A 57,671-nucleotide genomic window follows, 5' to 3' on the forward strand; every position below is an offset into this window, starting at 1 on the left:
CGCTGGTCCCCGTCACCAGCCTGTTCGGGAAGCTCGGAATCTTCGGCAGCATCACCAGCGTCGTCCTCTTCCACGTCGCTTTCGGACTGCCTTTCGCGATCTTCCTGCTGCGGAACTTCTTCGCGGGGATCCCACGCGAACTCCTGGAGGCCGCCCGTCTCGACGGGGCGGGCGAGTTGTGGCTCTTCCTGAGAGTGGTGGTTCCGCTGGGCGGGCCGGCGATAGCCTCGCTCGGCATCTTCCAGTTCCTGTGGGTCTGGAACGACATGCTCGTGGCGCTCATCTTCGCCGACCCGGGCTCGGCGCCGCTCACCGTGGCCCTGCAACAGCAGACCCGCCAGTTCGGCACCAATATCGACGTCCTGTCCTCCGGCGCCTTCCTCTCCATGATCATCCCGCTGGTGGTCTTCTTCGCCTTCCAACGGCAGTTCGTGGGCGGCGTCATGGCGGGAGCGCTGAAGTAGGTTCGGGGCATCCTACGGACAAAGCGCGGTATGTCATTCCTTCGAGTGGCGTAATCCCATAGTGGGCCGGGGTATGCCCTGGTAGCTGGCACGATGAGTGACATAGAAGTCACTCATCGTGTAGGTATGCCGCCCTATTCCGATTGCACGCGCTACTACTCCGCCACCAAGTGGTCTGCGGGCGTCTTCTCTCAGCCGTGAGTACACGAGTTCAGTACTCAGCGGTCGTGATCAGCAGTTCCCGGCCCTCTTGCAGGAGGTTCCTCGTTGTCTCATCGTCAGTCATCCGCTCAGCCGGTGGATTCGTCGGTCGAGGTGCTGCCGGTGACCGCGGCACAGCGCGAGATCTGGCTCGCCGAGCAGCGCTCCCCGGACACACGCCAGGCGCTGCGTCTGGGCGAGTACTTGGAGATCCGCGGACCGGTCGATCCGGTCATGTTCGAGGCGGCCCTGCGTCAAGTGGTGGCCGAGACCGATGCGTTACGGGTGCGCCTGGTGTCCGGTGCGGACGGCCCTGTTCAGGTTCTGGAGCGTGAGCTGCCCTGGACCCTCTCGTTCGTCGACGTCGGCGACGAACCCGACCCGGCGGCCGCCGCCCGCGCGTGGGTCTCGGCCGACATGACCCGGCCCATGGACCTGGCCTCCGGTCCGCTGTTCAGCTACGCCCTGCTGCGGCTGGCGCCGGACCGGTTCTGGTGGTACCACACCTACCACCACGCGGCCGTGGACGCGTTCGGCTACGCCCTCGTGGCACAGCGGGTCACCGACGTCTACACGGCCCTGGCGGACGGGCGGCAGGCCGGCCCCAGTCCCTTCGGCCCGTTGTCGACACTGGTGCGAGCCGACCAGGACTACCGCGCGTCCGAGGACCATGCAGCCGACCGCGCGTACTGGATGCGGCACCTGTCCGGATGGACGGGGACCGCCGCGCCTTCGCCCGGCTCCCGGGGCACGGCGGCGGTTCCCCGCCCGGCCGGGCAGGGACGGTCATCCGGAAGCTCGGCCCATATGGCCATCCCCAGAACCGAGTTGCGCCCGCTTCCGCGCCCGCAGGCGCTGAAGGCGGCGGCCTCCCGCGCCGAAGTCTCCCGCTTCCGTTTCGTGTTCGCCGCCGTGGCGCTCTACACGCGTCACCTGACGGACGCGCGGGACGTGGTGCTCGGGCTGACCGTGGCCGGCCGCATGGACCCGGCCTCCCGCACGACGCCCGGGATGCTGGCCAACAGTGTTCCGGTACGCCTGATCATCCGGCCCGACATGCCGCTGAGGGATCTGCTGGCCCAGGTCGACGACCGGATGCGCGAAGCGGTGGAGCACCAGCGTTACCGCGGGGAGGACCTGTACCGCGACCTCGGCCTGTCACGGGACTCCGGCGCGGCGATCTCGCCGTCGGTCAACCTTATCGGGTTCGACTACAACATCGCCTTCGCCGGCCACCGGTGCATCGCGCACAACCTCTCCTTCCCGTTGGGCAGCGACCTGATGATCATGGTGTGGGACCGCCGGGACGGCACCGGCCCGCACATGAGACTGCACGCGGCGCCCGGAGCGTACGACGAGTCCGACCTCGCGGACTCCCAGCGGCGCCTGCTGCGCTTCCTCGACAACCTGACGGACTTCGACCCCGATCTCCCGGTCGGCATGCTCGACGTACTGTCGGACGACGAGCGACGGCGCCTCCTGGAGAAGGGGGACGTCTCCGCGGCAGGAGCCCCCGCCGTTCCCTTGCCGACGATGTTCGAGGACCGAGTACGCCGCACGCCGGAAGCCGACGCGGTGGTCGCCGGCGATACGACGCTGGCGTACGGGGAGTTGAACGCGCGCGCGAACCGGCTCGCGCACGCCCTGACCGCCCGGGGTATCGGGGTCGAGGATGTCGTCGCCCTCGCCCTGCCGCGTTCGATCGACCTCGTCGTGGCCGTGCTCGCCGTACTCAAGGCCGGGGCCGCCTACTTGCCGGTGGACCCGGCGTATCCGGCGGCGCGCAGGGAGTACATGCTCGCCGACGCCCGATCGGCCCTGGTGATCGACGATCCGCGGGCGGTGGCAGAGCTGTCGCAGGGGCAGCCGGACACCGACCCGGGAATCGCCGTGGACCCGCGGCACCCGGCGTACGTCATCTACACCTCGGGTTCGACCGGGCGGCCCAAGGGGGTGGTGGTGACCCACACGGGCATCGCCTCCATGGTGATGTGCCAGGCGGAGCGCCTGGAGATCACCCCCGACAGCAGGGTGCTCCAGTTCGCCTCGCCCAGCTTCGACGCCTCCACGTGGGAACTGTGCGCCGCCCTGCTGGACGGGGCCGCGCTGCTGCTCGCCCCCACGGCCGACCCACTGTCGGCCCTCACCGACCCCGGCACGCACCTCACGCACGCGGTCGTACCGCCGTCGGCACTGGCCGTGGTGTCCGAGACGGACGTGCGTGTTCCGACGCTGGTGGTGGCTGGGGAGGCATGTCCGCCGGGATTGGTGGCGCGGTGGGCGCCGCGGCGGCGCATGCTCAACGCCTACGGGCCGACGGAAACCACGGTCATGGCGTCCCTGAGCAAGCCGCTGGTGCCGTCGGACTCGGCACCGCCCATCGGAGGGCCCATCCCCGGCAGCCGCGTCTACGTGCTCAACGGCACGCTGCGACCGGTGCCGTTGGGGAGTGCCGGAGAGCTGTACGTCGCCGGCGCGTCCCTGGCCCGCGGCTACCTGCGCCGTCCGGCGCTGACGGCCGAGCGGTTCGTGGCCGACCCGTACGGCCCTCCCGGCACCCGGATGTACCGGACGGGCGACCTGGTGCGGTGGCGGGCCGACGGCGAGCTGGAATACCTCGGCCGCACCGACCACCAGGTCAAGATCCGCGGGTTCCGTATCGAGCTGGGCGAGGTCGAGGCCGCGCTGGCCGCGTGCCCCGGTGTGGCGCGGGCCGCGGTGCTCGCCCGCCAGGACCGGCAGCGGGGCGATGTCCGGCTCGTCGCCTACGTCGTGGCCGACGAGGACGGAACACGGCCGCGGTCGCTGCGCGAACGCCTGCGCGAGGAACTGCCCGAGTACATGCTGCCCGCGGCGTTCGTGATGCTCGACGAGCTGCCGCTGACCCCGAACGGCAAGCTGGACCGCGCCGCCCTGCCGGAGCCCCACGACGAGCCCGGCACGTCCGTCGCGCGGGCACCGCGCACTCCACGGGAACAGTTGCTGTGCGAGCTGTTCGCGGAGGTCCTCGGTCTGCGGCAGGCCGACGTGGACCTGCACTTCTTCGAAGCGGGCGGACACTCGCTGCTCGCGATCCGCCTGGTGTCCCGGATCCGCGCCGTCCTGGGCACGGATCTGAATCTGAACGTGCTGTTCGAAGCGCCCACAGTGGCTCGCCTGGCGGCCCGGCTGGACGGCGCGGACAGCAAACGCCCGGCACTGACCGTCCAGGAACGGCCCGATCCCGCTCCGTTGTCGTTCGCGCAGCGCCGGCTGTGGTTCCTGCACCGTGCCGAGGGCCCCGGCGCCACCTACAACATTCCTCTGGTGCAGCGCCTGGCCGGCGAGCTCGACCGAGGGGCGCTGGAGGCGGCGCTGGCCGATGTGATGGGCCGGCACGAGAGCCTGCGCACGATCTACTACGAAGTCGACGGCGAGCCCTTCCAGCGGATCACCGACGTGTCCGCGGCGCGCCCGGTGCTGCCCGTCACCGAGGTGGACGACGAGGAGGCACTGCACGCGCGGCTGCTGGAAGCCGTCCGGTACCCGTTCGATCTGGCCGTCGAACCACCCCTGCGCGCCGAGCTGTTCGCGCTGAGCCCCACCGAGCACGCCCTGGTGATCGTGGTTCACCACATCGCCGCCGACGGCTGGTCCCTGGCACCTCTGGCCCGTGATCTGGCGACCGCCTACGCCGCCCGGCGCCAGGGCAAGGAGCCGGACTGGGAACCACTGCCGGCGCGCTACACCGACTACACCTTGTGGCAGCGTCGGCTCATGGGCGACCCCGACGACCCCGACGGACTTCTGCACCGCCAACTCGCCCACTGGTCAACGACGTTGGCGGGCCTGCCCGAGGAACTCGCGCTGCCCTACGACCGGCACCGCCCCGCCGTCGCCTCCTACCGTGGTGCCAGAGTCCCCCTGCGTCTCGACGCGGAGCAGCACGCGGCGCTGACCGAGCTGGCGCACCGGTCGGGAGCCAGCCTCTTCATGGTGCTGCACGCAGGTCTGGCCGCGCTCCTGACCAAGCTGGGTGCGGGCACCGACATCCCCGTCGGCAGCGTGATCGCCGGCCGCGCCGATCAGGCCCTGGACGAACTGGTGGGGTTCTTCGTCAACACGCTGGTGCTGCGTACCGACACCTCCGGCGACCCTGCCTTCGCCGACCTGCTGACACGTGTCCGCGACACCGCTCTGGCGGCCTACGCCCACCAGGAAACGCCCTTCGAGCAGCTGGTGGAGACGCTGAACCCGCCCCGGTCACCGGCCCGCCACCCGCTGTTCCAGGTCGCGCTCTCCCTGGAAGCAGACGAAGCCGCGGCGTTCGCGCTGCCCGGACTGCGCACGTCCAGGATCCCGGTGTCGACCGCGACCGCCAAGTTCGATCTGGACATCGGCATCTACGAACAACGCTCCGAGAACGGCGAATGCCTCGGCCTGCACGGGACCATCGACTACGCCACCGACCTCTTCGACCACGAAACGGTCCAGGACCTGGCCGCACGCTGGGTGCGGCTGCTGGAAGCCGCCGTCCGGGACCCGGACCGTCCGATCAGCCGCATCGACGTACTGTCCGACGACGAGCGCCATCGCTTCCTGGAGGATGCCGGCCGGCCCGCGACGGCGCGGCTGCCCGCGAACACCCTTCCCGAGCTCTTCCACGCGCAGGTGCGTGCCGCCCCCGACGCGGTCGCCGTCGTGGCGGACGACACCACTGTGACCTACGCCCAGTTGAACGCCCGGGCGAACCGGCTCGCGCACGCACTGACCGCTCGCGGCGTCGGTCCCGAGGACGTCGTCGCTCTCGCCCTGCCGCGGTCCGGTCACCTGGTCGTGGCCGTGCTCGCCGTACTCAAGGCAGGGGCCGCCTACCTGCCACTGGACCCGGAGTACCCGGCCCCGCGGATCGCGGCCATGTTCGAGGACGCACAGCCGGTGTTGCTGCTCACGGACACGACCACCGCCGCGTCGGGCGACCTCGGTACGGGGACGCCGCGTCTGCTGCTGGACGCACCAAAGACCGTCGAGGCGTTGAAGGGGCTGCCGGATACCGACCCGGTGACGACGTTGTCGCCGGACCATCCGGCATACGTGATCTACACCTCGGGATCGACCGGGACACCCAAGGGGGTCGTCGCCCGCCACGCGAGCGTGGTCAACATCGCCGCGCGGTACCGGCACCAGGTGTTCGGGCCGGCGGCCGAGCGCGGCGGAGGCCGGCCCTTGCGGGTCGCCCTCACCGCCTCGGTGTCCTTCGACGCCTCCTGGGGCCAGCTGGCGGCCCTGATGGACGGCCACGAGCTGCATGTGCCCGACGCGGCCACCTGGGTGGACGCGGACCGGTTCGTGGCGTGGCTGATCCACCACCGCATCGACTCGGTCGACGTCACACCCTCGTACATGCGCGTCCTCTCCGACCGCGGCCTGCTCACGAACGAACGGTGGCGGCCGAGTGTGGCCGTACTCGGTGGCGAGGAGCTGGGGGACCAGCTGTGGAACGAACTACGGGCAGTCGACGGACTGGTGGCCTTCAACATGTACGGGCCGACCGAGTGCACCGTGGACTCGGTACAGGCACGGCTGGACACCACCGCGACTCCGGTCCTCGGACAGCCGGTCCCCGGCACTCGTGCCTACGTACTGGATGCCGCCCTGCGGCCGGTGCCGCCCGGCGTGACCGGCGAGCTGTACGTCGCCGGTGCCGGCCTGGCGCGCGGCTACCTGCGCCGCCCGGGCATCACGGCCCAGCGATTCGTGGCCGACCCGTACGGCCCCCCGGGGACGAGGATGTACCGCACCGGCGACCTGGCCCGGTGGCGCACCGACGGGCAACTCGTCTTCGCCGGACGGGCGGACGACCAGGTCAAGATCCGTGGCCATCGCGTCGAACCCGGCGAGGTGGAAGCCGTCCTCTCCGCTCATCCCGGGGTCGCCCACGCCGCCGTCATCGCCCGCGACGACCACGTCAAAGACACCCATCTGGCCGCCTACGCGGTGCCGCTCGCCGGGAGCGAGGTCGATCCCGCCGACCTGCGGTCCTTCCTCCGCGAGCGCCTACCCGCCTACATGGTGCCGTCCGCCTTCGTCGCGCTGGACTCCCTGCCACTGACTCGGAACGGAAAGCTCGACCGCGCCGCCCTGCCCGTGCCCGACTTCACCACGACCCCGAGCGGCCGCCGTCCGCACACCCCCGAGGAGCGGGCCCTGTGCGAGCTGTTCGCCGAGGTGCTGGACGTGCCCGCGGTCGGCGTCGACGACGACTTCTTCGCTCTGGGCGGTCACTCCCTGCTCGCCACCCGTCTGGCGAGTCGGATCGGTGAGACCCTGGCCGTCCCCTTCAACCTGTCGGCGCTCCTGGAGGCACCGACCCCGGCGGGACTGGCCCGGCATCTGAGTGCGGACAACCCGCACACCACGACGAAGTGGGTACCGGATTCGGAAGCGAAGCTGAGCCCTGCCCTGCGCTTCACGCCCGTCACGCAACCGGCCGGCGGCCCGCACGAAATTCTGCTGACCGGAGCCACCGGGTTCGTCGGAGCCTTCCTCCTGTCCGAACTGCTGCACAGGACAGCGGCCCGGGTGCACTGCCTCGTCCGTGCGCGGACCGACGCCCAGGCACGTGAGCGGCTGGCCGAGGCCTTGCGGGCCTACGGCATCAAGGCGACGCCCGACGATCCGCGGCTGAGCGTCGTCCGGGGAGACCTGGCCGCCGTCGATCTCGGCCTCGGCCCGGCGGACCGGGCGCGGCTGCGCGAGACGATCGACACGATCGTCCACAGCGGCGCGCACGTCCATCACCTCTCGCCCTACGCACGACTGAAGCCGGCCAATGTCGAGGGCACCCGAAGCCTGTTGCACCTGGCGGGCGAAGGGCGGCCCAAAGCGTTCCACCACCTCTCGACCCTCGGGGTGTTCCGAGCCGGCCAGGACTCCCGGCTGGTCACGGAGGATTCGCCGATCGAGGCGGAACGGCACCCGTTCGGCAGGGGTTACGCAGCCAGCAAGTGGGTGGCCGAGCGGCTGGTGGAGCGTGCCTTCGAGCGGGGAGCGAGCGGTGGCATCCACCGGCTCGGCCGCATCTGGGCTCATACCTCGACCGGAGCCGTCAATCCGGACGACATGTTCTCCCGGTTGCTCACCAGTAGCGCGGCGCTCGGCTGCTATCCGGCGGACCCCGAACTCCAGGAAACCCTGCTCCCCGTCGATGTCCTCGCCGGAGCCCTCGTCGAGCTGCTGCGAACCGGCGACAGAACCGGCCGCGTGCACCACCTCCACCATCCACGCGGCATCGGACCGGGCGCCTTCCTGGCCGGTTACGACCAGCTGCACGGGACGCGCACCGAAGAAGTCCCGCTCACCGAATGGCTGCGGCGCCTGCGTCGCGCGACCGAACGGGGACAGAACCTGCCGATCCTGCCCTACTTGGCGTATCTCGAAGAGCACGCCGAGAAAGCACCGACCGCACGGCAACCGACCCTGGTGTTCCAGAACGAGAAGACGGTCCAGCGGCTACGGCAACTCGCGGTCACGATCCCAGAGATCGACGAGGCTGCGATCTGCGGCTACTGGGGCTTCATCCAGTCAGAAAAGCACGCCGAGGGCGGCATGACCGCCGAGAACCAGTGATTGTGGCGATGGCCTTGCTTGGAAGCCCACCCGCTGCCCCTGCGACGACACCTCGTGCTTGCACGAGAGCGAGGATGCGACCGCGCTCGATCGTTCCCGGTCGCCAACGCTGGGAACTCCACCATGTCCGCGGCAGACCCTCCTTGGCGCGGCTGACCGAGGCATCACTCCTTGAAGCCCCGGGCATCGAGGAGGTGCGCGTCAGCCCGGTCACCGGCCGGGTGCTGGTGCGGCACGACCGCACCATCAGTCCTCGGGAGGTCGCCCAGCTGCTGCGCCGGGCAGTCGACCGGACACTGGCAGCCCTGCGCAGAACCGCGGCGGACATGCTGGGCCGCAACTCCGCCCTCCAGCCGGATGAGGCTGACGGGACGGGAACACGTCACTCCCGCGCCGATCCCCACAGCAGCCGCCGAGCAGGCGGCACTGGACGCTGGCTTCCCAGGGTGATCGGGGCCGGAGGTGTGGCAGCGGCGGCCGTTGCCGGCGGCCCCTTTCTCCTGAAGCTGCTCAGTCGCCCGCTGGTCACTCTCGGACTGGCAGCCGGAGCGACGGCAGCCGTCGTCCGGCGAGCGTGGCGCAGATCGGACCTCGCACAGCAGCAGTCGGGCGAATCCGCTCCGGGCCGCCACGCCATACGGCGCATCATCGGCCCGCACAAACGGAAGTTCCGCTGGGCAGCGTTGTTGTCCGGGATCTCGCAGCTGGGCGAGATGGCGCTGTTCGCCTTGAGCCCTTCGATCGTGCTGTTGCTCGCCAGGGGCGGGAGCACCACCCTGGCCGGGCTGGGCGTGGCCGGCGTCACCGCCCAGCTGTCGCTTCTCGTCGCAGCCGCCGGGGCGGCCTGCCTCGTCATGGCCGCTTCCGGCTACGGTGCCAGCGTCGCCTGGCGCCAGCTGGCGCAGGACATCGAGGACGACTGGCGCACCCGCACCTACGAACACGTCCAGCAGGTGGCGCCGACCGACCTGGAGAACGAGCGGGTCAGCCGGGTCAACACCGTCCTGTCCGAGGACATCAGCCAGATCGGCGCCTTCGTCGGCTCGAGCATGCACGACGTCGTCCAGATGGGTACCAGCCTCGCGTTGCTGGTCCCGGCGTTCCTGCTGCTCGCTCCGCAGATCTCCTGGATCGCCTTCGCACCGATCCCGCTCGTCGCCTGGCTGTCCTTCCGCTTCCACGAGCGCGCGGTCGCCAGCCACGCCGCCTCCGACGAGCAGCGAGCACGGTTGAACAGCCGGGTGACCGAGAACCTCCATGCCCACACCACCATCAAGTCCGCGGTCACCGAAGAGCACGAGATCGCACGTATCGCCGAGTTGAACCAGAAATGCAGCGAAGCCAATCGCTCGACCGGACGCACCTCGGCGATTCCGCCCCAGATCCTGCGACTGGCCGGTGGTTCGGCTCTGGTCGGCACGGTGCTCCTGGGCGGCCGGGCCGTGCTGCGGGGCACGCTGTCGACCGCGGCCTTCGGCCCCCTGATCGAAATGCCGGGCATCGCCATGCTGCGGCTGTCCCGACTGGGCAGCACCACCGACCAGTACCAGCGCACCGTCACCGCCCTGCACCGGGTGGAACGCCTGCACGACCTCCCTCTCGAACCCGTCGAGGGCGGTCGCCGGGTACCGGCCCAACAGGTGAAAGGGGAGATCGAAATGCGGAAGGTGACCTTCTCCTACCCCGGTCGGTCACCGGCGCTCCGCGGCACCTCGCTGGTCATTCCTCCCGGCCGTACCACCGGCATCGTCGGCACCAGCGGCGCGGGCAAGACCACCATCGCCAAACTGCTCATGCGCTTCCACCATCCCGACCGTGGACAGGTACTGCTCGACGGCGCCGACGTACGCACCCTTGCCCTGCCCGACCTGCGCCGCGCGATCGGATACGTCACCCAGGAACCGTTCCTGTTCGACGCGACGATCGCGGAGAACATCCGCTACGGCACTTTCCACGCCACTGACGAGCAACTGGTCGCCGCCGCCCGCACCGCCGGGGCCGACGCCTTCATCGACGCCCTGCCTGACGGATACGCCACCCGGGTCGGTGAACGCGGCGCCGCACTGTCCGGCGGGCAGAAACAGCGCATCGCGCTGGCCCGCACCATCCTGCGCGATCCCCCGGTCATCATCCTCGATGAGGCCACTTCCGCCGTCGACAACGAGACCGAGGCCATTATCCAGAAGGCTCTCCAAGTGTTCGGAGCGGACCGCACGATGATCGTCATCGCCCACCGGCTGTCCACCGTCCAAGGCGCCGACCGGATCTACGTCATGGGCCCTGGCGGACTGGTGGCCGAAGAAGGCACGCACGAGGAACTCGTGACGCGCGGCGGCACCTACACCACCCTTTGGAAGCTACAGGCCGGCAAACCGGCACTTGCCTGACGCCGGAGCCCGATCACCGGGGACCGGTGAGGAAAACCAGGAGAGCTGACATGACGCAGGCGAACAATCCGTTCGAAGACGATGAAGCCCGCTTTCTGGTGCTCGTCAATGACGAGGGCCAGCACTCGTTGTGGCCGGCCTTTGCCCAGGTACCCGACGGCTGGATCGTCGCCCATCCGCAGGACACCCGGCAGGCGTGCCTCGACTACGTCGACAAGGTGTGGACCGACATGCGGCCGCGCACCCTTGCCGAGGCCACGGACGGCGGACGGTGAGGTCAAGCTGACGGTCTTTTGCCTCGGTTGTATCCGCTCATTCCTCAAGCAGCCAAGGACACCGCCGTGTTTTTCTCAGAATCCTGCGCCGCCCTTTCCCGCCACCCTGTTCTGGAGGACTTCACCTCCCGAGTCACCGACTTCCTCGACACGAACCTGCCCGACCCCGTCACCGAGGAGTCAGCTCGGCCGCCCTGGCTCGATCTGCGCAAGCGCGCCGCCCAAGCCGGCCTGACGGGGTTCGACCTGGCCTGCGCACCGGCCGAGCCGGGTAACGGTCGTGGCCTGACGGGAGGCCAGGACGTGGCTGCGGTCGTTCCTCCGGGCCTTCGGCGAGTGGCCCAGGGGCTGGCCATGTTTCTGGCCGGGCGACGGGACTGCGATGCGCGGGAGATCTTCAGCTCGGCACACGGTGCCATGGCCCTGCGATACGGCACGCCCGTCGTCGTGCGGGAAGTCCGCGACCGTGTGGTGCGTCGTGGCGAGCTGGCGGGTGTGGCGTCGAGCGAACCGCATTCCGGCTCGGACCTGCGCGGCTTGCGGACCGTAGCGGTCGACCATGGCGATCATCTGCTGCTCTCCGGTACGAAGGGCTTGGTCAGCAGGGTGGAAGAGGCCACCGGATTCATCGTTTTCTGCAAGGTGGTCGGTCCGGAGCAGGCTGCCGTGCGGGACACCGACGGTGCGTGGCTGCGCAAGGTGCCGTTGTCGGCGCTCTGGGTGCCGACGGCGACCGCCGGGATCTTCACCGAGACCACCGCCCCCTTGGGCCTGCGGGGTTGGAGCATGGGCCATCTGCACTTCGACCACGTACGCATCGGCAAGGATCTCCTGCTCGGGGCACCCGGCGACGGCCGATGGATCTTCGACACGCACTTCTCCAACTGGCGTTTAATGATGGGGCTGGTCTGCCTGGGTGCGGCGACCGCCGCGATCGAGGAGACGATGGCCCGTGCCTGCCGGCGCAGTGTCGGCCGGACGTCGCTGGTGAACGTACCCTCTGTCGCGTCCCGGCTCGGCACCGCGGCAGCCGAGGTCCAAGCGGCGACTGCCTGGTGCTTCTCCCTCCTGGAGCGGATCGGCCAGGGCCAAGACGGCGTCGACGTGGCGGCCTGCTCCGCCGCCAAGGCCCTTGCCACGGATGCGTCCTACCGCGCCGTCGACATCGCTCTCCAGTTGCACGGCAGCGAGGGATACACCCGTGCCACCCCCATGGAGAAGCGCCTTCGGGACATCCGGGGACTCCGCATCGCCGACGGGCCCAACGACACCCTGTACAGCGTTCTGGCTCAGTCCCTGCTCGAGGGCTCCCGACCGCCACTGCCCCTGGTGGCTCAGCGCCAGGCATGACCGGCGGATCGCCATCAAGAAAGTTTGTCCCTGAGCATCGCAAGATAAAACGGGAGTTTCATTACAGTCCTCTTGGGTACCGCATAAACCTCCACGTTGCCGTGCAGGTGGTCGCTGATAATCAGCGTGCACCTCCCTTTCGCGTGGCGCACTTCGGCGGAATACAGGACTTCCTCCATCGCGTTTTCTGTAGCGGCAGTGGCCTCACCGGGTGCGGAATTCTCCATGCCAACTCCTGAATCAATCTGAACTTTGGTACCTACAGCTTGCCCCATGTTGCACGGTAGGTCAGGCGGAGACGGAAAAGATCAATTGTGCCAAGGGTGCACCCGAAAGGGTGAACATCATGGATCACTCTGGTGGCGCAACCACATAGGGCATTAAAGTGGAATTCCGAGAACACTGTCGGGGACCCGACGGACTGCGAGAAGGGCTGCACTGACTATGCTTCCTGTGATTCCCGTCTTCTTGGTTGGAGCGGTTTCAGCACCTCTCATCAAGAAGATCGCGCGAGGGACCGTCAAGTCCTCCGTGAAATTGGTGCTGGATGCCAAGCGAGTCGCTCACGAGATCAATGAAGATCTGAGTGACATCGCTGCCGAGGCGACCGCCGAGGTGTTCGCCGCCGATCTTCAGGAAGGATCGGAGGTGCCGCGGCAGACCACCAAGAAGGCACGCACGAGTACCGCGAACGCGTAAGAACGAGGCGTAAGAACGAGATTGACGGCGTGGTGTTCGTCGCGGCCGATGTCGGTGATGGGAACCTGATCGGCACCTCACCGATTCCGCCGATTCGAGAGAGCGCCGCCCGTTGACAACCGAACTTCCCGACGCGCCTGCCGGTCCGTCGGAAAACCCTCCGTCCCGGCTTTCCCGGCGCACCTTCATCGTGACGACTTCCGCCCTTGGCGGCGCAGTCGTCGCCGACGGTCCCATGGCGGGCGCGGTTCCGTTCGGCGCCGATGACGCTGCCGCCGCCGATCCGCCACCCAGCAGCCGAGTCTCGCTGAACGTCAACGGCAAGCGGCACACCGTCACGGTCGACAACCGGACCTCGCTGCTGGACCTGCTGCGCGAGCACCTCAGGCTCACCGGGTCGAAGAAGGGCTGCAACGCCGGGGCCTGCGGGGCGTGCACGGTGCTGGTCGACGGGCGGCGAGTCAACTCGTGCCTGACGCTGGCGGTGCGGCTGGAGGGCGCCGAGGTCACCACGATCGAGGCTCTGGCCGACGGCGGTCGGCTGCATCCACTACAGCAGGCGTTCGTCGACCAGGACGCGTTCCAGTGCGGCTTCTGCACTCCGGGCCAGATCATGTCCGGCGTCGGTTGCATCCAGGAGGGGCACACCGGCTCGGCGGAGGAGATCCGGGAGTGGATGAGCGGCAACATCTGCCGCTGCGGCTGCTACGTGAAGATCGTGCGCGCGGTCGGGCAAGCCGCGGGCCGGAAGTGAGGTGCGGCCATGCACCCCTTCACCTACACGCGCGTCTTCGACACCCGTGAGGCAGTCAACGCCGGTCAACGCGGCGGGCGTTACATCGCCGGCGGTACCACGCTCGTCGACCTGATGCGGGAGACCGTCGAACGCCCCGGGACACTGGTCGACATCACCGGCCTGCCGCTGGGCGAGGTCAGCGTCACCGAGCGCGGGGGGCTGCGCATCGGCGCGCTGGTGCGGATGGCCGAGGCCGCCGCCGATCCCAAGGTGCGCGCTCTGTACCCCGTCATCTCCCAGGCGCTGGAGCTGAGCGCATCCGCCCAGCTGCGCAACATGGCGACCATCGGCGGCAACCTCATGCAGCGCACCCGGTGCCCGTACTTCCGTGACGTCACGGCTGCCTGCAACAAACGCGAGCCGGGCTCCGGCTGCGCGGCCCACAAGGGCTTCAACCGCACGCACGCGATTCTCGGCACCTCCGACGCCTGCGTCGCCACTCATCCCTCCGACGTGGCCGTGGCGTTCGCGGCACTGGAGGCGAGGCTTCACCTGACGGGCTCGGACGGCCCGCGCACCGTGTCCCTCGCCGACTTCCTGCTGCGGCCCGGCACCACCCCGAACAGCGAACAAGCCATCAGACAAGGTGAGTTGATCACGGCCGTGGAGATCCCCGACCACCCGCGCCCGCTGAAGTCCGGCTATCTGAAGGTGCGCGACCGGCAGTCGTACGAGTTCGCCCTCACCTCCGCCGCGGTTGCCCTGCACATCAGGGACGGTGTGATCCGCGAGGCGAAGGTCGCGGCCGGCGGCGTCGGCACGGTGCCGTGGAAGCTGCCCGCCGTCGAGCGGCGCCTCATCGGCGAACGCCCGTCGAAGCGGCTGTGGGCCGAAGCGGCCGAACGCGCGGCGGACGGTGCCCGCCCCCTCCGGCACAACCGCTTCAAGGTCGAGTTGCTCAAGCGGACGGTTGAACGCCAGCTGCGCATCGTGGGAGGTGACCAGTGACTCCGCAGCCGCAGGCAGCGGTCGGCGCACCGATGTCCCGCGTGGACGGGCACCTCAAGGTCACCGGGGCGGCGAAATACGCCGCCGACCACGACATCGGCATCGTGCACGCCGTGATCGTCGACAGCGGCGTCGGTCGGGGCCGCATCACCCGACTCGACACCCGCGACGCCCAGGGCACGCCCGGCGTCCTGAAGGTGATCACTCACCGCAACGCGCCCCGGCTGGCGTACCGCGACGACCCGGACTCCGCCAATCCGCCGGGAAAGCCGCTGAGGGCGTTCCAGGACGACCGCATCAGGTTCTTCGGGCAGCCCATCGCCGTCGTCGTGGCCACGAGCCTGGAGGCAGCCGAGCACGCCGCGAGCCTGGTGAAGGTGCGCTACGACACCCAACAGCCCTCGACCGACCTGTCCGACGCGCCGCCCGGCCCACCGCGGAGCTACGAGCGCGGCGACGCGGACGCGGCTCTGGCCACCGCCGCGGTACGCCTCCAGATGACCTACCGGGCCGCCCGCAACCACCACAACGCGATGGAGCCGCACGCCACCGTCGCCCGCTGGGACGGCGACCGGCTCACCGTGTGGGACAAGAGCCAGTGGGTGCTCGGCGCGCGGAGCGAGTACGCCGCCGTGTTCGGCATCCCGGTGGAGTCGGTGCGCGTCATCTCACCCTTCGTCGGCGGTGCTTTCGGCAACGCGGCGCGCGTCTGGGTGCACTCCGTCGTCGCCGCGCTCGCCGCACGAGAGGTGGGGCGCCCCGTCAAACTCGCCTTGAGCCGACGCCAGTTGTACTTCGGGGTGGGCTTCCGGCCCAGGTACGAGTACCGGATCCGGCTGGGCAGTGACCGGCGCGGGCGGCTGGCCGCGATGATCCACGACCTGCGGTCGGAGACCTCCTCCTACGAGACGCACGGCGAAGCCGCCCTGGCCCTCGGCCAGATGCTCTACAACACGCCCAACGTCCGCCAGACGCACCGCTCCGTGCCACTGGACGTCAACACGCCGACCTGGATGAGAGGGCCGGGCTTCTCCACCGCGGCCTTCGCCGTCGAGTCGGCCATCGACGAGCTGGCGTATGAACTGGGCGTCGACCCGATCGAGCTGCGGCTGCGGAACGAGCCGCGGGAAGACCCCTCCAGCAGGCGGCCGTTCTCCACCCGGCGGCTGCGCGAGTGCCTCACGGTCGGGGCCCGCGAGTTCGGCTGGGCCCACCGCGATCCCAGGCCGCGCTCCGCCCGAGACGGCGACTGGCTGATCGGCACAGGCGTGGCCAGCGGCGTCTACCCCACCGAGAGGGCGGCGACGCGGGCGTCGGTCGGACTGGAGGCCGACGGCACCGCCCTGGTCCAGTCGGCGTCCAGCGACATGGGCCCGGGCACCTACACGTCCATGACCCAACTCGCCGCCGACGCCCTCGGACTCAACGTCCGCGACGTCACCTTCCGGCTCGGCGACTCCACCATGCCGCCCGCCCCGGTGCACGGCGGTTCCATGACCATGGCCAGCGTCGGCTCCGCCGTCCAGGACGGCTGCGACAAGCTGCGGCGGCAGGCGATCCGGCTCGCCGTCGAGGACGAGGACTCGCCGCTGTTCGGCGTCGACGCGGACGAGATCGTCGTGCGCGGTGGCCGGCTGCACGTGAAGGACGACCTCGCGCGCGGCGAGACGTACAGGCAGCTGCTGACCCGCAACAACCGCGCCCGCCTGGAAGCGAACGGGTCCTACACGCCGGATCGGGCACGCTTGTCGATGTACGCCTACGGCGTGACGTTCGCCGAGGTCGCCGTCGACCGGCGGCTGGGCCTGGTCCGGGTGCGGCGCATGCTCGGCGTGTACGACGCGGGCCGCATCATCAGCCCCGAGCTGGCCGACAGCCAGGCGCTCGGCGGGATGGTCGGCGGCATCGGCTCCGCCCTGCTGGAGCGCACGCTCACCGACCCCCGCGACGGCCGGATCGTCAACGCCAACCTCACCGACTACCTGGTCCCGGTCAACGCGGACATCCCCGACCTGCGGGCGATCTACCTGGAAGGGCAGGACCGCGAGGCCGGCCCTCTCGGCGTCAAGGGCCTCGGGGAGGTCGTCCACGTCGGCGTGGCACCCGCCATCGCCAACGCGGTCTTCCACGCCACCGGCCGCCGCATCCGCGAACTGCCCATCACCGCTGGGGCTTTGCTCTGACGGCTGGGCAGGAGAAGTGCGCTCCGACGGTCGATCAAATGTCCCGGAAGATCTCGATCTGCGCCCCCACCGAGTTCAGCCGCTCGGCCAGATCCTCGTAACCGCGGTTGATGACGTACACGTTCCGCAGGACGGACGTGCCCTCCGCCGCCATCATCGCCAGCAGGACGACCACGGCCGGCCGCAGCGCGGGCGGGCACATCATCTCGGCGGCGCGCCAGCGGGTCGGGCCCTCGACCAGTACCCGGTGGGGATCCAGCAACTGGAGTCGGCCGCCGAGGCGGTTGAGGTCCGTCAGGTAGATCGCGCGGTTGTCGTAGACCCAGTCGTGGATCAGCGTCTTGCCCTGCGCTGCGGCCGCGATGGCCGCGAAGAACGGGACGTTGTCGATGTTCAGGCCGGGGAAGGGCATCGGGTGGATCTTGTCGATCGGCGCCTCCAGCTTGGAGGGCCGGACGGTGAGGTCCACCAGGCGCGTACGGCCGTTGTCCGCGGGGTACTCCGGTGTGCGGTCGTGGTCGAGGCCCATCTCCTCCAGGACCGCGAGCTCGATCTCCAGGAACTCGATGGGTACCCGGCGGACCGTCAGCTCCGACTCGGTGACGACGGCGGCGGCCAGCAGGCTCATCGCCTCGACCGGGTCCTCGGAGGGGGAGTAGTCCACGTCGACGTCGATGGTCGGCATGCCGTGCACGGTCAGCGTGGTGGTGCCGATGCCCTCGACCTTGACGCCCAGCGCCTCCAGGAAGAAGCAGAGGTCCTGGACCATGTAGTTGGAGGAGGCGTTGCGGATGACGGTGACGCCGTCGTGCCGCGCGGCGGCGAGCAGCGCGTTCTCGGTGACCGTGTCGCCGCGCTCGGTGAGCACGATCGGGCGGTCGGGGCGGACCGACCGGTCGACCTGGGCGTGGTACTGGCCCTCGGTCGCCGCGATGTCCAGGCCGAACCGGCGCAGCGCGATCATGTGCGGCTCGATGGTCCGCGTACCGAGGTCGCAGCCGCCGGCGTACGGCAGCTTGAAGTTGTCCATGCGGTGCAGCAGCGGGCCGAAGAACATGATGATGGACCGCGTCCGTACGGCGGCGTCCGCGTCGATGGCCGCCATGTCCAGCTCGGCCGGCGGCACGAGTTCCAGGTCGACGCCGTCGTTGATCCAGCGGGTGCGGACGCCGATGGAGTTCAGTACCTCCAGCAGGCGGTACACCTCCTCGATGCGGGCCACCCGCCGCAGCACCGTGCGCCCCCGGTTGAGCAGGGAGGCGCACAGCAGCGCCACGCACGCGTTCTTGCTCGTCTTCACGTCGATGGCGCCGGACAGCCGACGACCGCCGACCACACGCAGATGCATCGGGCCCGCGTAGCCCAGAGAGACGATTTCGCTGTCCAGTGCTTCACCGATTCGAGCGATCATCTCAAGGCTGATGTTTTGGTTGCCGCGTTCGATGCGGTTGACGGCGCTCTGGCTGGTGCCGAGCGCCTCGGCAAGCTGCGACTGTGTCCAGCCCCGGTGCTGCCGGGCGTCACGGATGAGCTTGCCGATGCGTACGAGGTAGTCGTCTGCCATGAGGTGAGGCTATCTCAGATATGAGATGACGCATGTCTTGGGGGTCCATTCGGGTGACGGGCCGTCAATGACGCCTGGTGGTGCGGGTGTGCCGCGGCCTGGCTGAACTTCCCGATGAAGAAGTCGTACCGCGGTACTACAGGGATCCCCACCCGGTACCACGGATCCCGTCCCACGAACTCCTAGCGTGACAGGTGAGCAGGGCCGAAAGGGTCCGGCTCCCGAGCACGAGGGAAGAACGATGATCGAAGCGCAACAGCTGACGAAGCGGTACGGGGAGAAGACGGCGGTGGACCAGCTGGACTTCGTCGTCGAGCCCGGCACGGTCACCGGCTTCCTGGGCCCGAACGGCGCGGGCAAGTCCACCACCATGCGCATGATCGTCGGACTGGACGCGCCCTCCAGCGGCAGCGTGCGGGTCAACGGCAAGCACTACGCCGAGCACACGGCGCCTCTCCAGGAGGTCGGCGCGCTGCTGGAGGCCAAGTCGATCCACCCGGGCCGGTCCGCGTTCGACCACCTGATGGCGCAGGCCCTCACCCACGGCATCCCGCGCCGCCGGGTGGACGAGGTCATCGAGCTGACCGGGCTTCAGTCCGTGGCCAGGAAGCGCGCGGGCGCCTTCTCCCTCGGGATGGGCCAGCGCCTGGGCATCGCCGCGGCGCTGCTCGGCGACCCGGCCACCATCATGCTCGACGAGCCGGTCAACGGGCTGGACCCCGAGGGCGTGCTGTGGATACGCAACCTGCTGACCGGGCTCGCGGCGGACGGCCGTACCGTCTTCGTCTCCTCGCACCTGATGAGCGAGATGGCGCTGGTCGCCGACCACCTGATCGTCGTCGGACGCGGGCGTCTGCTGGCCGACACCACCGTGCAGGAGCTGATCCGCCGGGCCGGCGGCGACAGCGTGACCGTGGCGTCCGACCGGCCGGCCCGGCTGCGCGAGGTGCTGGCGGGGCCGGGTGTCGAGATCACCGGCGAGGTCGGCTCCGAGGAGCTGCACGTGACCGGCCTGACCGCGCGTGCCATCGGCATCAAGGCCGCCGAGCACGGCATCCCCCTGTTCGAGCTCAGCTCCAGGAGCGTCTCTCTGGAACAGGCGTTCATGGACCTCACCCGTGACGCCGTCGAGTACCACGCCGCCACCGTCGAGACCCCCGGGAGGGCGGCATGAGCACCATCACCGTGACCGACAGCCCCACGCCCGCACCGGCCCGCCCGGCGCGTCCGCCGTACCAGGTCACCGGGCGGCGGGTCCTGCGCTCCGAGTGGGCCAAGCTGTGGTCCCTGCGCTCGACCTGGATCACCCTCGGCCTCGGCCTGCTGTTCCTGATCGCGTTCGGCGTGATCGCCGCCGTGCACTACAAGTCCGAGCTCGACTCCGGTCGTCCCCTGCGCCCGGACGACGTCGGCTCCACCGCGCTCAGCCTCTCCATGTTCGGCACGAACTTCGCGCAGCTGGCCCTGGGCGTCCTGGGCGTGCTGGTCACCGCCGGCGAGTACTCCACCGGGATGATCCGCTCCACGCTGGCCGCCGTTCCGCGCCGGCTGCCGGTGCTGTGGTCCAAGTCGGCGGTGTTCGGCCTGGTGGCCCTGGCCGTCGGCACCGTCGGTGTCTTCGTCGCGTTCCCGATCGGGAGCGGCATCCTCTCCGGCACCTCCGCGGCCCTCACGTTCTCCGACGCGGGCGTGGTACGCAGCCTGCTGGGCGCAGGCCTCTACCTCGGCCTGGTCGGCGTGATCGGTACGGCCCTGGGCGCGCTGCTGCGCTCGGTCGCCGGCGGTATCGCGGTCCTGGTCGGCGCGCTGATGCTGATTCCCGGGCTGATCTCGCTGCTGCCCACCTCCTGGCAGGACGACATCAGCCCGTACCTGCCCAGCAACGCCGGCGAGTCGATGTTCGCGCTGACCCATGACTCGTCGAGCCTGTCGCCCACCGCCGGGCTCCTGGTCTTCCTCGGCTGGACCGCGCTCACGCTGGCGGGCGCCGCCTACCGTCTCGTACGCACGGACGCCTGAGCCCGACCCCGTCCCGGGAGGGACACACAATGAGCAGGTGACACCCATGAGCACGGACCAGTGACGCCGATGAGCGCGCCCTCCCACCCGCCGTCCGCGGAGGCGGACCTCCTGTGGAGTTTTCCCCTGGCCAGTGGGCTGTCCCGCCTCGGCCGACGGCTGAAGGAGGGCGACCGGAACCACCCCTGGATCCTGGACGCGGGTCTGATCGCCGCCGTGGCGCTGATCTTCTGCGTGCCCGACCTGGTGCACGACGGCGAACGGCACGGGTTCGACGTGGCCTTCATCCGGCTGCCCTGGCCGGGGACCCTCGCCATGCAGGCCGGACTGGTACTGCCCCTGATGTGGCGGCGCAGAAGACCGGCACTGGCCTTCGCCTTGATCGCCGCGGTGTTCCTTCTCCAGTTCTCCTTGGGAGTCTGGCTGCGTGCCGACATCGCCCTGCTGATCGCCCTCTACAGCCTGGTGCTGCACGGACAGCTGCGGCAGCTGCCCGTGGCGTGCTGCGTCACGGCCGGCGCGGTGACTCTGGTCGCCGTGCGGCTGCCGAACAGCGTGGCGATTCTGGACGCGCTGTTCTTCCTGTTCAGCACCATCATCGCCGCGGTCGCGCTGGGCCTGGCCGTACGGCTCAGGCGGGCCCAGCTCGCCGGTCTGCGCGACCGCGCGGCCCGCCTGGAGATCGAGCGCGACCAGCGCAGCCGACTGGCCGCCGTCACCGAGCGCACCCGGGTGGCCCGCGAGATGCACGACATCGTGGGCCACAACCTCTCCGTCATCATCACCCTCGCCGACGGCGGCGCGTACGCGACGGACATCGCCCCCGAGCGCGGCAAGCAGGCCCTGCTGCTCATCGGTGACACCGGACGCCAGGCGCTGGGCGAACTGCGCCGCATGCTCGGCGTCCTGCGCGAGCAGTCCCGGACGCCCGACACCCCTCAGCTCAGCCCCCAGCCGGGCATCGCGGAGATCGACGCCCTGTGCGCCCGCATCCGCACCGCCGGTCCACAGGTCGTCTACCGCACCGGCGGCGAACTGGACGCCCTGGACCCCGGTGTCCAGCTGACCGTCTACCGCATCGTCCAGGAGGCCCTCACCAACGCCCTCAAGCACGCCGGCCACGACACCCGCGTCGATCTGGCGGTGAGCTTCAAGGCCCCGCGGCTGTGCATCGACGTCCACGACACCGGCCCGGCCGGCACCATCGCCCGGCCAGGACCGCCCGACGACGACGGAGTGGGACTCGCCGGCATGAGAGAACGCGCGGCTCTCTACAACGGGACCGTCCTCGCGGGATCCGCCCCCGGCGGAGGCTGGACGGTGCGGGCCACCCTCGACCTGACCCCGCCGGCCGGTGCGGGGGTCACGGCGTGACCACCGTGCTCATCGCGGACGACCAGCCGCTGCAACGCCTGGGCTTCCGCATGCTCCTGGAGAGCAACCGCGACACCGAGGTCGTCGGGGAGGCGGGCCACGGCGGCGAGGCCGTCCGCCAGGCCGCCGAACTGCGCCCGGACGTGATCCTCATGGACGTACGGATGCCCGGCATGGACGGCATCGAGGCCACCCGCCGTATCGTCGCCTCGGGTGGCCGCTGCCGCGTCCTCATCCTGACCACCTTCGACCTGGACGAGTACGCGCACGCCGCCCTGCGCGCGGGAGCCAGCGGGTTCCTCCTCAAAGACGCCCACCCCGAAGAACTCCTCGCGGGCATCCGCGCGGTCGCGGCGGGCGACGCCGTCATCGCCCCCGCCCTGACCCGGCGCCTCCTGGACACCTACGCCCGGCACCTGCCCCAGGTGGCGTCCGGCTCGTCCGGCTCATCCGGCTCATCCGGCCGGAAGGCGGCGGACGATCCCCGAGTGCGCTCCCTCACCGAACGCGAGTACGAGATCCTGGTCGCCATCGGCCAGGGCTGGAGCAACCGGGAGATGGCCGAGCGCCTGTTCGTGGCGGAGTCCACGGTGAAGACCCATGTCGGCCGCGTCCTGGCGAAGGTGGGGGTCCGGGACCGGATTCAGGCCGTCATCCTCGCCTATGACCTCGGAATCGCCCGGCCGAACGCGGGGTCCGGGCATGACCAGCCCGGCCCCATGTACTAGAGTTATCTCGACATCGAGATATCTGCCGAGGCGCACCGCGGCCGCACACCGTCACCGGTATGGCAGTAAGGCATACCTAACTTAGCCTGACCTTAGCGGATCGGCCAAGAGGGCGTAGCGGCAGGATGCGGTGGTACGCGCACATGAATGAAGGAGACTGTCGTGTCGGCGAACAGCTTCGACGCCCGCAGCACGCTGCAGGTGGGCGACGAGTCGTACGAGATCTTCCGGCTGGACAAGGTGGAAGGCTCGGCCCGCCTTCCGTACAGCCTCAAGGTCCTGCTGGAGAACCTGCTCCGTACCGAGGACGGCGCGAACATCACCGCCGACCACATCCGTGCCCTGGGTGGCTGGGACTCGCAGGCCCAGCCCAGCCAGGAGATCCAGTTCACGCCGGCCCGCGTGATCATGCAGGACTTCACCGGTGTGCCGTGTGTCGTGGACCTCGCCACCATGCGTGAGGCCGTCAAGGAGCTCGGCGGCGACGCGGCGAAGATCAACCCGCTCGCCCCGGCCGAGCTGGTCATCGACCACTCCGTCATCGCCGACAAGTTCGGCACGAACGAGGCCTTCGCGCAGAACGTCGAGCTGGAGTACGGCCGCAACCGCGAGCGCTACCAGTTCCTGCGCTGGGGCCAGACCGCGTTCGACGAGTTCAAGGTCGTCCCGCCCGGCACCGGCATCGTCCACCAGGTGAACATCGAGCACCTGGCGCGCACGGTCATGGTCCGTAACGGCCAGGCCTACCCCGATACCCTCGTCGGCACCGACTCGCACACCACCATGGTCAACGGCCTGGGTGTGCTGGGCTGGGGTGTCGGCGGCATCGAGGCCGAGGCCGCGATGCTCGGCCAGCCGGTCTCGATGCTCATCCCGCGCGTCGTCGGCTTCAAGCTGACCGGTGAGCTCACCCCCGGTACCACCGCCACCGACCTGGTGCTGACCATCACCGAGATGCTCCGCAAGCACGGCGTGGTCGGCAAGTTCGTCGAGTTCTACGGCGAGGGCGTGGCCGCCACCTCCCTCGCCAACCGCGCCACCATCGGCAACATGTCGCCGGAGTTCGGCTCCACCGCCGCGATCTTCCCGATCGACGACGAGACCATCAAGTACCTGAAGCTGACCGGCCGCAGCGAGCAGCAGCTCGCGCTCGTCGAGGCGTACGCCAAGCAGCAGGGCCTGTGGCTGGACCCGAAGGCCGAGCCGGACTTCTCCGAGAAGCTGGAGCTCGACCTGTCGACGGTCGTGCCCTCCATCGCCGGCCCGAAGCGCCCGCAGGACCGCATCGTCCTCGCCAACGCCGCCGAGCAGTTCAAGCTGGACGTCCGCAACTACGTCGACGTCGTGGACGAGGCGGGCCAGGAGTCCTTCCCGGCCTCCGACGCCCCGGCCGTCGCCCCCAACGGCGCCCCGAGCAACCCGGTCCCGGTCACCGCCCCCGACGGCACGGTCTACGAGCTGGACCACGGTGCCGTGACGGTCGCCGCCATCACCTCCTGCACCAACACCTCGAACCCGTACGTCATGGTCGCCGCCGCGCTGGTCGCGAAGAAGGCCGTGGAGAAGGGCCTGACCCGCAAGCCGTGGGTCAAGACCACCCTCGCCCCGGGTTCGAAGGTCGTCACCGACTACTTCGACAAGGCCGGGCTGACCCCGTACCTCGACAAGGTCGGCTTCAACCTCGTCGGCTACGGCTGCACCACCTGCATCGGCAACTCCGGTCCGCTGCCGGAGGAGGTCTCCAAGGCCGTCAACGACCATGATCTCGCGGTCACCTCGGTCCTCTCCGGCAACCGGAACTTCGAGGGCCGGATCAACCCCGACGTCAAGATGAACTACCTGGCCTCCCCGCCGCTGGTCGTCGCGTACGCTCTCGCGGGCTCCATGAAGGTGGACATCACGCGCGACGCCCTCGGCACGGACCAGGACGGCAACCCGGTCTACCTGGCCGACGTCTGGCCCTCCGAGGCCGAGGTCAACGACGTCGTGGCGAACGCCATCGGCGAGGACATGTTCAACAAGTCCTACCAGGACGTCTTCGCGGGCGACGCCCAGTGGCAGGCGCTGCCGATCCCCACCGGCAACACCTTCGAGTGGGACCCGCAGTCGACGTACGTCCGCAAGCCCCCGTACTTCGAGGGCATGACGATGGAGACCACCCCGGTCTCGGACATCACGGGCGCCCGCGTCCTGGCCAAGCTGGGCGACTCGGTCACCACCGACCACATCTCCCCGGCCGGCGCGATCAAGGCCGACACCCCGGCGGGCAAGTACCTCACCGAGCACGGCGTCGAGCGCCGTGACTTCAACAGCTACGGCTCGCGCCGCGGCAACCACGAGGTCATGATCCGCGGCACGTTCGCCAACATCCGCCTGCGCAACCAGATCGCGCCGGGCACCGAGGGCGGCTACACCCGCGACTTCACCGTCGAGGGTGCCCCGGTCTCCTTCATCTACGACGCTTCCAGCCACTACATCGAGCAGGGCATCCCGCTGGTCGTCCTGGCCGGCAAGGAGTACGGCTCCGGTTCGTCCCGCGACTGGGCGGCCAAGGGCACGGCCCTCCTCGGCGTCAAGGCCGTCATCGCCGAGTCGTACGAGCGCATCCACCGCTCGAACCTCATCGGCATGGGCGTGCTGCCGCTCCAGTACCCGGAGGGCCAGTCCGCCGAGTCCCTCGGTCTGACCGGCGAGGAGGCCTTCTCCTTCACCGGCGTCGAGGAGCTGAACAACGGCACCACGCCGCGCACGGTCAAGGTCACCACCGACACGGGCGTCGAGTTCGACGCGGTCGTCCGCATCGACACCCCCGGTGAGGCCGACTACTACCGCAACGGCGGCATCATGCAGTACGTGCTGCGCAGCCTGATCCGCAAGTAAGGGATCAACTAAGCGGTCCGGTACGGCGGTCGAGGGGCCGCATCCCTGGTAGGACACAGGGGTGCGGCCCCTCGCGTCATACCGTCACACCCAGCCGCGTTGTGCCGCCCGTACCCCCAGCTGGAAGCGGCTCGCCGCACCCAGCCGCTCCTGTAGTTCGCTCACCCGCCGGCGCAGGGTACGCAGGCTCACCCCCAGGTGCCGGGCCACCGCCTCGTCCTTCATGCCGGCGGCGAGGAGCCTCGTCAACGCCCGTTCGCCCTCGGTGAGGCCACCGTCGGCGACCGGCTGACCGAGCGGCGTCGCCTGCTGCCAGGCCAGCTCGAAGAGCTTCTGCAGCGCTTCGGTCACCGCGGAGTGCCGTACCACCGCCGCGCAGTAGCCGCCCGCGGCGGAGGCGGCCAGCGGGAGCATCGCCCTGCGGCCGTCGACCACCAGCAGTTTGACCGGCACGGTCGGCAACACCCGGGCCTGCTCGCCGAGTTCGACCATCTTCCAGGCGTGGTACAGCACGGCCGGGTCCTCCAGGGCGGTGGCCGCGTACACCGTGCGATACACGATGCCGCGACTCAGCAGATCCGCCTGGAGGTCCAACTGCGGGGTGCGCGGGGCGAGATACGGAGGGGTGTCGAAGACGCACACCTCGTGCTCGGCGCGCGCGTACAGCTCCTCCAGACGCGCGGCGTTGGCACCCTCGCCCGACACGATGTCGACCAGACGCGACGGTTCCTCGCGCAGCAGCCCCGCCTCGTACGCCGTCGCCATCTCGTCGGCGGTGGCGGCGAGCAGCTCGGACTCGGTCTCGCGCCGACGGATCAGGGCACGGATCGCCACGCGCGGATCGACGGCCCGTAACCCCCCTGTGGAGTCGGGCTGTTGGAGCAGACCGAGCGTGAGCAGCCGGTCACAGGCCTCGCGCACCCGGGCCGGGGACGCGCCGGTGAGCTGTGCCCAGCCGGCCGCGCCCGCGTCGGGCTGATGGAGTATGGCCTGGTACAACAGCTCGTCGAAGGCGGAGACCCCCACCGCGGCCCAGGGGCTCGCGGCAGGGGTCTGTCTGGGTACGGGGGTCTGTCTGAGTGCCGAGTCGTATGCCGTGTTCACCATGGCCCGGCACGCTAGAGGATCTTTGTTAAGGCTGCCGCACCGCTTTTGGCGCCGCTCCTACTTCAGGCCATACGCTCGCAGCACGGTCTGATCGACCTGGTTTCCGGCACCGTCGGAGGCCTGAACCCGCAGCGACACGAACTCCGCGCCCTTCGGGTGCTTGATCTCGGCCTTGCCGTTGCGGACCTTCGCCTCCTTCCAGGAGGTTCCGTCGTCGTACGAGACCCAGGCCTTGAGAGCCTTGGCCTTGACGCTCCCCTCCTGATCCCGGACGGAGAGGCGGAGCTCCGACTCCCGCTTGGACTCGGCGCGGTTGAGGAGGTCGAGCCCGTCCAGGTCGTAGCCGACCGAGAGCAGGGGCAGGGCCGTCTCCGCGTCGGTGTGCGCCGAGGCGAAGGACCATTCGGTGTGGGTGCTCGTCGAGTACGGCGTCCAGTCGGCCTTGCGCTGCGTGTCGAGCACGAAGCGGTACGAGGCCTTCGCCGCCGGGACCTCGAAGACGCCGTACCCGCCGATCGCCGAGTCGCCGACCAGCTGACCGTCCGCGTAGAGCTTGCCCTGCGCGGTGTCGCTCACGTCTCTGACGTACCCGTAGTGACCTGGCGTCGCGTCGCTCAACTCCGGTACCTGGAGGGTGAGTTTGTCGCCGGTGCGTTCCGAGAGACCGTACTCGGTGCTCGTCGCCGGGCGTACGACCTGGCGCAGCCAGTCCTCGCTCGGCCGGTTGCCTGCCTTGGCATAGGTCCGCAAGGTGTTCCACTGGGCCCCGAACGACTCCCAGGACGGGTAGACGGCGTGCCAGACGCGGGTGTCGGGGCTCACGTTGAAGTACTCGGTGCGTTCCCGGCCGAGTTGCATGTAGTCGCTGGTCTCGACCGCGACCAGCTGCCAGGGGCGGAAGGTGTAGACCGTGTCCGCCCCCAACTCGCCTGCTCTGCCCGCACGGTAACGGGTCGTCACCTTCGCCGTGGTGGAGCGGTCCAGGGGGTACGTCTGGTCCGGCGAGATCGCTCCGGACTGGGGGAGGGTCACGTTGTAGACGTACGGGCTGACCTCTGTCCCGCCCAGCTTGAGCGTGACCTTCTTGCCGCTCTTCAGCAGGGTGGTGAGCTTCTCGCCGTCCTCGCCGGTGGCGATCATCACCGGCATCGTCGCCCTGTCCACGGCCGTGAGCCAGTGACCGGCCTTCTTGCGGTAGGCGATCAGATAACTCGCGCCTGCCTCGGCCGCGTTGGCCATCGCCTCGTCCGGCCCCCAGGTGTCGGCGGCGACCCCGACCACCGCCGCCTTGCCCTTGACGTCGAGCCCCTCGAAGTCGGCCGCGGTACCGGCGCCCGCGTCCACGGCCTGTACCTTCCGGTCGCCGGTGATCTTCACCGGGAAGTCGTTGTACGTGTTGGCGTATTCGAGCGGCAGCGCGTACTTCTCGGGACTGGTGACGCTCGCCGTCAACTCCTTCGCGTACAAACGGAACTTGGCGTAGAACTCGAGGGTTCCCTCGGTGACCTTCTCGGTCGGCGCCACATAGACGTGGTCGGTCCAGGGGCCTTGGCTGTACGTCAACCCCCAGGAGCTGCCCGGTCCTTCGCGGTGCCACGAGGTGGTGAAGCCCTGGTGCTCGGCGTCCTCCTTGGTCTTCGGCTTGATCTCCACCGCCTTGCGGGCGTCGAGCGTGACCTCGGTGTCCCCGTCGACCTTGATCTCGGGGTTGCCGACGACCGACGTGCCGACGGCCACGCCGCCCGCGTCGGGGTCGTGGATCCAGGTGGCCATGGAGTACGTACCGGCCGGGACCTCCCAGGTCCCGGTGGCGCCCACGTAGCCGTAGGCGTTGGCGTAGGCGCCGTTCAGCTCCTGCAATGTGTAGAGCGACGCCCCGGTGGTCGGCTTGCCGTCGCGGCCCACCAGGGAGACCTTCAGGTCGTACTTCTTCGGCTGCTTCTCGAAGCCGACACCCGTCGTGACCAGGATGCCGTCGGCCGTCGCGGTGATGTGGCCCGCGTACCGGCCCTGCGCCTGCTTCGCCGGGTCGACGCCGACCGGGACCGTGGCGGTGCCCTTCGCGGGCACGGTCACGGTGCCGGCCCCCAGGGTGACACCGGCGAGGGACGACGAGAGCTTCAACTCAACGGGCCCGCCAGTGGTGTTGGTGTACGTGATCTCCTTGCTGTCGACCTCCGTGTCGCCGTCCTCGTACTTGCCGAAGCTCAGCGTCGAGGTGGCGAACACGTTCTGCCTGACCGCCCGTACGGCGTCGACCCGGCCGTCTCCCTGCTGGAACACGGAGTTGTCGGCGTTCGTCTTCGCGGTACTGGCCAGGGCCTGCTTGATCTGCTCGCCCGTCCAGTCCGGATGGGCCTGCGCGACCAGCGCCGCCGCGCCCGCCACGTGCGGGGTCGCCATCGAAGTGCCGTTGGCCGCCGTGTAGTTGTCGTCGAGCGGCGTGCCCATGGAGGTACCGGAGGCGCGGGCCGCCGTGATGGCGACGCCGGGCGCGGTGATCTCCGGCTTGACCGCGTAGTCGCCGGGGCGCGGGCCACGGCTGGAGAACGAGGCGAGCTTGTCGGACTTGTCGACCGCGCCGACCGTGAGCGCCGAGTCGGCGATGCCCGGCGTGCCGACGGTCTGTTCCCGCGGGCCCGAGTTGCCCGAGGCGATCACGAAGAGGGTGCCGGTCGAGGCGGACAGCTCGTCCACCGTCTCGCTCAGCGGGTCCGAGGGGCCGGAGGCCGTACCGCCGAGGGACATGGAGACGATGTCCGCGCCGGAGGCCGCCGCCCACTCCATGCCGGCGATGATCCACGACGACTGGCCGGAGCCCGCGTTGTTGAGGACCTTGCCGACCATCAGCTCCGCTCCCGGCGCCACGCCCTTGCGCTTGCCGTCGGAGGCAGCGCCCGAGCCGGCGATCGTGGACGCGACATGGGTGCCGTGGCCGTGGCCGTCCTGTACCGCCTGATCGGGCACGAAGGTCTTCGATTCCTCGATCCTGCCCGCGAGGTCCGGGTGTCCGGCGTCCACGCCCGTGTCCAGGACGGCCACCTTGACGCCCTTGCCGTCGTAGCCCGCCTGCCACACCTCGGGGGCGCCGATCTGCGGGACGCTGACGTCGAGGGACGCCTTGACCTTGGCGTCCAGCCAGAGCCTGTCGAGGCCGCCGTCGAGCTGCCTGGCCGCCTTGGCCGTGGGCTCGGCGGCCGTCTTCTCGGTGTCGGGGGCGATGTCCGCCCAGAACTTCTCGGCGGTGGACTTCTTCGCGGTGAGCGCGGCGCCGTCGATGCCGGGCAGGGACAGTGTCCTGCGCGCGCCCTCGGGGGTGGTGTTCCCCTGGCGGTAGGTGGCGATCAGGGGGATGGCGCCGGTCTTCGTGTCCGCGTACCCCTGCTTGAGGAGTTGCGTGACGTTGAACAGGGCCGGGTCGAGACGGCCCGCCTGAAGCAGCGGGATCGCGTCGTTCGGTACGACGCTGACCTCCCCGTTCTGCTCGCTCGACAGGAAGGTGGCGGACGCGCGGCCGTTGCCGCGCCGGACGTCGACGGCGGACTTGCCGCCCGCGGCGGTGGTGAGGGTGACCGTGTCGCCGGTGATGAGGGTGACGGTCTGTGTGCTCGTGGTGCCGGGCTTGGTGGCCGGCTTGGTGACCGGGGACGCGGGATCGGCCACTGAGGGCGTGACGGCCCCCGTGAGCAGACCGCCCGCGGCTGCCACGGCCCAGAGGGCGTGGAGTCTTCGCATGTGTGGACTTCCTCCCCTGAACGCTGAACGCTGAACTCTCCCGGCCTGGTGGGCGGGAGCCAGTGATCAGAGTGAGCGCTGCGCGGAAAGCGGCTCAAGGGAATCCAGTGGCCGAGGAGTGCCAATGCCCCCTTCGGCCACGGGCCCGGTCGCACGGCTGCGGCTCAGTCGGAGCACAGGGTTCCCTCAGCCGGCGGGGTCAGGATTGCGACATGTCTGGCATCCCCCTGAACCGAAACCCGGAGAACGGGAGATGAGCGTGCCTCTGCGCGGGCGGTCCCTGCGCACCCGGCTCCTCGTCTTCCTCGGCGTCGTACTCGTCGGCGTCTGCCTGGCCATGGCGCTCACCATGGTCCTGGCCCAGCGTGCCTACCTGCTCGGCCGGCTCGACCAGCGGGTCGCCACCGCCGCGGAGCGCGGTGCGGACGCGGTCCGGTCCGGGCCGGGCAGCGACGCGGATCCCGGGTTCCGCACCGCACCGGGGCAGGAGGCCGGCACGCTCGCGGCCCGGCTCGACGACGACGGGGACATCATGACCGCAGAGGTCGTGACCCGGGACGGTGGCGCGCGGGCGCTCACCGCCCGCCAGCGCGCCTCCCTCGCAGGCGTCGAGGCCGACGGCTCCCCGCACAACCGGACGATTCCGGGCCTGGGCACCTACCGGGTCTCCGCCCTCGACGCCGACGGGAGCCTCGTCCTCACCGGCCTCCCGATGGGCGAGGTCCAGGACATGCTCCGCCACCTGATCGCGGTCGAGGCCGGGGTGGCCGGCGCCGGGCTCGCTCTCGCGGGCGGCGTCTGCGCCGTGGTCGTACGACGGCAACTTCGGCCGCTCGGCCGGGTCGCCGCCACCGCGGTCGAGGTCTCCCGCGCCCCGCTGGGCCGCGGCGAGGTCAGCGGCCTGACCCGGGTGCCCGAGCGCGATACCGTCCCCGGCAGCGAGACCGGCCAGGTCGGCGCCGCGCTCAACCGCATGATCGACCACGTCGAGTCCTCGATCGCCGAACGGCGCCGCGGCGAGGAGCGGATGCGCCGGTTCCTCGCCGACGCCAGCCACGAACTGCGCACGCCGCTCGCCTCCATCGCCGGATACGCGGAGCTGATGAACCGCGGCACCGACCCGATCGAGCCGGTGCTGGCCTGGCGCCGGGTCTCGGCGGAGTCGGCGCGGATGACGGGCCTGGTGGAGGATCTGCTCCTGCTGGCCCGGCTCGACGAGGGCCGGCCCCTGCGGTCCGCCGAGGTCGACCTCGCGGTGCTGGCCGCCGAGGCGGTGTGGGACGCGCGGGCCGTGGGCGGCGGCCACGACTGGCAGCTGGAGCTGCCCCTCGACGCCCCCGCGCTGGTCGTCGGCGACGAGACGCGGCTGCGTCAGGCGTTGGCCAACCTGCTGGCCAACGCACGGACACACACGCCTGGTGGCACCACGGTGGTCACGTCCGTCGAGGCCACGGACGCCCGCTGCGTCCTCCGCGTCCGCGACGACGGCCCCGGCATCCCGCCCGCCCTCCTGCCCACCGTCTTCGAACGCTTCACCCGCGCCGACAGCTCCCGCTCCCGCCCCGACGCCGGATCGGGCGGCTCCGGCCTGGGCCTCGCCGTCGCGGCGGCGATCACGGCGGCGCACGGGGGACGGATCGAGGTGGACAGCGTGCCGGGCCGTACGCGGTTCACGCTCGAACTCCCGCCCGCGGGCGATACGTCGCGTCCGGGACCGGCGAGGGCCCGCGCGCCGTCGCCTGCGCCCTCGCCTCCGCCCTTTCCTACGGCCCGGACGAGCCCGCTGCCCGGTCCTCCTGCGTATCCATGACGAGGACTGCCACATGCAGCCCGGTGTGTTGCAGGCCCGACTGGAGATCGCAGCCCAGCAGCCGCTCGATGGTGTGCAGACGCTGGTAGAACGCCTGCCGGGACATGCCCGTCTGCTTCGCCGCGACCGACTTGTTGCCGGCCGCCGTCAGATAGGCGCGCAGCGAGACCAGCAGGTCACCGCCGTTGCGGTCGTCGTGCTCGATGAGGCGTGCCAACTGCCGTTCCGCGTACCGCTGGAGACGGGTGTCGTCCCGCAGCACGCGCAGGAGTTCCGGCAGTCCGATGTCGGAGGGGACGTAGAACCACCGGTCCGTGCGTCCCGGCGCCATGGCGTCGACGGTCTGCGCGGCCTCCTCGAACGACCGGGCGATCCCGGAGAGGTCGGTGACGCCGGGACCGACCGCGACGACCGAGTCCGGGCCGAGTTCCTCGCGGGCGAGGCGGCCGATCCGTTCGGCGACCGGCTGCCAGGCGCTGGCCCGGGCGAGGGCGAGGAGTACGCCGATCTGCCCCGGAGCCATCTCGCCGACCAGGGCACGGACGCCGGTCCGCGCCAGTTCCTTCGCGATCCGTTCGTCGAGGTGCTCGCCGTCGCTGTCCGTTCTGGCATGGCGGATCAGCACGGCGAACAGCCGGTGCCCGAAGGCGGGCAGACCCAGTGCCTCGGCGCGGGCGCGGGCGTCCGCGGGGGAGCGGAAGCGCCGTTCGCGCAGGTCCCGCAGCACGGAGCGGTGGGCGCGGCGCTCCCACCGGGCCGATCCGGCCAGCCGTGCCATGGTCAGGGCGACAGCGGCCCGTTCGAGCACCAGGACATGCTCCGGGTCGGCGTCCGGCTCCTGCCGGCCGTCCAGCAGGATCAGCCGGCCCCACGGACCGTTGTGGTCCTCCACGGGGGCCACCAGCCACCCCTCCGGTCCGCTCGGCTCCACCTGCTGCGGGGTCGGCGCCGCCCGGGAGCGCCGGGACCAGGCCGAGACCACCGGCTCGTACGGCCGGCCGCGCAGGTCGCACATCATGACCCGGTGCGTCAGGTCCTCCAGGACCACGGGGACACCGGTGAGTTCGGCCGTGGTCCGCACCAGTTCCTCGGGGGTGGCTCCGCGCAGGGTCAGTCCGGTGAAGACGTCCTGGATGCGCCGGCCGCGGCGCAGCAGCTCGCCCTGGGCGTCGAGGATGAGGGCGTGCACGGTCTGGGTGACGTCGATGAACCGGACGCCGCGGGCGAGTTCGATCAGTGGAAGGTCGCGTGCGCGGCACGCCGCGGTCAGCTCGTCGGGCACCTTCCGGTAGCGGTGGCCGAGCTCCACGATCAGGCCCGCCGCACCCACGTCCGCGAGCTGGTCGACGTAGCCACGCAGCCTCGACGTGTCCTCGGGGTAGGGCATCCCGGTCGTCAGGACCATCTCGCCGCCCTCGAGGAAGTCCGCCGGGTTGAGCAACTCGGTGACATGCACCCACCGCACGGTGCGGTCCAGCCGGGACTCACCGGCCAGGACGCGGGGGAGTCCCTCGACGAGTACGGGCAGCCGCAGGACGTCACGGATCGTCAGGGAATGCGGAGCCGAGGGCTGTTTTGGTGGTATGGGCGGTGCTTTCTTCCAGGGCACCGTGGTCACCCTGACAGCGGGCCGTCACCGGGTCAAGGTGCGTGATGTTACGGCAGCGGACGCGACGTTACGTTCCTGAGGCTCTGCCGCCCGGGCGGACACAACGTTCTGACAAGGCCTCCCGACGGAACAGAGTGTGTGTTGACCCGCTTCGCCGGCCGCGACGAAAGTGAAGGTCACCCCCCCCGACCGAGGCCGTTGTCCACGGCCGCGGACGGTACGCGACCGAAGGAGCGGCATGAGCACCCGGAAACGTGTCGCGGTGATCGGCGCCGGCAGCATGGGCAGCCAGGCCATGTGGCGCCTGGCCGCCCGCGGCGCCGACGTCGTCGGCTACGACCGGTACGCCCCGGGCCACGACCGCGGCGCGGCGGGCGGCGAGACCCGGATCTTCCGCGCCGCCCACCTCAGCGAGCCCGCGTATGTCCCGCTGCTGCGCCTCGCCGACCGGCTGTGGGACCGGCTCCAGCAGGAGACGGGCCGTGCGCTGCGCCACCGCAACGGCTCGCTCATCATGGGGGAGAGCGCCTCCGCGCCCATGCGGACCCTGCTCTCCGTCAGCGCCGCCCAGGGGCTCGATCACGAGGTGCTGGACCGCGCCGCCCTCGCCCGCCGCTACCCCCAGCACCGCCTCCCCGAAGGACACACCGCCGTACTCGACCGCAGGGGCGGCACCATCAGGCCCGAGGCGTCGGTCCAGGCCGCCGCCGGGCGCGCCGAGCAACTGGGCGCCCGCCTGCACCGCTACACGCCGGTGCGCGAGCTCGCACCCGCGGCGGGCGGCGGGGTGAACGTCGTCACCGACCACGGCACCGACCAGGTGGACACCGCGGTGGTGACCGCGGGCCCCTGGATCAACACGCTGCTCCCGGATCTTCCGCGCGCGGTCGAGATCCGCCGGCTGGTCAGCTCCTGGCACATCCCCACCACCCACGACTGGTTCGCGGGCGGCGCCCCCTCGTTCGTCCGCAGCGCACCCCACGACTGCTACGGACTGCCCTCGCCCGACGGCGTGTCCGTCAAGATCGGGCTGTCCTTCGCACGCCATCTGCCGGTCACCGACCCGGAACGCCTCGACCGCACCGTCGACCCGGCCGAGCTCGGCACCTTCCGTGAACTCATCGGCGAACTCATGCCCGACCTGAACCCCGACCCCGTACGCCTCTCCGTCTACATGGAGGGGTACACCGAGTCCGGGCACCCACTCGTCGGCCATCTGCCCGGCGAGCGGGACATCGTCGTCCTGGCGGGATTCTCCGGCAGCGGCTTCAAGTTCTCCCCGGCCATGGGCGAGATCGCCGCCGACCTGGCGCTCGACGGCACCACCGAGCACGCCATCGACTTCCTGGCGCCGACCGCACCAGGCCCTGTCGTCTGAAGCTCTCACCTTCATGTGATCCCGTACCCCCCTGCACGTCCTCTCCCCGTATCCCACCGTTGCCCAGGAGGCGCCGCCATGGAAGCCAACCGGATACCGCGCAGGACCCTATTCCGCACCGCAGGCGGCCTGGTCGCGGCGGCCGCCGCCTCCTCGCTCAGCGCCTGCGGCACCGGCACCAGCCGGTCCGTCGGCGGCGGCGACAGCACGAGCTCCAAGACGCTCGTCGTCCGCAACAGCGGCGGCACCTACGGGGATGCCAACCAGAAGGCGATCTACGACCCGTTCACCAAAGAGACCGGCATCCAGATCAAGGTCACGAACATCCAGTACGCCCAGATGCTCGCCCAGATCAAGCAGGGCCGTCCGCAGTTCGACGTCATCGACGACTCCATGATCGACTACGTGCTCTTCGCCAAGGAGGGCGCGACCGAGGACCTGGACTACGACCGGCTGAAGAACTTCAAGAACTCGGGCATCGCCAAGACGCTCGTCACGTCCAACTCGATCGGCAAGAACTACTGGGCCAGCGTGATGGCGTACCGCACGGACGCCTTCGGCGGGAAGAAGCCCGGCTCCTGGGCCGACTTCTGGGACACCAAGGCGTTTGCCGGCAGCCGCTCCCTCCAGAGCGTGGACGCCGACCGGCCCGAACTGGAGTTCGCCCTGCTCGCCGACGGCGTACCGCTGGACAAGCTGTACCCGCTCGACCTGGACCGGGCCTTCAAGTCCCTGGACACCATCAAGGGTTCGGTGAAGAAGTTCTGGGACACCGGCGCCCTGCCCGGTGTGCTCCTCGGCCGCGAGGAGGTGGTCATGTCCAGCGTCTGGAACGGCCGTCTGGACGCCCTCATCCAGCAGGGATCACCGCTCGCCTACCAGTGGAACGGCGCCCGCCGGCAGAGCAACGGCTGGGGCATCCCCAAAGGCGCCGGCAACCTCGACGCCGCCTACCAGCTCATCGACTTCAGCCTGCGGCCCGAGGTACAGGCGCACTACGCCTCGATCTACCCCATGGCGCCGGTCGTTCCCGCCGCCTACAAGAAGCTCCCGACCAGCGCCGCCGCCAACCTGGCCGGCTCACCCGAGCACCTGGAGACGGGATTCGACTTCGACGTCGAGTGGTGGGTCAAGAACGTGGACACCGTCACCAAGCGCTGGCAGGAGTGGACGCATGCCTGAGGCCGAGGTGATGTCCGAGCCCGCGGTGGTCTCCCCGCCGGGCACCGGCAAACCCCTTTCCGTGACCGCGCTGCGCAAGACCTACGGCGGCGTCACGGCCGTCGACGAGGTCTCCATGGAGATCGCGGCGGGCGAGTTCGTCACCTTCCTGGGGGCCTCCGGCTCCGGCAAGACGACCACCCTGATGATGATCGCCGGGTTCTGCGAGCCCGACTCCGGGAGCATCGTGGTCGGCGGCCGTGACGTGACCCGGCTGGCCCCGCAGAAGCGCGGCCTGGGCTTCGTCTTCCAGCAGTACCTGCTCTTCCCGCACCTGTCGGTGTGGGAGAACGTCGCCTTCCCGCTGCAACTGCGCGGCGTGCCGAAGGCGGAGCTGCGCCGCCGGGTCGGCGAGACCCTGGAGATGGCCGGGCTGTCCGGCATGGCCCGCCGCCGACCCCGCGAGCTGTCCGGCGGCCAGCAGCAGCGCGTGGCGCTGTGCCGGGCGCTGGTCTACCGACCGCCGGTGATCCTCATGGACGAACCGCTGGGCGCCCTCGACAAGAAACTCCGCGACCAGCTCCAGACCGAGATCAAACGCATCCAGCGCGAACTCGGCCTGACCGTCATTTATGTGACGCACGATCAGGAAGAGGCGCTGGTCCTCTCCGACCGCATCGCGGTCATGCGGGACGGCCTGGTCGACCAGTTCGACACCCCGCAGGAGCTCTTCGAACGCCCCCGCACCCCCTTCGTCGCCGACTTCCTGGGCGCCGCCAACTTCCTCCCCGGACAGGTGGAGGAGCGGACGGCGGAGCACTGTCTCGTACGGCTGGACACCGGCGGACTGCTGCGGGCCCGCCCCCAGTCGCCGCCGCGCGGCGCGCGGGTACAGGCCGCGGTCCAGCCCGGCCGGCTCGAGCTGTGTCCGCCGGCCGAGGGCTTCTGTACCGGGACCGTGGAGACGGTCACCTATGTGGGGACGCTGGTACGGGTGACGGTGCGCCTCCTCGACGGCACGCCCGGCGACGTCGTACGGCTGGAACTGCCGGCCGGCCGTGCCCCGGCGGTCGCGGAGCGCGTCGGTCTGACCGCCCAGGCCGCCGACATCAGCGTCTTCGAGGCCGAGGGAGGCGGATGAACACCATGTCCGGATCCGTCCTCGCCTCGAAACCGGCGCCTGCCGCCACCCCCGGCCGGCTGCGCCGCGCCCTGTCCGAGCGCCGCACCCGCTTCGGTCTGCTCAACGCCACACCGGTCGTCGTCTATCTCCTGATCCTCTTCGTCTACCCGATCTTCAGCACCCTGCTGCTCAGCCTCAAGGGCGAGGCGGGCGGCTGGACGCTGCACTGGTACGCCGACGCCTTCCAGGGCGCCAACCTGGAGATCCTGCTCACCACCCTGCGCATCTCCGCCGAGACCTCGCTGCTCGCCCTGGTCATCGGCTTCCTGCTGGCCGCCGCGGTGTCCCGGCTCAAGCCCTTGTGGGCGGGCCTGGTGATGGTGGTGGTGGTCGTGCCGCACTTCATCAGCGCGCTGGTGCGCACCTACGGCTGGATCATCCTGCTCGGCGAACACGGCGTCATCAACAACACCCTGACGGACCTTCACGTCCCGGGCGCCCCCTTCCAGTTGCTCTACAACGAGCTCGGAGTCGTCATCGGCACCACCTCCGTGATGCTCCCGTACACCGTGCTGCTGCTGTACGCGGTGATGCGCGGCATCGACCGCCGGCTGCTCGCCGCCGCGGCCGGCATGGGCGCCGGACGGATCGTGATCTTCCGCCGGGTCTACCTTCCCCTGGTTGCCCCGGGAGTGGTGAACGCCGGTGTCCTGTGCTTCATCCTGTGCCTGGGCTACTACCTCACCCCGGCCCTCATGGGCGGCGAGCAGCAGACCATGGTCGCCTCGCTCATCGACGAGCAGGTCATGAAGCAGAACCAGTGGAACGGCGCCTCCGCGCTCGGCATCATCCTGCTGCTGCTCACCTTCGCCGGGCTGCTGCTCCTGAAGCTGGCCAAGTCGGCGGGCGACGCGTACCGGAAGCGGGGTGCGGCCTCGTGATCGAGCTGCGCTCCACCCTGGCCGGGCGCATCGCGCTCACCGTCTTCTCCGCGCTGATCCTGCTGTTCCTGGCGCTGCCGATCGTCGTCATCGTCGTCACCTCCTTCGGCAAGGACGCCTTCGGCTCCTTCCCGCCCGACTCCTGGACCCTCGGCTGGTACCAGCAGCTGTTCGCCGACGGCAGCAAGTGGCCGGCCGCGCTCTCCCTGAGCGCCCTGGTCGCCGCGCTGACCACCGTCTTCTCCCTCATCCTCGGGATGACCGCGGCGACGGCCCTGGTGCGCAGCGAACTGCCGCTGCGCACGGCGGTCTACGGCCTGGTCCTGGCCCCGCTGGTGATCCCCCAAGTCGTCATCGCCCTGGGCCTGTTCCTGCTGTTCGAGCCCGCCGCGATGCTCGGCAGCCCGATCGCCATCGCACTCGGCCACACCGTGCTGGCCGCACCGATCGCCGTGATGATCCTGATGGCCACGCTGAAGGGCATCGACGAACGGCTGGAGGACGCCGCCGCCAGCATGGGCGCCGGACGCCTCACCGTCGCCCGGCGCATCACCTTCCCGCTGGCCATGCCGGGACTGGTCGCCGCCGCGATCTTCTCCTTCATCACCAGCTTCGACGAGTTCTTCATCTCCCAGTTCCTGTCCTCCGTGGACACCGTGACCGTGCCGGTCCAGATGTTCAACGTCCTTCAGTACGACGTCGACCCGTCGGTGACCGCCGTCAGCGCACTGGTCATCGCCGTCGCCGTCGTGGCCCTCGCGCTGGTCGGCGTCGTACGCCGACTCGGCGGCGGCCGGGACAACCAGGGCGCACTGCCCACCGACCCCGCCATTCCCTGACCCCGCCATCCCCTCACTCCACCATCCCCCCAGTACAAGGAGATTCCCATGCGAGAGATCGTCACCTTCGACGCCTACGGCACCCTCGTGGACTTCCGCCTCAGCGGGCCCACCCAGGAGCTGCTTCAGGACCGCATCGACGAAGTGGGCGTCGACGCCAAGGCGTTCCTCGAAACCTTCCGCATCATGCGCTTCCAGGCGGTCCTGGAGGCCTACCGGCCCTACGACGAGGTGCTGCGCTCCAGCCTTCAGAAGGCCATGCGGATGCACGGGCTGCGCTACCAGGACTCCGACGGTGACGTCATCGTCGCGCAGATCCCCACCTTCGGGCCGTTCCCGGAGGTGCCCGAGGCGCTGCGGCGGCTGAAGTCCCGCTACGAGATCGCCATCATCTCCAACACCCAGGACCACCTGATCAAGCAGAACATCGAGCTGATCGGCGTCGAGTTCGACCACGTCATCACCGCCGAGCAGGCCGGCGCCTACAAGCCGGACCGGCAGACCTTCGAGTACGCGTACAAGACGATGGACATCGCTCCGGCGCAGGTCATCCATGCCGCCCAGGGCTGGGAGTACGACATCATCCCGGGCAACGACCTGGGCCTGAACCGCCTGGTGTGGATCAACCGGAGCGGGCTCCCGGGGTCCGCCGCCTACCAGTACGAAGAGCTGCGCGACATGACCACGCTGCCCGAGCTGCTGGGCTGCTGACGACCGTGCGGGCCGGGCACCGTTTCCGTGCCCGGCCCGCACGGCCCCTGCTCCCACCGCACCTGCCAGGAGGCCCAGTTGAAGACGATTCCGTACTGGATCGACACCGCCGACGCGTTCCCCGACCGCTCCGGCAAGCCGCTCCCCGAGAACGCCGACCTGGTGGTCGTCGGCGCCGGCCTCACCGGCCTGTCCACCGCCCTGCACGCCGCACGCAAGGGAGCCCGCGTCGTCCTGGTCGAAAAGGAGAAGATCGGCTCCGGAGCCTCCGCGCGCAACGGCAGCATGTGCAACCTGGGCTTCACCATCGGCGTAGGCCAGGCCATCCGCCGCTACGGAATCGAACGGGCCCGCGAGATCTACAACTCCTACGGACAGGCCGTGGACACCGTCGAGGAACTGGTGACCACCGAATCCATCGACTGCCAGTTCCGCAGGGTCGGCCGCCTCGGAGTCGCCTACCGGCCCGAGCACTTCGCCCGCCAGCAGGTCCAACAGCGGGATCTGGCACGCCACTTCGGGCACGAGACGACCCTCGTCGGCAAGAGCGAGCTGCGGGCCGAGATCGGCTCGGACTTCTACCACGGAGCCCTGCTCGATCCGCTGAGCGCGGGGCTGCACGTCGGCCGCTTCGTGCGGGGCATGGCCGAGGCGGCGGAGCGGGCCGGAGTGGAGATCCACGAGGGCAACGCGGCCACCGATGTACGACGTGCCCCGAACGGCCGCTTCCAGGTCGAGACGGCACGCGGCGTGGTCGACGCCGGGCAGGTCATGATGGCCACCGACGCCTACACCGACCGGTCCTTCCCCTGGCTGCGCCGCAAGCAGGTCTGTGTGGGCAGCTTCATCATCGTCACCGAACCCCTCGGCGAGGAGCTCGCCCGCGCGCTCATCCCGCGCGGCCGGCTGATCGTCGACTCCAAGAACATCGGCCACTACTTCCGGCTCACCCCCGACCACCGGCTGATGTTCGGCGGCCGGGCCCGCTTCGCACCCTCCGACCCCGAGTCGGACAACAAGAGCGGCGCCGTCCTCCTCCGCGAGATGCGCGAGATCTTCCCCCAGCTCTCCCGCACCAAGGTCGAGTACGTGTGGGGCGGCAGCGTCGGCTTCGCGATGGACCGCATCCCGCACGCCGGGCAGACCGCGGACGGCGTGTACTACTCGATGGGCTACGCCGGTCACGGCGTGCAGATGGCGACGTACATGGGACGCGTCATGGCCGAGGTGATGGACGGCCACCCGGAGGCCAACCCGGTCCGCGGACTCGCCGCGCCCCGCATCCCCTTCTACAACGGCACGGCCTGGTTCCTACCCTTCGCGGGCGCCTACTACCGGGCCAAGGACCGGATCCGCTGAAGCGCCCCTTCGCGGCCGCGGCCGATCCTGACTCATCGAGAAGGCACCCACCATGACCAGCACCCCGCACCAGCACCTAGTGCCCCGACAGGCAACGTTCGCCCCGTCGCGACGCCCGGCACGCCCTCTCGCCGCACCGGCCGAAAGCCCAAGTACGTCCAGTACGAGGGCTTCCGGCCGGCACGCCGAGAGCACGCACCGGACGCCGCTCCTTAACGGGCAAACGTTGCCTGCCGGGGCACTAGCCGCCCTGACCGGAGGCGGACGTGGCTGACCGACTCGTCGTCCTGCACCGCGGCGGCCTGCCGCCCGCCGCCGAACGGATCGAGAAGCTCGCGGACACCGTGTACGCGACCGAGGAGGAACTGCCCTACGTCCTCCCGGGCGCGGACGCCCTCTTCGCGTGGATCACCCTCACCCCGGCCGTCCGCGCCTCCTGGCCCGACGACCCGGAGAAGGCGCCCCGCTGGGTCCACGCGGCCGCCGCGGGCGTGGCCTCCTTCCTCTTCCCCGCCCTCGTCGACGACCCGCGCGTCACCCTGACCAACTCGCGCGGCGTCTACGACCAGCCGATCGCCGAGTACGTCCTCGGCCTGGTCCTCGCCCTAGCGAAGGACTTCCCCGGCACCTGGGAACACCAGCGGCGCCGCGAATGGCGTCCCCGGGAGAGCGAGAGCATCGGCGGTCGCACCGCCCTGGTCTGGGGCACGGGACCCATCGGCCGCGCCATCGCCCGTCTGCTGCGCGCCGCCGGGATGCGGGTGTACGGCGCCGGGCGCTCGCCCCGCCGGGACGACGGCGACTTCGGCACGGTGCACGGCCCCGCCACGCTGCGTACCGCACTGGCCGGCGCCGACTACGTGGTCCTCGCCGCCCCCCTCACCGAATCCACCCGGGGCATGGTCGACGCCTCCGTGCTGTCGGCCATGAAACCCGGCGCCCGGCTGGTCAACGTCGGCCGCGGCGCCCTGGTCGACGAGGACGCCCTCATCGAGCACCTCGCCGGGGGCCGCCTCGCCGGGGCGGCCCTGGACGTCTTCGCCCAGGAACCGCTGCCCGGCCTGTCGCCGCTGTGGGACATGCCGGGCGTGATCGTCTCACCGCACACGGCGGGCGAGACCACCGGAGAGAAGGAAGCGCTCACCGAACTGTTCCTGGACAACCTCACCCGCCGCGGCGAGGGGCGCCCGCTGCGCAATGTCGTGGACAAACAACGGGGGTACGTGGTGTGAAGCGGAGAGCTCAGGGAGTGGCCCGGGGCAGTACGCCCACGCGACCGAGTCCGCCGAGCCAGGCGGCGGAGGGCTTGGGGATGCGCTCGAAGGTGTCCGGGTTGACGGAGATGAGGCCGAACGTGGGCTTGTAGGAGCCCCATTCGTAGTTGTCGAGTGCGCTCCAGTGGAAGTAGCCGTGTACGTCGAGGCCGTCCTCCAGGGCGGCGGAGACTTCCTGGAGCGCTCCGGTGGTGTAGGCGATGCGGCGGGTGTCGTCGCCGGTGGCGATGCCGTTCTCGGTGACGATCAGGGGGACGTCGCCGACGATCCCGGCCGTGTGGCGCAGGGCGTATCCGATGGCCTGCGGGTAGAACTCCCAGCCGGTGAGGGTGCGTTCGGCGTCGTCGGGCGCGGGGACGGGGCCGTCGGCGGTGATCCGGGTGCGGGTGTAGGACTGGACGCCGATCCAGTCGTCGTCGCGGGCGGCTTCGATGAAGACGTCCTCGCGGGGGTGGCGGTAGGCCGCGGTGACGGCTTCGGCGCCGGGGAGGGCCTGGTAGACCTGGTTGGCGATGGACCAGCCGGCCTGGATGTCGGCGGAGATCGTCTTGACGGCGGCCGTGGCGCGGTGGTGGGCCCGGATCAGGGCGTCGGTGGTGGCCTTGTCGGGGAGCGGGAGGCCCGCCGTAGGAGGTGCTTCGGCGCCCAGTTCCCGGACGGCGCCGGCGACCGCGACCATGTTGGGTTCGTTGATGGTGCACACGTGCCGTACGCCGGTCCCGATGACCGGCGCGGTCGCCCGCACGTACCGCTCGAACAGCTCCGCCGCCCCGTCCGCGGTCCAGCCGCCGCGCTCGGCGAACCAGCGCGGGACGGTGAAGTGGTGCAGGGTGACCATCGGGCGCAGGCCGCGTTCGATGGCGCCCTCGACCATGCGCCGGTAGTGGGCGAGCTCGGCCTTGGAGAAGTGGCCGGGGGCGGGCTCGATGCGGGCCCATTCGATGCTGAAGCGGTAGTCGGTGAAGCCCAGTTGGGCGAGCAGGTCCATGTCCTCGCGCCACCGGTGGTAGCTGTCGGCGGCGTCGAGGCTCGGCTCGGCGATGGCGCCGCCGCCGTGTTCCATCTGCCACCAGTCGCTGTTGACGTTGTTGCCCTCGATCTGGTGGGCGGCGGTCGAAGCTCCCCACAGGAAGCCGTCGGGAAAGCGGAGACCGTCGGCGGTGACGTTCACGGCGGGCATGACTGGGCCTTTCCAAAGGGGAGTTCGCGTCAGCGCGGTGACGGGCCGGGCCAGACGGCGGAGGCGTCGTCGCGCCGCGGGTCGGGCAGCCGGATCGGGCGGACGGGGATGGTGTGCGCGCGTCCTTCGGTGACGGCCGTCCACGGGGCGGGGTGCCCGGAGTAGCACAGGGTGGTCAGCGCGAAGACGTTGTCGGCGTAGACCTCGACGTACTCGCCGACGGTGAGGATGCGGAGCGTGGCGGCGGGGTCCGTCAGGACGGCTTCGCCGAGCCGGGTCCCGTCGGGGCCGGTGACCCAGAGGTTCTTGCCGTCGCAGCCCACCGCGAGGACGGGACGGTCACTGTCCGGGGCATCCGTGCGCAGGGTGATCTCGACCGGCCCGGTGATACCGATGTCGCCGACCGCGTGCGGGGCGGGGCGGTCCGTCTCCTCACCGAGCCAGGCGTTCAGGCCGGGCCACCACTCCAGGCGGGGAGCCGAATCACCCTCCACCACAAGCGACTTCGGCTGCGCCAGCATGCCGCGACAGTGCTCCCCGGCGTCGCTGAGACCGACCCTGCGGGGCGTGGTGTGCAGCACGACACGGGAGCCGTCGGGCGCGGCGATCACGCGGGGTGCGTAGGCGCCGGTCGGGGCCAAGGGGCCACGCCTGGTCCAGGGGCCGTCCAGGCGGGGTGCGGTCCAGGTTTCGAGGCGCCGGGTGGCCTGGATGGAGCCGATGAGCAGCCAGCTGCCGTCGTCGAGGCGTTCGAGGACCGGGCACTCGAACTGGTCGACGTCGCCCGGCGAGAGGAGCGGGGGCTGCACGGTCCAGTGTTCGAGGTCGTCGGAGAGAGCCAGGGCGACGCAGCCGCTGACCTCGGCGGGCAGGGAGGCGTCGCTGGCGCAGATGACCATGGCCCAGCCGGTGTCGTCGTCATCGCGTACGACGAAGGGGTCGCGCCAGCCCATCTGTTCCCCGGTGCGGTACCAGCGCGGGTCGGCCTCGACGACCGGCCCGGTCCCGTGGCGCCGCCAGCCCGTGCCGTCCGTGCGGTCAGAGTACGCCAGCCCGACCGACTGGAGCGGCCAGCCGTCCGGGGTGAGACCGCAGACGCCCGTGTAGAACATCGCCATTCCGTCGCCGTGCCGGAACGGGTGCATCGTCCACACCGCCTGCTGGTCGAAGCGGCCGGGCAGCCCGTTGCCGAAGACGGTGCCCTGGGGCTGCCAGTGGACCAGGTCGGCGGAGGTGGCCCGGCCGTAGGAGGTCTCCATCCGCAGATGGTCGAACTCGCTTGTCCAGGGCCCTTGGAGGTGCAGCACCCCGTACGTGCCGTCCTCCTCCCGCAGGAGGGCGAAGTCGTTCACGCAGAGGCCGGGCGGGGCGTATCGCATGCACAGTTCCTGTCGGCTCCACAGCGCCCAAACGCGTGCGCTGACGCTCGATAACAAAACGGTCTCTTGAGAGATCGGCCCCAGTAAATATGAACGCAAACGCTTGCGCAACAAGATGGGCGGGTTTACGGTCTCGTCACCCACAGATCACACCGACGTGAAATCAACGGGAGGAATGCGCCGTGACGGCCAGCATCACCGATGTCGCCCGCGCCGCCGGAGTCTCGGCGTCCACCGTGTCCCGCGCGCTGCGCGGAAGGCCGGGCGTGTCCGACGAGGTGCGGGCGCAGATCGCGGCCGTCGCCGCCCGGCTCGGCTACACCGCCTCGCGTTCCGCGTCGAGTCTGGCCAGCGGGCGCACCTTCACCATCGGGGTCGTGGTCCCGTATGTGGGCCGCTGGTTCTTCGGCACGGTGGTGGACGCCGCAGAGCAGGTCTTCAGCGCCGCGGGGTACGACGTCCTGCTGTACAACCTGGGCTCGCCGGAGACACGCAAGCGTTTCTTCACCAGGCTGCCGGTCCGCAAGCGGGTGGACGCCGTGCTGTCGCTCCTCATCCCCGACGAGGAGGAGTCCGCCGCACTGAACTCGCTGGGCGTCCCGCTGGCCACCACCGTCGGCGGCCCCCGGCCCGGCTACACCGTGGTCGGCATCGACGACCGGGCCGGGACGGAGAGCGCCGTACGGCATCTGGTCAACCTCGGCCACCGCCGCATCGGCATGATCAGCGGGTCCAGCGGGCCGCAGCACTGGACCACCCCCATCGAGCGCCGCAACGCCTATCTGGACGTCCTGGCCGGCGCCGGGATAGCGCACGACCCGGCGCTGGAGGCCGACGGCGACTACACCCTCGAGGGCGGCGAGCGGGCCATGACCCGACTGCTGGCCGCCTCCCGCCCGCCGACCGCCGTGTTCGCGCAGTCCGACGAGATGGCCATGGGCGCCCTGCGCGCCCTGCGCCGTCACCGGCTCAGGGTGCCGGACCACGTGTCCGTCGTCGGCTTCGACGACCACGAACTCGCCGACGTGGTCGGCCTGACCACCGTCGCCCAGCCGGTCGCCGAACAGGGCGCCGAGGCCGCCCGGCTGCTGCTGCGTCAGCTGGACGAACCCGACGCCGAACCACCCGGCCAGGTACAGATGCCCATCCGTCTCGTCCTGCGCGAGACCACCGCCCCGCCCTCAGCAACCCCTTGAGCCCACACCCCCCGTCCTCAGCGACCCCTTGAGCCCACACCCCCCGCCCGGACAGCACGTCAGCGCCACGAACCCTCGCCACAGCACGGAGGCACAGCCATGAGCCCGACCAGCAGAAAGTACCGCCGCACAGCTCTCACGGGCCTGGCCCTCGGCCCCCTGATGGCGCTGGCCGCCTGCGGCGGGGGCGGCGGCACCGATGCCTCCGCCGAGGCCGGGAGCGGCAAGGGCACCATCAGTGTCTGGGCCCATCAGGGCCAGAAGAACGAGACCAGCGCGCTACAGAACGCGGTGAAGTCCTTCAACTCCTCGCAGAGCGCGGTCAAGGCCGAGCTGAAGCTGATCCCCGACGTCGACTACACCAAGGTCATCACGGCCACCGCCGCCTCCGAACTGCCGGACGTGATGGAGTTCGACGGCCCGACGATGGCGAGCTTCGTCTACAACAAGAAGCTCGCCCCGATAGACACCTACGTCTCCGCCAAGACCATGGCCAACGCCACCGACGGGAGCAAGGCGCAGGGCGAGGTCGACGGCAAGCACTACGGCCTGGGCATGTACGACTCCGGCCTCGGGATCTACGGCAACAAGAAGCTGCTCGACGCGGCCGGGGTGAAGTACCCCAAGGGCCTGTCCGACGACTGGACGGCAGCCCAGTTCACCGCCGCGCTCAAGGCGCTGAAGGCCAAGGACTCCGACGGCAAGCCCCTCGACCTCCAGGAGGCCAGCGGCTACGCCAACGAGTGGGGCACCTACGGCTTCGCCCCGATCGTCTGGTCCGCCGGCGGCTCCCTCCTCAAGGACGGCAAGGCGGAAGGCGCCCTCGACACCCCGCCCGTGGTCTCGGCCATGAAGACCTTCCAGTCCTGGAAGACCTACGTCGACCCCAACACCGACGGCAACGCCTTCGCCAAGGGCCGCGTCGCCCTGAGCTGGGTCGGCCACTGGATGTACCCCGCCTACAGCAAGGCCCTCGGCGACGACCTCGTCGTCCTGCCGCTGCCCGACTTCGGCAACGGCCCCAAGACCGGCCAGGGCTCCTGGGCCTGGGGCATCGGCGCCGACACCAAGAACGCCAAGGCAGCCGGCACGTTCATGGACTATCTCCTCGACGACACCAACGTCACCGCCATGACGACGGCCAACGGGGCGGTGCCCGCCACCAAGACCGCGCTCGCCAAGAGCGAGCTCTACCAGCAGGGCGGCCCGCTCCAGCTCTTCTCCGAACAGCTCGCCAAGCCCTGCGGCGACACCGACATCACCAAGTCCTGCGTCGCCGTGACCCGCCCGGTGACCCCCGGATACCCCGTGATCACGTCGAAGTTCAGCGAGGCCCTGAACTCCATCTACGGCGGCGCCGACCCGAAGAGCGCCCTGGAAAAGGCCGCCCGCGCCATCGACCAGGACTTCTCCGACAACGCCGGCTACAAGATCCCGTAGGACCCATCGGCCGGGGCGGGCGCGCCAGCCGCGCCCGCCCCGCCGGGAACAGGACCCTCCCGTGACATCCGTGGAACCCGCGCACACCGCGCCGCCCGGCCCGGAGCAGGCCCGAACCAAGACATCCATGACATCCGTGAAGCCCGCGCGATCGACGCGATCGACGCGGCCGGGCCGCCAGAACCGCGACTGGCTGCACGGACTGCTCATGTCCGCCCCGGCCGTCGTCGGACTCATCGCCTTCGTCGGCGTCCCGTTCGGCTACGCCGTCGTCCTCTCCTTCTACAACGTCCGCCTCGGTTCCCCGCTGGCACCGTCCTTCTTCGGCCTGGAGCAGTACCGAAGGCTGTTCACCGATCCCGACCTGTCCGGCCCGTTCCTGCGGGCGCTGCTGAACAACCTGACCTTCGCCGTGGTCGTCGTACCCGTGCAGACGGCCCTGGCACTCGGGCTGGCGATCCTGCTCAACCGCAAGCTGAAAGCGATCGGCCTGTTCCGGTCCCTCTTCTTCATGCCGGTCGTCTTCCCCATGGCGCTGGTCGCCGTGATCTGGCGGCTCATCCTCGCCCGCAGCGACCAGGGCATGCTCAACTCCGCTCTGCACGCGGTGAGTTTCGGCAACTGGGGTGCCTTCGACTGGCTCGGCGACGGTGCCACCGCGATGGCCTCGATCATCGTCCTGTCCATCTGGCAGGGCGTCGGCTTCCAGATGGTCATCCTGCTCGCCGGCCTCCAGCAGATCCCGGGCGAGCTCTACGAGGCAGCCGCACTCGACCGCGCCTCCCGCTGGCAGCAGTTCCGGCACGTCACCCTGCCCGGCATCCGCGGCACCCTCGTCTTCGTCGCGATGCTCACCTCGGTGCTGTCCTTCCGGGTCTTCGACCAGGTGTACGTCCTCGTCCGCGGCGGCGGCCTCGACGAGGACGCCACCCGCACCGTGATGTACCAGGCCGTCACCACGGCCTTCGACCAGAACAACATCGGCCAGGCGTCCGCGATCACCGTCGTCTTCTTCCTGATCGTCGTCGTCCTGACGCTCATCCAGCGCCGCGTCGTCCGGCCCGGAAACGAGGACTGACCCATGGGCACGACCGTCAAGCCCCTGCGCCGCTTCATGGACTACGCCGTACTCAGCGTGCTGGCCTTCATCTTCGTCCTGCCCGTGATCTACCTGTTCCTGGGCAGCCTCAAGCCGTCCGACGAGGTACTGAACGGCCTGTCCGGCTTCCTCCCCACCCACCTGTCCTTCGACAACTACTCCGCCGTCCTCGACAGCCTCAACTCCGACAGCACCGGCTACTTCTGGCGCTTCATGGGCGTCTCGCTGCTGCTGGCATTCGTGGTGGTGACGGGGGGTCTGTTCGTCAACTCCATGGCGGCGTACGGGCTTTCACGGCTCAAGTGGCGCGGACGGGACGCCGTCTTCACGCTCATCCTGCTGCTGATGCTGGTCCCGTTCGAGTCGGTGGCCGTGCCGCTGTTCTACATGTTCAACGACCAGCGCAACACCCTCCTGATCCTGGCGCTCCCCTTCATCGCCAACGCCTTCTCGGTCTACCAGTTCCACACGTTCTTCCGCTCGATCCCGCCGAGCATCGAGGAAGCGGCCCGGATCGACGGCGCGGGCCCCTGGCGCACCTTCTTCGCGATCATCGTCCCCATGTCGAAGCCGGCCTTCGCCTCCGTGGCGATCCTGACCTTCCTCATCCAGTGGGGCTCGTTCCTGTGGCCGGTGCTGATGATCTCCGACCCGTCGGTCCGCCCGCTGCCGCTGGAGATGAGCGTCTTCCAGGGCCAACAGCCCCCGGACTGGGGCCAGATCCTCGCCTTCGGTGTCCTCCTGGTCCTGCCCGTCCTGGTCATCTTCGCCTTCTTCCAGCGGTGGTTCGTCCAGGGTGTGGCCAGCTCCGCCGTCAAGGGCTGAGCATCCGCGCCGGTGCTCCAGGCGTTTACAAGTGAGCCGCTCGGCGCTAGCTTCCCAGGGAGGTGGGGTGGGAGCGCTCCCATAGGAGTGGACCGGAACCCACTTCCAGGGGCGCGCCCCACCCTCCCGCATCCGCACACACATCCACACGGCCCGTACCTCAAGGAACGGACTGATCTGTCATGATCATGACAAAATCAGAGAGATCTGCGGATCCCCCACGACGCTTGGTGCTCCCCACCCGCTTTCCCCTCCCCACCCGCGCCAGAGCCCTCTTCCTCGTCCTGGTGGCCCTGTTCGCGACGATCCCGGCGCTCAGCCTGGTCGTCACGGCGGGCGGCGAGGCCGAGGCCCACGGCACCCCGATGAAGCCCGCCAGCCGTACCTTCCTGTGCTGGCAGGACGGTCTGACCGACACCGGTGAGATCAAGCCGGTCAACCCGGCCTGCAAGAACGCCCAGCAGGTCAGCGGCACCACGCCGTTCTACAACTGGTTCTCGGTGCTGCGCTCGGACGGCGCCGGCCGCACCCGCGGCTTCGTCCCGGACGGCGAGCTGTGCAGCGGCGGCAACACCAACTTCACGGGCTTCAACGCGGCCCGCGACGACTGGCCGCTCACCCATCTCACCTCGGGCGCGACGGTCGACTTCTCGTACAACGCCTGGGCCGCGCACCCGGGTTGGTTCTACGTCTACATCACCAAGGACGGCTTCGACCCGAAGCAGACCCTCACCTGGGACGACATGGAGGAGCAGCCGTTCCTCTCGGTCGACCACCCGCCGCTCAACGGCAGTCCCGGCACGGTCGAGGCCAACTACTCCTGGTCCGGCCAGCTTCCGGCCGACAAGTCCGGACGCCACATCATCTACATGGTGTGGCAGCGCTCGGACAGCGCCGAGACCTTCTACTCCTGCTCCGACGTCGTCTTCGACGGCGGCAACGGCGAGGTCACCGGCGTCCACGACCCGGGCGACCCCACCGGCCCGGTGCCGGGCACCTGCACGGCCACCCGCAAGACGACGGGCAGCTGGAACGGCGGCTACCAGTCCGAGGTGACCGTCACCAACTCCGGCGACGTCCCGATGCTCGGCTGGATGGTCGACTGGAAGCTGCCGAGCGGCCAGAAGGTCGACAGCCTGTGGAGCGGCAACGCGACCTACAGCGGCCAGGACGTGATGGTGCACAACGCCAACTGGAACGGCTCGCTGGATCCGGGGAAGAGTACGACGTTCGGGTACGTCGTCTCCGGCTCCGGGGGTGACTCCGCAACGGACCTGCCGTGTCGGGTCGGTTGACGGGAGACGCTTTCTCGCCCTCGTGCTGACGGAAGCGGCACGATGAGCGGCGTACCGCCGCCTGGCACCGTGGTCGCCGACGAGAAGGAGATCAGAACCCGGTGAGCGCGTTGATGTCGATCTCGACCGGGAACGGGATGTCGGTGACCAGTTTGTCGTGGTGCACGGGATGCATGGGCGCGGGGATGTACGACCGGGTCTCCGAGCACGGGCGGAGCGGCCGGATCGGGACGCCCCGGGGTCGAGGGTGGTCCAGCGGATACGGCATCGCTGAACCACCCTCGTCCGGACGGCACTCAGCGGCCGAGGTCGAGTCCGATCCCCGGCAGCAGGTCGTCCAGCAGGCCCTCGGTGCCGCGCAGTTGCGGAAGCCCTGGAACCCAGCCCGAGTCGATGATCATCGCCCCGGCCGTCACCCTCTTCGGCTCGGCCCGGTCGATGTCCCAGCTTGCCCCCGGGCTGGTGTCGTACAACGGCTGCTCAGGCGGGACATCCCCCGCGGAGAGGGGCCAGACCACCCCGCGGAACTTGCCTGCCTCCGCGTACCCGAGGAAGCCGTGTTGGGCGGACTCGCCCTTCACCGCCGCCTTGCCGTCCGGCGTGATCACCAGCCACTCCAGCTTCGTGGACACGACCTTCAGGCGTCCGTCCTCCGTGGGAACATTTAGCACGACGGCCCCCGCCGGCACCGTAGAACCCGCGGACGGGTACTTGCCGGCCACGGTGAAGGCGCTCCCGTCGACAGTGCCGAGTCCGGTCAGCAGCCCGGCCCTCGGGTCGTAGACCACGGCCATGGTCTGTCCGTTGTCAGAGCCGTCGTCGTCGTCGGCTGCCTTTACCTTGATCGTGTTCATTCCGGCACGGCCGAAGCGGTGCCCGGCGTCACAGGCACCGTCCTTCGCGTCGAAGGTGGACACCTGGCCGTCGTCCCAGGTGACCTCGCATGTGTGGGTGTCGTTGGAGCCGGGATCGGTGAACGTTGCCCGGATTCCCACCTCACTCCTCACCCGGTGTACCGACCAGTCCTCCGGGCCGTTCACGGTGATCACGGGGGCGACGTTCTTCACGGTGACCCGTGCACTGTCGCTGACGGGACGGTTCACGCCGTCGTCGGCGGTCAGCGTGACGGTGAACGTGCCGTCATCGGTACAGGTGAATCCGGTGTCCACACTCGACTTGTCTGTGAACGTGCAGGTGGTTCCCGCGTCCACGTCGTCGCCCGCGGTGTAGGACCATTCGGTTTCCGGCCGGCCGTCGTCGTCGGAGGCTGCCCCGTCGAGCCGCACCTGTGAGCCCTCGTCCCCGGTGGTGTCGGGTCCGGCGTGCACCATCGGGGACGCGTCGTCCGGATCGCCGTTCACGGGTGGGATGGTGGGCAACCGGTCCCCGTCGAAGCCCCAGTTGCACTCGTGGTCCAGGACCTTGCTCGGATCCAGCACCTCCTCCCACGGAATGTTCGGGTGCTCCGCCTCCAGATCCCACGTGGGGCCGCCCGTCTTCCCCGGTATGGCGTACAGCAGGTGGCAGGCCAGTTGTTTGAGCATCGACTCGTTCTGGTCCGCGGTGATGCCCGGGGGCAGTGGAGTGCGCTCCAGGAGCTCGTCCCAGACCTCGTTGACCGAGCCGACGCGCCCGTACGCGTCCGTGGTCGGCACGATGGACGCGATGACGGTGTCCTGGCCAGTGGTGCCGAACTCGTCGCGGTAGACGCTGGAGTGGACGAAGAACTCCGAGCCGGTGTCGTGGGAGTACGACCCCATCCAGTCGTCCAGATAGGCGTCCCCGGTGTACTTGAGTTCCCCGTTCGCGTCCACCAGGGACACATACCAGGTCGTCTCCTCCATGATCTCGGGGGCGTAGCCGGTCTTTACCGTGTGGGTGCGATAGGGGAATCCGGGCAGCAGGCACTCGTCCGTCAGTGTCGCGATGCGGGTCCTCGTGTCTTCCGTCCAGGTGACTCTGGGGATCAGACCGTCTCCGCAACGGTCCAGGACTTGAAAGGAGTTCACTCCGGGACCGGGCTTCCCATTGTGGTGGTAGTAGTGCAGCCCCGAGTTGAACTCCGCCTTTGCCAGGAACTGCCCGTCCTCATTGCGTACGACATCGGATGAAGTTGCCGCGTGCGCCGTGGGGGCCAGACCGGCGGGTAAAACCAGCAGCCCCGATGCCGCGCAGAGCGTGACCAGCGTCCGTAGTGTTCGTCTTCGTATCGACATAACTTCCCCTCTAGAACGACGTGGGCGGGTGCGCGTACCCCCCGCGGTCTTGCCGAGCAGCATCGCCCCTTCAGGTCACACGGCGTACCTGTAACTCTTCAGGGACAGGGCGTACCCATACGACTTCTCTCTGCCCGGCGGTCCGCCAGCACGCGCGTCGGCCTGGCCACGCGGGACCCTACGGCCGAACCGGGTCGGTTCAGTGGTCCGGACACAGCCCCATTTGCCTCGCCTTGCGTACAACCTTCCGGCGCTACGGGCCGTCTGACTTGGCATCAGAGTTACGCGGCCAAGCGCGGCTGAGGGGGACATGATGCGGCGTATCGGAGCGGCAGTGGCGGTGCTCGTGCTCGCGGGCTCCACGCTGGGGACGGCGGCGAGCACCGCGGGCGCGGCCCCGGCGGAGGGTTCGCACGCGGCGGCGGCCTGCCCGACGGGCTGGGGCAGCGGCGCCAAGGGCGGTGCCGCCATGGGGGCCGATCACCTGGAGGACATCAGGACCGGACAGCACGAGTGCTACGACCGCGTCGTGTTCGACGTGCCCAGTGGGGGCCAGGTCGGCTACCACGTTCAGTACGTGGACCGGTTCTACGCGGACCCCTCGGGCGAGTACATACCGGTCGCCGGCGGGGCGATACTCGACATCCGCGTCGGCGCGTGGAGCTACGACCTGGAGGCCGGCGTGCCGACCTACCCGGGCGAGGTGGGCAAGGCCCTGCCCGGCGTGAACATCAGCGGGTACAGCACCTTCCGCGACACCCGGTTCGGCGGCACCTTCGAGGGCCAGACGCAGGTCGGTCTTGGTGTGCGCGCCCGACTGCCGTTCCGCGTGATCCAGTTGGACGACCAGGTCGTGGTCGACGTGGCCCACAGCTGGACGAGCTAGCACTCCAGGAGGACCTCTGTATTTTCCTGGGCACCGTCGAACTCCCGCACTGCGGAGGAAAAGATCGCAGGCGCTGCGGCTAATTGGACGTCGGGAAGGGGTCATCCGTTACCCAGGGTGGTGGCAGGGCAGCGCCGCCAGCCGTTGTCCGAGGGGACTCGCTGTGGGATGTGGCCGGGGGTGGTGTACGGGGCCGGTTGGGGGTTCCTACGATCCGTGGTATGGCGTATGGCGAGTTCGCGTGGCTGGATAGCGGCGACATCGTGGCGTTCTGCGTGACGCTGGCCAAGGGCCTGTCCGCGCAGGAGGCATTGGAGCGCGCAGGTTGTGACGTGACGACACTGGCCTGGTTGTCGGCGGCGGAGGCTATGGATCGCCAGCCGCCCAGGTCAGGTCCGGATTCTGGGCCGGTGCGTGCGGCGCGGGTCGGTGAGTGGGCCGTGCTGCTTGAGTTCGAGACCCGTGCGGGTGCGGATTGGGCTGTGCTGCAGCGGCTGTCCCGGGGGGCCGAGGCGGTTTCGGTAGCGGACTCGGATCAGGTCGGGCTGTTCTGCTACGCCGTGGACGGGGTGCTGGTTGCGTCCTTCGACACCACGGTTCCAGAGCAGCGATACGGGGTGGATCCGGACCGACTGCTGGGCCAGATGAGGGCTGTCGGCCTGCTGTCGACGGCGCAAGGGGCACCGGTGGCTATCTCGTCCCGGCAAGGCGCCATGCGGCTGATTCAGGAGATCACCGGTGTGGTGATCGATGAGGAGACGATGTTCGACGAGGAGTTGCTGACGGCCTGGCTGGTGGCGTGATGGTGGGTGCCAGCCCAGAGTGCCCATCATGCGCATGAGCTAGCGGGCGGTCACCCAGTACTCGTCGCCGACGGTGACCCGCTGACTGGGATACCAGCGGCCCAGGTCCCCGCCGACGTTGGTGTTCTGCCGCAGCGGAACGTGAACGCGGGCGCAGGTGGTGTCCGGTCCGAGTGCAGCCAGTACTCGTGCACCGCGAGCCGCTGGTCGCGGTCAAGCTCCACACGCCAGTAGCAGGGCACCTTGGCCTCGGCGAAGAGCGCGGGCTTGCGCACGCGGTCGTCCTGGCGGGAACCGGGGGAGACCACCTCGACCACGAGGGCGAGCTTCTCCACCGGGACGCACTCCAGCTCGAAGAAGTTCAGCTTTCGGGTGTCGTAGACGATCACGTCAGGTTTGGGGGTGTTCCGGTCATCGAACATCACGCACTGCTCGGTCACGACTCTGTAGGGCTCGATACGCGCCGCTTTGAGGGCGTCCGCGATGCCGTCCCGCACGTGGTTGTGCCACAACTTGGTCTGCCCACGCGCCACGATCACACCGTCTACGAGTTCCCAGTCGAAGGGCAGCTCCAAGTGCTTGACCTGGTCGAAGGTCCAGCCGTCTGCCGGCGGGAACATCCAGGTTTCCTCTGTGGCCCGTGCCTGCCCGGGGCTGTTCGTCATTGCTCCCATGAGCGAGAGTGTGGACGCCGGTCCGCGTCGTGGTCTTGTGTGCGACGGCGGCGTCACCCGAAGTGAGGCTGCCACGGCACGCCGTTGACACGCGTCGGAGCTGACGCAGGTCAGGACGGCGGTGTTCGGGGACGGCTGTTCACGCCGGCTCCGGGCTGACCCCCAACGTGGTCGCGAGCCAGTCCAGTTGGCGCCGTACCTGCACAGCGTCACCCCCCTCATGCCCGTTGTACGCATACGCGTGGATCTCCTTGCGCGGATCCGCGCCCGTCAGCTCCCCGTACCGGTTGAAGGCCGCGTACGCCCCGCTCGGCGGGCAGACGCTGTCGCGCAGGCCCACCCCGAAGTGGGCCGGGGCCTGCGCGCGGCGGGCGAAGGAGATGCCCTCCATGTACGAGAGCGTGCGGTACGCGGCCCGCTCGGCGTCCCGGTGCACGGACAGGTACGCGGTGATCTCGCCGTAGGGGGACGCGTCGGTGAGGTCGAGCGCGCGCCGGATGCCGCACAGGAACGGCGCGGTGACCAGGGCCGCCGCGAGGTCCGGGATCAGTCCCGCGACGGCCAGGGCCAGTCCTCCGCCCTGACTGTTGCCGACGGCGGCCGTGCGGGCGGCGTCCACGCCCGGGAGCGCGCGCACCGCCGCCACCGCCCGCACCGCGTCCGTGATGAGGCGCCGGTAGTGGTAGTCCTGCGGCGCGAGCAGGCCGCGTACCGCCGGACCCGGGCCGCCCGGCGCGCTCGCGTGCGGGTCGGGGGTGTCGCCGCCGTTGCCGTACTGGTCGCCCTGGCCCCTGTTGTCCATGAGCAGATGCGCGTACCCGGCGTTCACCCAGGTCAGCCGCTCGTGCGGGAGGCCGCGCCCGCGGCCGTAGCCGGCGTACTCGACGACGGCCGGGAGCGGTTCGCGGATGCCGGCAGGGCGGCTGTACCAGGCGCGCACCGGGTCGCCGGCGAAGCCGCGGAAGGTCACGTCCCAGGTCTGGGTCAGCCGCAGGCCCGTCCGCACCGGCTGCGCCGAGACCACCGGGTCCGGCTGCCCGGCCTCCTTCAGGGTGCTCTGCCAGAACTCGTCGAAGTCGGCGGGCTCTTCGAGGTCCGGTCGGTACTGCTCGAGCTCCTGGTGCGGCAGGTCGAACGCGGGCACGGGGGCACCTCACAGGCGTCAGCGGAACGGCGGATCGGTCCGATCGTTGCGGTCTTAGGCCAGAAAGTTCCGGCCTAACCGAGCCGATCCCTTCATCTCTTCCACCCTCGGCCCCAGGTGAATCCAGGGTTGTACCACCGTCTCAGGCCTCAACATTCCCTTGTGCAGCCCCCATTGACAGCGCTTTCTACTGGCTCTAAGTTGCCGCGAAGTTACCGGTAAGAGCTCGAAAGTTTCGGTCCCGCGTCCCATGCCATGCCCCGGGAGGCCCGAGCATGAGCACGTCCACCACGTCGGCCCCGCCGCCGGGCACCCAGGATCCGCCGCCGGCCCGAGCCGCCCCCCGCCGTCGTACGCGGAAGACCGCGCGCCCTGGCTGGCGGCGGGCGCTGCGCCGCGACTGGCAGTTGTACTCGCTCGCCGTACTGCCCCTGCTGTTCTTCCTGGTCTTCCGCTATCTGCCGATGATCGGCAACGTCATCGCCTTCCGGCGCTTCGAGCCGGGCGGTTCGATCTTCGGCGAGCAGTGGGTGGGCCTGCGCTATGTGCGCATGTTCCTCACCGATCCCACCTTCTGGCAGGTGTTCCGCAACACCCTGTGGCTGGGCGGGCTCACGCTCGTCTTCTGCTTCCCGATCCCGATCGTGCTGGCGCTGCTGCTCAACGAGGTGCGCCGGCGCTCCCTGAAGCGGTTCGTGCAGTCGGTGTCGTACCTCCCGCACTTCCTGTCGATCGTGATCGTCGCGGGCATCACGCTGCAGATGCTCGCCACGGACGGACCGATCAATCACGTCCTGGGGTGGTTCGGCCACGATCCGATCAGATTCATCCAGGAACCGGAATGGTTCCGCACCATCTACGTCGGCTCGGAGATCTGGCAGACCGCCGGCTGGGGCACGATCCTCTACCTCACCGCGCTCACCACGATTGACGAGGACCTGTACGAGGCCGCGCGCATCGACGGCGCCAACCGCTGGCAGCAGATCTGGCACGTCACCCTGCCCGGCATCC

42 protein-coding genes (2 of these 42 cut by a window edge) are annotated in these 57,671 nt (G+C 69.8%); 31 read left to right on the forward strand and 11 right to left on the reverse strand.

Annotated features, from left to right (window positions below; all coding sequences use genetic code 11):
* From AB0I77_RS03685 to AB0I77_RS03705, 5 genes are all read left to right on the forward strand, one after another.
* On the forward strand, positions 1-464 hold the end of the coding sequence (locus AB0I77_RS03685) for a carbohydrate ABC transporter permease (RefSeq protein WP_363280677.1). Its footprint begins 466 nt before the window's first position; 464 of the gene's 930 nt are visible here — the last part of the coding sequence; its start codon lies off the left edge, out of view; its stop codon occupies positions 462-464.
* A gap of 297 nt (positions 465-761) precedes the next feature.
* Complete coding sequence (locus AB0I77_RS03690) at positions 762-8,273, forward strand: amino acid adenylation domain-containing protein (RefSeq protein WP_363280678.1); 7,512 nt, start codon at positions 762-764, stop codon at positions 8,271-8,273.
* Positions 8,274-8,416: 143 nt separating this feature from the next.
* Positions 8,417-10,660, forward strand: a complete 2,244-nt coding sequence (locus AB0I77_RS03695; protein WP_363280679.1) for an ABC transporter ATP-binding protein — start codon at positions 8,417-8,419, stop codon at positions 10,658-10,660.
* Between the two features lie 50 nt (positions 10,661-10,710).
* Positions 10,711-10,935 carry an MbtH family protein gene (locus AB0I77_RS03700; protein ID WP_363280681.1) on the forward strand — a complete coding sequence of 75 codons (225 nt, stop codon included), beginning with the start codon at positions 10,711-10,713 and terminating at the stop codon, positions 10,933-10,935.
* 66 nt (positions 10,936-11,001) lie between these two features.
* Entirely contained in the window at positions 11,002-12,285 is a 1,284-nt protein-coding gene (locus AB0I77_RS03705) for an acyl-CoA dehydrogenase (protein ID WP_363280682.1), read from the forward strand.
* 14 nt (positions 12,286-12,299) lie between these two features.
* On the opposite strand, the gene AB0I77_RS03710 is transcribed toward AB0I77_RS03705, so the two are convergent.
* Positions 12,300-12,512, reverse strand: coding sequence for a hypothetical protein (locus AB0I77_RS03710; RefSeq protein WP_363280683.1), 213 nt, complete (start codon positions 12,510-12,512; stop codon positions 12,300-12,302).
* 217 nt (positions 12,513-12,729) lie between these two features.
* Between AB0I77_RS03710 and AB0I77_RS03715 the strand changes: the two genes are divergently transcribed.
* From AB0I77_RS03715 to AB0I77_RS03730, 4 genes are all read left to right on the forward strand, one after another.
* Positions 12,730-12,984: a DUF5132 domain-containing protein gene (locus tag AB0I77_RS03715; RefSeq protein ID WP_363280684.1), complete on the forward strand. Its 255-nt coding sequence runs from the start codon at positions 12,730-12,732 to the stop codon at positions 12,982-12,984.
* A gap of 112 nt (positions 12,985-13,096) precedes the next feature.
* Complete coding sequence (locus AB0I77_RS03720) at positions 13,097-13,738, forward strand: (2Fe-2S)-binding protein (protein WP_363280685.1); 642 nt, start codon at positions 13,097-13,099, stop codon at positions 13,736-13,738.
* Positions 13,739-13,747: 9 nt separating this feature from the next.
* A complete protein-coding gene (locus AB0I77_RS03725; protein ID WP_363280686.1) occupies positions 13,748-14,728 on the forward strand; it encodes a xanthine dehydrogenase family protein subunit M in 981 nt (326 codons plus the stop codon).
* The gene (locus tag AB0I77_RS03730; RefSeq protein WP_363280687.1) at positions 14,725-16,911 is read left to right on the forward strand and encodes a xanthine dehydrogenase family protein molybdopterin-binding subunit; all 2,187 of its coding nucleotides are present in this window, start codon (positions 14,725-14,727) and stop codon (positions 16,909-16,911) included. Before AB0I77_RS03725 ends, AB0I77_RS03730 begins: the two co-directional genes overlap by 4 nt.
* A 34-nt stretch (positions 16,912-16,945) precedes the next feature.
* Here AB0I77_RS03730 and AB0I77_RS03735 read toward each other — a convergent pair whose 3' ends face one another.
* Positions 16,946-18,475, reverse strand: coding sequence for a UDP-N-acetylglucosamine 1-carboxyvinyltransferase (locus tag AB0I77_RS03735; RefSeq protein WP_363280688.1), 1,530 nt, complete (start codon positions 18,473-18,475; stop codon positions 16,946-16,948).
* Positions 18,476-18,716: 241 nt separating this feature from the next.
* On the opposite strand from AB0I77_RS03735, the gene AB0I77_RS03740 reads away from it, so the two are divergent.
* The 5 genes from AB0I77_RS03740 to acnA all read left to right on the forward strand — a co-directional run bounded on the left by AB0I77_RS03740 (position 18,717) and on the right by acnA (position 25,476).
* Positions 18,717-19,649, forward strand: a complete 933-nt coding sequence (locus AB0I77_RS03740; RefSeq protein ID WP_363280689.1) for an ATP-binding cassette domain-containing protein — start codon at positions 18,717-18,719, stop codon at positions 19,647-19,649.
* Positions 19,646-20,494, forward strand: a complete 849-nt coding sequence (locus AB0I77_RS03745) for an ABC transporter permease (protein WP_363280690.1) — start codon at positions 19,646-19,648, stop codon at positions 20,492-20,494. Before AB0I77_RS03740 ends, AB0I77_RS03745 begins: the two co-directional genes overlap by 4 nt.
* Before the next feature lie 69 nt (positions 20,495-20,563).
* Positions 20,564-21,868: a sensor histidine kinase gene (locus AB0I77_RS03750; protein WP_363280691.1), complete on the forward strand. Its 1,305-nt coding sequence runs from the start codon at positions 20,564-20,566 to the stop codon at positions 21,866-21,868.
* Complete coding sequence (locus tag AB0I77_RS03755) at positions 21,865-22,596, forward strand: response regulator transcription factor (RefSeq protein ID WP_363280692.1); 732 nt, start codon at positions 21,865-21,867, stop codon at positions 22,594-22,596. Before AB0I77_RS03750 ends, AB0I77_RS03755 begins: the two co-directional genes overlap by 4 nt.
* A gap of 162 nt (positions 22,597-22,758) precedes the next feature.
* Positions 22,759-25,476 carry an aconitate hydratase AcnA gene (gene acnA / locus AB0I77_RS03760; protein ID WP_363280693.1) on the forward strand — a complete coding sequence of 906 codons (2,718 nt, stop codon included), beginning with the start codon at positions 22,759-22,761 and terminating at the stop codon, positions 25,474-25,476.
* Positions 25,477-25,560: 84 nt separating this feature from the next.
* On the opposite strand, the gene AB0I77_RS03765 is transcribed toward acnA, so the two are convergent.
* The gene (locus AB0I77_RS03765; RefSeq protein ID WP_363280694.1) at positions 25,561-26,583 is read right to left on the reverse strand and encodes a LuxR C-terminal-related transcriptional regulator; all 1,023 of its coding nucleotides are present in this window, start codon (positions 26,581-26,583) and stop codon (positions 25,561-25,563) included.
* Positions 26,584-26,640: 57 nt separating this feature from the next.
* Positions 26,641-30,318, reverse strand: coding sequence for a S8 family serine peptidase (locus AB0I77_RS03770; RefSeq protein WP_363280695.1), 3,678 nt, complete (start codon positions 30,316-30,318; stop codon positions 26,641-26,643).
* A 253-nt stretch (positions 30,319-30,571) separates the two neighbouring features.
* Between AB0I77_RS03770 and AB0I77_RS03775 the strand changes: the two genes are divergently transcribed.
* The gene (locus AB0I77_RS03775) at positions 30,572-32,128 is read left to right on the forward strand and encodes an ATP-binding protein (protein WP_363280696.1); all 1,557 of its coding nucleotides are present in this window, start codon (positions 30,572-30,574) and stop codon (positions 32,126-32,128) included.
* Here the strand turns inward: AB0I77_RS03775 and AB0I77_RS03780 are convergent.
* The gene (locus tag AB0I77_RS03780; RefSeq protein WP_363280697.1) at positions 32,082-33,737 is read right to left on the reverse strand and encodes a PucR family transcriptional regulator ligand-binding domain-containing protein; all 1,656 of its coding nucleotides are present in this window, start codon (positions 33,735-33,737) and stop codon (positions 32,082-32,084) included. The two genes, AB0I77_RS03775 and AB0I77_RS03780, sit on opposite strands and share 47 nt — an antisense overlap.
* 238 nt (positions 33,738-33,975) lie before the next feature.
* Between AB0I77_RS03780 and solA the strand changes: the two genes are divergently transcribed.
* From solA to AB0I77_RS03820, 8 genes are all read left to right on the forward strand, one after another.
* A complete protein-coding gene (gene solA / locus AB0I77_RS03785) occupies positions 33,976-35,115 on the forward strand; it encodes an N-methyl-L-tryptophan oxidase (protein ID WP_363280698.1) in 1,140 nt (379 codons plus the stop codon).
* A 78-nt stretch (positions 35,116-35,193) separates the two neighbouring features.
* A complete protein-coding gene (locus tag AB0I77_RS03790; RefSeq protein ID WP_363280699.1) occupies positions 35,194-36,297 on the forward strand; it encodes an ABC transporter substrate-binding protein in 1,104 nt (367 codons plus the stop codon).
* Positions 36,290-37,417 carry an ABC transporter ATP-binding protein gene (locus AB0I77_RS03795; protein WP_363280700.1) on the forward strand — a complete coding sequence of 376 codons (1,128 nt, stop codon included), beginning with the start codon at positions 36,290-36,292 and terminating at the stop codon, positions 37,415-37,417. The genes AB0I77_RS03790 and AB0I77_RS03795 overlap by 8 nt, the downstream gene beginning before the upstream one ends.
* Positions 37,414-38,340 (forward strand): ABC transporter permease, encoded by a 927-nt coding sequence (locus AB0I77_RS03800; protein ID WP_363280701.1) that lies wholly within the window; start codon positions 37,414-37,416, stop codon positions 38,338-38,340. The genes AB0I77_RS03795 and AB0I77_RS03800 overlap by 4 nt, the downstream gene beginning before the upstream one ends.
* Entirely contained in the window at positions 38,337-39,179 is an 843-nt protein-coding gene (locus AB0I77_RS03805; protein ID WP_363280702.1) for an ABC transporter permease, read from the forward strand. The genes AB0I77_RS03800 and AB0I77_RS03805 overlap by 4 nt, the downstream gene beginning before the upstream one ends.
* A gap of 48 nt (positions 39,180-39,227) precedes the next feature.
* Complete coding sequence (locus AB0I77_RS03810; protein WP_363280703.1) at positions 39,228-39,890, forward strand: haloacid dehalogenase type II; 663 nt, start codon at positions 39,228-39,230, stop codon at positions 39,888-39,890.
* A gap of 78 nt (positions 39,891-39,968) precedes the next feature.
* Complete coding sequence (locus AB0I77_RS03815; protein WP_363280704.1) at positions 39,969-41,249, forward strand: FAD-binding oxidoreductase; 1,281 nt, start codon at positions 39,969-39,971, stop codon at positions 41,247-41,249.
* Between the two features lie 266 nt (positions 41,250-41,515).
* Positions 41,516-42,481 (forward strand): D-2-hydroxyacid dehydrogenase, encoded by a 966-nt coding sequence (locus AB0I77_RS03820; RefSeq protein WP_363280705.1) that lies wholly within the window; start codon positions 41,516-41,518, stop codon positions 42,479-42,481.
* 10 nt (positions 42,482-42,491) lie between these two features.
* On the opposite strand, the gene AB0I77_RS03825 is transcribed toward AB0I77_RS03820, so the two are convergent.
* Both AB0I77_RS03825 and AB0I77_RS03830 read right to left on the reverse strand, forming a co-directional pair.
* On the reverse strand, positions 42,492-43,703 hold the full coding sequence (locus AB0I77_RS03825) for a family 1 glycosylhydrolase (RefSeq protein ID WP_363280706.1): 1,212 nt from the start codon (positions 43,701-43,703) through the stop codon (positions 42,492-42,494).
* A 29-nt stretch (positions 43,704-43,732) separates the two neighbouring features.
* Complete coding sequence (locus AB0I77_RS03830) at positions 43,733-45,082, reverse strand: mucin-1 (RefSeq protein WP_363280707.1); 1,350 nt, start codon at positions 45,080-45,082, stop codon at positions 43,733-43,735.
* A 182-nt stretch (positions 45,083-45,264) separates the two neighbouring features.
* Between AB0I77_RS03830 and AB0I77_RS03835 the strand changes: the two genes are divergently transcribed.
* The 5 genes from AB0I77_RS03835 to AB0I77_RS03855 all read left to right on the forward strand — a co-directional run bounded on the left by AB0I77_RS03835 (position 45,265) and on the right by AB0I77_RS03855 (position 50,937).
* Positions 45,265-46,278, forward strand: coding sequence for a LacI family DNA-binding transcriptional regulator (locus AB0I77_RS03835; protein ID WP_363280708.1), 1,014 nt, complete (start codon positions 45,265-45,267; stop codon positions 46,276-46,278).
* A gap of 99 nt (positions 46,279-46,377) precedes the next feature.
* Complete coding sequence (locus AB0I77_RS03840; protein ID WP_363280709.1) at positions 46,378-47,718, forward strand: sugar ABC transporter substrate-binding protein; 1,341 nt, start codon at positions 46,378-46,380, stop codon at positions 47,716-47,718.
* A gap of 127 nt (positions 47,719-47,845) precedes the next feature.
* Positions 47,846-48,796 (forward strand): sugar ABC transporter permease, encoded by a 951-nt coding sequence (locus tag AB0I77_RS03845; RefSeq protein ID WP_363280711.1) that lies wholly within the window; start codon positions 47,846-47,848, stop codon positions 48,794-48,796.
* A gap of 3 nt (positions 48,797-48,799) precedes the next feature.
* Entirely contained in the window at positions 48,800-49,642 is an 843-nt protein-coding gene (locus AB0I77_RS03850; protein WP_363280712.1) for a carbohydrate ABC transporter permease, read from the forward strand.
* 182 nt (positions 49,643-49,824) lie between these two features.
* Positions 49,825-50,937: a lytic polysaccharide monooxygenase gene (locus AB0I77_RS03855; RefSeq protein ID WP_363280713.1), complete on the forward strand. Its 1,113-nt coding sequence runs from the start codon at positions 49,825-49,827 to the stop codon at positions 50,935-50,937.
* 91 nt (positions 50,938-51,028) lie between these two features.
* Here AB0I77_RS03855 and AB0I77_RS03860 read toward each other — a convergent pair whose 3' ends face one another.
* Together AB0I77_RS03860 and AB0I77_RS03865 are read right to left on the reverse strand one after the other, a co-directional pair.
* Positions 51,029-51,205, reverse strand: a complete 177-nt coding sequence (locus AB0I77_RS03860; RefSeq protein WP_363280714.1) for a hypothetical protein — start codon at positions 51,203-51,205, stop codon at positions 51,029-51,031.
* A gap of 28 nt (positions 51,206-51,233) precedes the next feature.
* Complete coding sequence (locus tag AB0I77_RS03865; RefSeq protein ID WP_363280715.1) at positions 51,234-53,153, reverse strand: DUF2599 domain-containing protein; 1,920 nt, start codon at positions 53,151-53,153, stop codon at positions 51,234-51,236.
* Between the two features lie 313 nt (positions 53,154-53,466).
* Between AB0I77_RS03865 and AB0I77_RS03870 the strand changes: the two genes are divergently transcribed.
* Together AB0I77_RS03870 and AB0I77_RS03875 are read left to right on the forward strand one after the other, a co-directional pair.
* A complete protein-coding gene (locus AB0I77_RS03870; RefSeq protein WP_363281133.1) occupies positions 53,467-54,039 on the forward strand; it encodes a hypothetical protein in 573 nt (190 codons plus the stop codon).
* A 221-nt stretch (positions 54,040-54,260) separates the two neighbouring features.
* Entirely contained in the window at positions 54,261-54,842 is a 582-nt protein-coding gene (locus AB0I77_RS03875; protein ID WP_363280716.1) for a DUF6461 domain-containing protein, read from the forward strand.
* Positions 54,843-54,892: 50 nt separating this feature from the next.
* Here the strand turns inward: AB0I77_RS03875 and AB0I77_RS03880 are convergent, their stop codons facing one another.
* Both AB0I77_RS03880 and AB0I77_RS03885 read right to left on the reverse strand, forming a co-directional pair.
* Positions 54,893-55,462, reverse strand: coding sequence for a Uma2 family endonuclease (locus AB0I77_RS03880; RefSeq protein ID WP_363280717.1), 570 nt, complete (start codon positions 55,460-55,462; stop codon positions 54,893-54,895).
* Positions 55,463-55,655: 193 nt separating this feature from the next.
* On the reverse strand, positions 55,656-56,660 hold the full coding sequence (locus AB0I77_RS03885; RefSeq protein WP_363280718.1) for an acetylxylan esterase: 1,005 nt from the start codon (positions 56,658-56,660) through the stop codon (positions 55,656-55,658).
* Positions 56,661-56,935: 275 nt separating this feature from the next.
* Here AB0I77_RS03885 and AB0I77_RS03890 point away from each other — a divergent pair, with 275 nt between their 5' ends.
* On the forward strand, positions 56,936-57,671 hold the 5' portion of the coding sequence (locus AB0I77_RS03890) for an ABC transporter permease subunit (protein ID WP_363280719.1). Its footprint extends 260 nt past the window's final position; 736 of the gene's 996 nt are visible here — the first part of the coding sequence; its start codon is at positions 56,936-56,938; the stop codon falls past the right edge of the window.

The organism is Streptomyces sp. NPDC050619 (genome assembly GCF_040654815.1).
Lineage (GTDB): Bacteria > Actinomycetota > Actinomycetes > Streptomycetales > Streptomycetaceae > Streptomyces.

Excerpts from the sequence above, each read along its gene's own strand:
- AB0I77_RS03700 (WP_363280681.1), top strand. The coding sequence starts at position 10,711 with ATGACGCAGGCGAACAATCCGTTCGAAGACGATGAAGCCCGCTTTCTG.
- AB0I77_RS03710 (WP_363280683.1), bottom strand. The coding sequence starts at position 12,512 with ATGGAGAATTCCGCACCCGGTGAGGCCACTGCCGCTACAGAAAACGCG.
- AB0I77_RS03715 (WP_363280684.1), top strand. The coding sequence starts at position 12,730 with ATGCTTCCTGTGATTCCCGTCTTCTTGGTTGGAGCGGTTTCAGCACCT.
- AB0I77_RS03725 (WP_363280686.1), top strand. The coding sequence starts at position 13,748 with ATGCACCCCTTCACCTACACGCGCGTCTTCGACACCCGTGAGGCAGTC.
- AB0I77_RS03735 (WP_363280688.1), bottom strand. The coding sequence starts at position 18,475 with ATGGCAGACGACTACCTCGTACGCATCGGCAAGCTCATCCGTGACGCC.
- AB0I77_RS03740 (WP_363280689.1), top strand. The coding sequence starts at position 18,717 with ATGATCGAAGCGCAACAGCTGACGAAGCGGTACGGGGAGAAGACGGCG.
- AB0I77_RS03745 (WP_363280690.1), top strand. The coding sequence starts at position 19,646 with ATGAGCACCATCACCGTGACCGACAGCCCCACGCCCGCACCGGCCCGC.
- AB0I77_RS03750 (WP_363280691.1), top strand. The coding sequence starts at position 20,564 with ATGAGCGCGCCCTCCCACCCGCCGTCCGCGGAGGCGGACCTCCTGTGG.
- AB0I77_RS03765 (WP_363280694.1), bottom strand. The coding sequence starts at position 26,583 with ATGGTGAACACGGCATACGACTCGGCACTCAGACAGACCCCCGTACCC.
- AB0I77_RS03770 (WP_363280695.1), bottom strand. The coding sequence starts at position 30,318 with ATGCGAAGACTCCACGCCCTCTGGGCCGTGGCAGCCGCGGGCGGTCTG.
- AB0I77_RS03775 (WP_363280696.1), top strand. The coding sequence starts at position 30,572 with ATGAGCGTGCCTCTGCGCGGGCGGTCCCTGCGCACCCGGCTCCTCGTC.
- solA (WP_363280698.1), top strand. The coding sequence starts at position 33,976 with ATGAGCACCCGGAAACGTGTCGCGGTGATCGGCGCCGGCAGCATGGGC.
- AB0I77_RS03790 (WP_363280699.1), top strand. The coding sequence starts at position 35,194 with ATGGAAGCCAACCGGATACCGCGCAGGACCCTATTCCGCACCGCAGGC.
- AB0I77_RS03795 (WP_363280700.1), top strand. The coding sequence starts at position 36,290 with ATGCCTGAGGCCGAGGTGATGTCCGAGCCCGCGGTGGTCTCCCCGCCG.
- AB0I77_RS03800 (WP_363280701.1), top strand. The coding sequence starts at position 37,414 with ATGAACACCATGTCCGGATCCGTCCTCGCCTCGAAACCGGCGCCTGCC.
- AB0I77_RS03810 (WP_363280703.1), top strand. The coding sequence starts at position 39,228 with ATGCGAGAGATCGTCACCTTCGACGCCTACGGCACCCTCGTGGACTTC.
- AB0I77_RS03825 (WP_363280706.1), bottom strand. The coding sequence starts at position 43,703 with ATGCCCGCCGTGAACGTCACCGCCGACGGTCTCCGCTTTCCCGACGGC.
- AB0I77_RS03830 (WP_363280707.1), bottom strand. The coding sequence starts at position 45,082 with ATGCGATACGCCCCGCCCGGCCTCTGCGTGAACGACTTCGCCCTCCTG.
- AB0I77_RS03840 (WP_363280709.1), top strand. The coding sequence starts at position 46,378 with ATGAGCCCGACCAGCAGAAAGTACCGCCGCACAGCTCTCACGGGCCTG.
- AB0I77_RS03845 (WP_363280711.1), top strand. The coding sequence starts at position 47,846 with ATGACATCCGTGAAGCCCGCGCGATCGACGCGATCGACGCGGCCGGGC.
- AB0I77_RS03850 (WP_363280712.1), top strand. The coding sequence starts at position 48,800 with ATGGGCACGACCGTCAAGCCCCTGCGCCGCTTCATGGACTACGCCGTA.
- AB0I77_RS03855 (WP_363280713.1), top strand. The coding sequence starts at position 49,825 with ATGATCATGACAAAATCAGAGAGATCTGCGGATCCCCCACGACGCTTG.
- AB0I77_RS03860 (WP_363280714.1), bottom strand. The coding sequence starts at position 51,205 with ATGCCGTATCCGCTGGACCACCCTCGACCCCGGGGCGTCCCGATCCGG.
- AB0I77_RS03865 (WP_363280715.1), bottom strand. The coding sequence starts at position 53,153 with ATGTCGATACGAAGACGAACACTACGGACGCTGGTCACGCTCTGCGCG.
- AB0I77_RS03870 (WP_363281133.1), top strand. The coding sequence starts at position 53,467 with ATGCGGCGTATCGGAGCGGCAGTGGCGGTGCTCGTGCTCGCGGGCTCC.
- AB0I77_RS03875 (WP_363280716.1), top strand. The coding sequence starts at position 54,261 with ATGGCGTATGGCGAGTTCGCGTGGCTGGATAGCGGCGACATCGTGGCG.
- AB0I77_RS03880 (WP_363280717.1), bottom strand. The coding sequence starts at position 55,462 with ATGTTCCCGCCGGCAGACGGCTGGACCTTCGACCAGGTCAAGCACTTG.